Origin of the sequence: Sphingomonas sorbitolis (assembly GCF_036663875.1) — a bacterium.
Taxonomy (GTDB): Bacteria; Pseudomonadota; Alphaproteobacteria; order Sphingomonadales; family Sphingomonadaceae; genus Sphingomonas.
The window spans coordinates 717993-774368 of record NZ_JAXOJS010000002.1 but is presented as its reverse complement, the minus strand read 5'-3'; the positions used below and the strand labels follow the sequence as shown (position 1 = coordinate 774368).

54 protein-coding genes (2 of these 54 running past the window's edge) are annotated in these 56376 nt (G+C 66.0%); 32 read left to right on the top strand and 22 right to left on the bottom strand.

Annotated elements, in window-relative coordinates; genetic code table 11:
* The 7 genes from U1763_RS08840 to U1763_RS08810 form a co-directional block, all read left to right on the top strand.
* Positions 1-39, top strand: partial view of a flagellar basal body L-ring protein FlgH gene (locus tag U1763_RS08840; RefSeq protein WP_332754899.1) — the end only. The gene continues 651 nt to the left of window position 1, outside the view; only the last 39 of its 690 coding nucleotides appear in the window; the start codon falls outside the window, past its left edge; the stop codon is at positions 37-39.
* A gap of 10 nt (positions 40-49) precedes the next feature.
* Positions 50-1141 carry a flagellar basal body P-ring protein FlgI gene (locus tag U1763_RS08835; protein WP_207894129.1) on the top strand — a complete coding sequence of 364 codons (1092 nt, stop codon included), beginning with the start codon at positions 50-52 and terminating at the stop codon, positions 1139-1141.
* 2 nt (positions 1142-1143) lie between these two features.
* A complete protein-coding gene (locus U1763_RS08830) occupies positions 1144-1476 on the top strand; it encodes a rod-binding protein (RefSeq protein ID WP_332754898.1) in 333 nt (110 codons plus the stop codon).
* On the top strand, positions 1473-2819 hold the full coding sequence (flgK, locus tag U1763_RS08825; RefSeq protein WP_132895622.1) for a flagellar hook-associated protein FlgK: 1347 nt from the start codon (positions 1473-1475) through the stop codon (positions 2817-2819). The genes U1763_RS08830 and flgK overlap by 4 nt, the downstream gene beginning before the upstream one ends.
* A gap of 5 nt (positions 2820-2824) precedes the next feature.
* Positions 2825-3745 carry a flagellin N-terminal helical domain-containing protein gene (locus tag U1763_RS08820; protein WP_332754897.1) on the top strand — a complete coding sequence of 307 codons (921 nt, stop codon included), beginning with the start codon at positions 2825-2827 and terminating at the stop codon, positions 3743-3745.
* 122 nt (positions 3746-3867) lie between these two features.
* Positions 3868-4731 carry a flagellar motor stator protein MotA gene (gene motA, locus U1763_RS08815; RefSeq protein ID WP_133029673.1) on the top strand — a complete coding sequence of 288 codons (864 nt, stop codon included), beginning with the start codon at positions 3868-3870 and terminating at the stop codon, positions 4729-4731.
* A gap of 15 nt (positions 4732-4746) precedes the next feature.
* Positions 4747-5649 (top strand): flagellar motor protein MotB, encoded by a 903-nt coding sequence (locus tag U1763_RS08810; RefSeq protein ID WP_332754896.1) that lies wholly within the window; start codon positions 4747-4749, stop codon positions 5647-5649.
* 94 nt (positions 5650-5743) lie between these two features.
* On the opposite strand, the gene U1763_RS08805 is transcribed toward U1763_RS08810, so the two are convergent.
* Positions 5744-6244 carry a Ros/MucR family transcriptional regulator gene (locus U1763_RS08805; RefSeq protein ID WP_332754895.1) on the bottom strand — a complete coding sequence of 167 codons (501 nt, stop codon included), beginning with the start codon at positions 6242-6244 and terminating at the stop codon, positions 5744-5746.
* 265 nt (positions 6245-6509) lie between these two features.
* Between U1763_RS08805 and U1763_RS08800 the strand changes: the two genes are divergently transcribed.
* Positions 6510-8822 carry a glycoside hydrolase family 3 C-terminal domain-containing protein gene (locus tag U1763_RS08800; protein WP_332754894.1) on the top strand — a complete coding sequence of 771 codons (2313 nt, stop codon included), beginning with the start codon at positions 6510-6512 and terminating at the stop codon, positions 8820-8822.
* Between the two features lie 45 nt (positions 8823-8867).
* Here the strand turns inward: U1763_RS08800 and U1763_RS08795 are convergent, their stop codons facing one another.
* Together U1763_RS08795 and U1763_RS08790 are read right to left on the bottom strand one after the other, a co-directional pair.
* On the bottom strand, positions 8868-9953 hold the full coding sequence (locus U1763_RS08795) for a sialidase family protein (protein ID WP_332754893.1): 1086 nt from the start codon (positions 9951-9953) through the stop codon (positions 8868-8870).
* Between the two features lie 6 nt (positions 9954-9959).
* Positions 9960-11774, bottom strand: coding sequence for a DUF885 domain-containing protein (locus U1763_RS08790; protein ID WP_332754892.1), 1815 nt, complete (start codon positions 11772-11774; stop codon positions 9960-9962).
* 214 nt (positions 11775-11988) lie between these two features.
* Between U1763_RS08790 and U1763_RS08785 the strand changes: the two genes are divergently transcribed.
* On the top strand, positions 11989-12156 hold the full coding sequence (locus U1763_RS08785; protein ID WP_332754891.1) for a hypothetical protein: 168 nt from the start codon (positions 11989-11991) through the stop codon (positions 12154-12156).
* Between the two features lie 54 nt (positions 12157-12210).
* Here U1763_RS08785 and U1763_RS08780 read toward each other — a convergent pair whose 3' ends face one another.
* On the bottom strand, positions 12211-13299 hold the full coding sequence (locus U1763_RS08780; RefSeq protein ID WP_277983058.1) for a mannose-1-phosphate guanylyltransferase/mannose-6-phosphate isomerase: 1089 nt from the start codon (positions 13297-13299) through the stop codon (positions 12211-12213).
* 157 nt (positions 13300-13456) lie between these two features.
* On the opposite strand from U1763_RS08780, the gene U1763_RS08775 reads away from it, so the two are divergent.
* The 5 genes from U1763_RS08775 to U1763_RS08755 all read left to right on the top strand — a co-directional run bounded on the left by U1763_RS08775 (position 13457) and on the right by U1763_RS08755 (position 21182).
* Positions 13457-14845: a TIGR03013 family XrtA/PEP-CTERM system glycosyltransferase gene (locus tag U1763_RS08775; protein ID WP_132736501.1), complete on the top strand. Its 1389-nt coding sequence runs from the start codon at positions 13457-13459 to the stop codon at positions 14843-14845.
* Positions 14846-14864: 19 nt separating this feature from the next.
* On the top strand, positions 14865-16904 hold the full coding sequence (gene prsK / locus U1763_RS08770; RefSeq protein WP_332754890.1) for an XrtA/PEP-CTERM system histidine kinase PrsK: 2040 nt from the start codon (positions 14865-14867) through the stop codon (positions 16902-16904).
* Entirely contained in the window at positions 16901-18271 is a 1371-nt protein-coding gene (gene prsR, locus U1763_RS08765) for a PEP-CTERM-box response regulator transcription factor (RefSeq protein WP_332754889.1), read from the top strand. The genes prsK and prsR overlap by 4 nt, the downstream gene beginning before the upstream one ends.
* Complete coding sequence (locus U1763_RS08760) at positions 18264-20273, top strand: tetratricopeptide repeat protein (RefSeq protein WP_332754888.1); 2010 nt, start codon at positions 18264-18266, stop codon at positions 20271-20273. Before prsR ends, U1763_RS08760 begins: the two co-directional genes overlap by 8 nt.
* An 87-nt stretch (positions 20274-20360) precedes the next feature.
* Positions 20361-21182 (top strand): ATP-binding protein, encoded by an 822-nt coding sequence (locus U1763_RS08755; RefSeq protein ID WP_332754887.1) that lies wholly within the window; start codon positions 20361-20363, stop codon positions 21180-21182.
* Between the two features lie 45 nt (positions 21183-21227).
* On the opposite strand, the gene U1763_RS08750 is transcribed toward U1763_RS08755, so the two are convergent.
* Together U1763_RS08750 and U1763_RS08745 are read right to left on the bottom strand one after the other, a co-directional pair.
* On the bottom strand, positions 21228-21497 hold the full coding sequence (locus U1763_RS08750) for a hypothetical protein (RefSeq protein ID WP_243643246.1): 270 nt from the start codon (positions 21495-21497) through the stop codon (positions 21228-21230).
* Positions 21498-21559: 62 nt separating this feature from the next.
* Positions 21560-23341 carry an ABC-F family ATP-binding cassette domain-containing protein gene (locus U1763_RS08745; RefSeq protein ID WP_332754886.1) on the bottom strand — a complete coding sequence of 594 codons (1782 nt, stop codon included), beginning with the start codon at positions 23339-23341 and terminating at the stop codon, positions 21560-21562.
* Between the two features lie 121 nt (positions 23342-23462).
* Between U1763_RS08745 and U1763_RS08740 the strand changes: the two genes are divergently transcribed.
* The 3 genes from U1763_RS08740 to U1763_RS08730 all read left to right on the top strand — a co-directional run bounded on the left by U1763_RS08740 (position 23463) and on the right by U1763_RS08730 (position 25875).
* Positions 23463-23777 carry a hypothetical protein gene (locus U1763_RS08740; protein WP_332754885.1) on the top strand — a complete coding sequence of 105 codons (315 nt, stop codon included), beginning with the start codon at positions 23463-23465 and terminating at the stop codon, positions 23775-23777.
* A gap of 23 nt (positions 23778-23800) precedes the next feature.
* Positions 23801-24466: a response regulator transcription factor gene (locus U1763_RS08735; RefSeq protein ID WP_056061146.1), complete on the top strand. Its 666-nt coding sequence runs from the start codon at positions 23801-23803 to the stop codon at positions 24464-24466.
* A 98-nt stretch (positions 24467-24564) separates the two neighbouring features.
* Positions 24565-25875, top strand: a complete 1311-nt coding sequence (locus U1763_RS08730) for a sensor histidine kinase (RefSeq protein WP_332754984.1) — start codon at positions 24565-24567, stop codon at positions 25873-25875.
* 132 nt (positions 25876-26007) lie between these two features.
* On the opposite strand, the gene U1763_RS08725 is transcribed toward U1763_RS08730, so the two are convergent.
* Entirely contained in the window at positions 26008-26910 is a 903-nt protein-coding gene (locus tag U1763_RS08725; RefSeq protein ID WP_332754884.1) for a prephenate dehydratase, read from the bottom strand.
* Between the two features lie 105 nt (positions 26911-27015).
* Between U1763_RS08725 and U1763_RS08720 the strand changes: the two genes are divergently transcribed.
* On the top strand, positions 27016-27732 hold the full coding sequence (locus U1763_RS08720) for a c-type cytochrome (protein WP_332754883.1): 717 nt from the start codon (positions 27016-27018) through the stop codon (positions 27730-27732).
* A 224-nt stretch (positions 27733-27956) separates the two neighbouring features.
* On the opposite strand, the gene U1763_RS08715 is transcribed toward U1763_RS08720, so the two are convergent.
* Complete coding sequence (locus U1763_RS08715) at positions 27957-28841, bottom strand: LOG family protein (RefSeq protein ID WP_332754882.1); 885 nt, start codon at positions 28839-28841, stop codon at positions 27957-27959.
* Positions 28842-29007: 166 nt separating this feature from the next.
* On the bottom strand, positions 29008-29661 hold the full coding sequence (locus tag U1763_RS08710) for an extensin family protein (RefSeq protein ID WP_332754881.1): 654 nt from the start codon (positions 29659-29661) through the stop codon (positions 29008-29010).
* Between the two features lie 210 nt (positions 29662-29871).
* Here U1763_RS08710 and U1763_RS08705 point away from each other — a divergent pair, with 210 nt between their 5' ends.
* The 5 genes from U1763_RS08705 (at position 29872) to U1763_RS08685 (ending at position 35698) form a co-directional block, all read left to right on the top strand.
* Positions 29872-31026: a phosphoserine transaminase gene (locus U1763_RS08705; RefSeq protein ID WP_332754880.1), complete on the top strand. Its 1155-nt coding sequence runs from the start codon at positions 29872-29874 to the stop codon at positions 31024-31026.
* A gap of 206 nt (positions 31027-31232) precedes the next feature.
* Positions 31233-32810 carry a phosphoglycerate dehydrogenase gene (gene serA, locus U1763_RS08700; RefSeq protein WP_332754879.1) on the top strand — a complete coding sequence of 526 codons (1578 nt, stop codon included), beginning with the start codon at positions 31233-31235 and terminating at the stop codon, positions 32808-32810.
* Between the two features lie 150 nt (positions 32811-32960).
* A complete protein-coding gene (locus U1763_RS08695) occupies positions 32961-33281 on the top strand; it encodes an endonuclease domain-containing protein (protein ID WP_056485277.1) in 321 nt (106 codons plus the stop codon).
* A complete protein-coding gene (locus U1763_RS08690; RefSeq protein WP_332754878.1) occupies positions 33278-34378 on the top strand; it encodes an ATP phosphoribosyltransferase regulatory subunit in 1101 nt (366 codons plus the stop codon). Before U1763_RS08695 ends, U1763_RS08690 begins: the two co-directional genes overlap by 4 nt.
* A gap of 30 nt (positions 34379-34408) precedes the next feature.
* Positions 34409-35698, top strand: coding sequence for an adenylosuccinate synthase (locus tag U1763_RS08685; RefSeq protein WP_332754877.1), 1290 nt, complete (start codon positions 34409-34411; stop codon positions 35696-35698).
* A 58-nt stretch (positions 35699-35756) separates the two neighbouring features.
* Here the strand turns inward: U1763_RS08685 and U1763_RS08680 are convergent, their stop codons facing one another.
* The 6 genes from U1763_RS08680 to U1763_RS08655 all read right to left on the bottom strand — a co-directional run bounded on the left by U1763_RS08680 (position 35757) and on the right by U1763_RS08655 (position 40533).
* Positions 35757-36227 carry a hypothetical protein gene (locus tag U1763_RS08680; protein ID WP_332754876.1) on the bottom strand — a complete coding sequence of 157 codons (471 nt, stop codon included), beginning with the start codon at positions 36225-36227 and terminating at the stop codon, positions 35757-35759.
* 57 nt (positions 36228-36284) lie between these two features.
* Entirely contained in the window at positions 36285-37352 is a 1068-nt protein-coding gene (aroC, locus tag U1763_RS08675) for a chorismate synthase (RefSeq protein WP_332754875.1), read from the bottom strand.
* Complete coding sequence (locus U1763_RS08670) at positions 37349-37762, bottom strand: endonuclease domain-containing protein (RefSeq protein ID WP_332754874.1); 414 nt, start codon at positions 37760-37762, stop codon at positions 37349-37351. Before U1763_RS08670 ends, aroC begins: the two co-directional genes overlap by 4 nt.
* A gap of 62 nt (positions 37763-37824) precedes the next feature.
* On the bottom strand, positions 37825-38616 hold the full coding sequence (gene fabI / locus U1763_RS08665; RefSeq protein ID WP_056054995.1) for an enoyl-ACP reductase FabI: 792 nt from the start codon (positions 38614-38616) through the stop codon (positions 37825-37827).
* Between the two features lie 23 nt (positions 38617-38639).
* Entirely contained in the window at positions 38640-39515 is an 876-nt protein-coding gene (locus U1763_RS08660; protein WP_443026905.1) for a YihY/virulence factor BrkB family protein, read from the bottom strand.
* An 82-nt stretch (positions 39516-39597) separates the two neighbouring features.
* Complete coding sequence (locus U1763_RS08655; protein ID WP_332754872.1) at positions 39598-40533, bottom strand: DnaJ C-terminal domain-containing protein; 936 nt, start codon at positions 40531-40533, stop codon at positions 39598-39600.
* A gap of 94 nt (positions 40534-40627) precedes the next feature.
* On the opposite strand from U1763_RS08655, the gene U1763_RS08650 reads away from it, so the two are divergent.
* On the top strand, positions 40628-40771 hold the full coding sequence (locus tag U1763_RS08650) for a hypothetical protein (RefSeq protein WP_165886470.1): 144 nt from the start codon (positions 40628-40630) through the stop codon (positions 40769-40771).
* A gap of 131 nt (positions 40772-40902) precedes the next feature.
* On the opposite strand, the gene U1763_RS08645 is transcribed toward U1763_RS08650, so the two are convergent.
* The 4 genes from U1763_RS08645 to ku form a co-directional block, all read right to left on the bottom strand.
* Positions 40903-41787 (bottom strand): transglutaminase family protein, encoded by an 885-nt coding sequence (locus U1763_RS08645; protein WP_332754871.1) that lies wholly within the window; start codon positions 41785-41787, stop codon positions 40903-40905.
* A gap of 169 nt (positions 41788-41956) precedes the next feature.
* The gene (locus U1763_RS08640; RefSeq protein WP_332754983.1) at positions 41957-44407 is read right to left on the bottom strand and encodes a circularly permuted type 2 ATP-grasp protein; all 2451 of its coding nucleotides are present in this window, start codon (positions 44405-44407) and stop codon (positions 41957-41959) included.
* Between the two features lie 456 nt (positions 44408-44863).
* Positions 44864-47386, bottom strand: a complete 2523-nt coding sequence (ligD, locus tag U1763_RS08635; RefSeq protein ID WP_332754870.1) for a DNA ligase D — start codon at positions 47384-47386, stop codon at positions 44864-44866.
* 238 nt (positions 47387-47624) lie between these two features.
* Positions 47625-48512 (bottom strand): non-homologous end joining protein Ku, encoded by an 888-nt coding sequence (gene ku / locus U1763_RS08630; protein WP_132736437.1) that lies wholly within the window; start codon positions 48510-48512, stop codon positions 47625-47627.
* A 108-nt stretch (positions 48513-48620) separates the two neighbouring features.
* On the opposite strand from ku, the gene pdxH reads away from it, so the two are divergent.
* The 3 genes from pdxH to U1763_RS08615 are packed head-to-tail and all read left to right on the top strand — an operon-like array spanning position 48621 to position 50976.
* Positions 48621-49199 carry a pyridoxamine 5'-phosphate oxidase gene (pdxH, locus tag U1763_RS08625; protein ID WP_332754869.1) on the top strand — a complete coding sequence of 193 codons (579 nt, stop codon included), beginning with the start codon at positions 48621-48623 and terminating at the stop codon, positions 49197-49199.
* The gene (locus tag U1763_RS08620) at positions 49196-50143 is read left to right on the top strand and encodes a cation diffusion facilitator family transporter (RefSeq protein WP_332754868.1); all 948 of its coding nucleotides are present in this window, start codon (positions 49196-49198) and stop codon (positions 50141-50143) included. The genes pdxH and U1763_RS08620 overlap by 4 nt, the downstream gene beginning before the upstream one ends.
* Before the next feature lie 41 nt (positions 50144-50184).
* The gene (locus U1763_RS08615) at positions 50185-50976 is read left to right on the top strand and encodes a PhzF family phenazine biosynthesis protein (protein ID WP_332754867.1); all 792 of its coding nucleotides are present in this window, start codon (positions 50185-50187) and stop codon (positions 50974-50976) included.
* A gap of 187 nt (positions 50977-51163) precedes the next feature.
* Here the strand turns inward: U1763_RS08615 and U1763_RS08610 are convergent, their stop codons facing one another.
* Entirely contained in the window at positions 51164-51412 is a 249-nt protein-coding gene (locus tag U1763_RS08610; RefSeq protein WP_332754866.1) for a UvrB/UvrC motif-containing protein, read from the bottom strand.
* A 36-nt stretch (positions 51413-51448) separates the two neighbouring features.
* Positions 51449-52570: a tRNA 2-thiouridine(34) synthase MnmA gene (mnmA, locus tag U1763_RS08605; RefSeq protein ID WP_332754865.1), complete on the bottom strand. Its 1122-nt coding sequence runs from the start codon at positions 52568-52570 to the stop codon at positions 51449-51451.
* A 195-nt stretch (positions 52571-52765) separates the two neighbouring features.
* Here mnmA and U1763_RS08600 point away from each other — a divergent pair, with 195 nt between their 5' ends.
* From U1763_RS08600 to U1763_RS08590, 3 genes are all read left to right on the top strand, one after another.
* A complete protein-coding gene (locus U1763_RS08600; RefSeq protein ID WP_132736423.1) occupies positions 52766-52993 on the top strand; it encodes a hypothetical protein in 228 nt (75 codons plus the stop codon).
* Between the two features lie 103 nt (positions 52994-53096).
* Positions 53097-53396 carry a CtrA inhibitor SciP gene (gene sciP, locus U1763_RS08595; RefSeq protein WP_332754864.1) on the top strand — a complete coding sequence of 100 codons (300 nt, stop codon included), beginning with the start codon at positions 53097-53099 and terminating at the stop codon, positions 53394-53396.
* A gap of 93 nt (positions 53397-53489) precedes the next feature.
* A complete protein-coding gene (locus tag U1763_RS08590; RefSeq protein WP_055881539.1) occupies positions 53490-53747 on the top strand; it encodes a GlsB/YeaQ/YmgE family stress response membrane protein in 258 nt (85 codons plus the stop codon).
* A 250-nt stretch (positions 53748-53997) separates the two neighbouring features.
* Here U1763_RS08590 and U1763_RS08585 read toward each other — a convergent pair whose 3' ends face one another.
* On the bottom strand, positions 53998-54738 hold the full coding sequence (locus tag U1763_RS08585) for an SIMPL domain-containing protein (protein ID WP_332754863.1): 741 nt from the start codon (positions 54736-54738) through the stop codon (positions 53998-54000).
* A 228-nt stretch (positions 54739-54966) separates the two neighbouring features.
* Here U1763_RS08585 and U1763_RS08580 point away from each other — a divergent pair, with 228 nt between their 5' ends.
* A complete protein-coding gene (locus U1763_RS08580; RefSeq protein WP_132895590.1) occupies positions 54967-56145 on the top strand; it encodes an efflux RND transporter periplasmic adaptor subunit in 1179 nt (392 codons plus the stop codon).
* A 5-nt stretch (positions 56146-56150) separates the two neighbouring features.
* Positions 56151-56376: the 5' portion of an efflux RND transporter permease subunit gene (locus U1763_RS08575; RefSeq protein ID WP_332754862.1), read on the top strand. 3005 nt of this gene lie beyond the right edge of the window; 226 of the gene's 3231 nt are visible here — the first part of the coding sequence; its start codon is at positions 56151-56153; its stop codon lies beyond the right edge, outside the window.

Genomic DNA, 56376 nt, shown 5'->3' with positions numbered 1-56376 from the left:
TGGCTCGGCCGCTTCTTCTCCGTCGTCAGCCCATTCTAAGGCCGTGACCATGCGCTTCCTGCTCGCCCTTTTCGCCGCGCTCCTGATCGCCGCGCCGGCCTCGGCCGACCGGATCAAGGACCTTGGCGGGTTCCAGGGTATCCGTTCGAACCAGCTGACCGGCTACGGCATCGTCGTCGGCCTGCCAGGCACGGGCGACGACAATCTCGAATACACCGTGCAGTCGTTGAAGGCGGTCGCATCGCGCTTCGGTCTGCAACTGCCGCCGTCCGCGAACCCCGGCATGAAGAACGCGGCGGTGGTGATGATCACTGCCGAACTGCCGCCGTTCGCCAAGCCCGGCCAGCGGCTCGACATCACCGTCGCATCGATGGGCAAGGCCAAGTCGCTCCGCGGTGGCAGCCTGATCATGACCCCGCTGCTCGGTGCGGATAACCAGATCTACGCGATGGCGCAGGGCAACCTCGCGGTTGGCGGGCTCGGTGCGGAAGGCGCGGACGGGTCGAAGATCGTCGTCAACGTGCCCTCGACCGGCCGCATCCCCGAGGGCGCCACGGTCGAACGCGCGGTCGCCACTGGGTTCGACAGCGCGCCGACGCTCACCTTCAACCTCGCACGTGCCGATTTTACGACTGCGCAGAACGTTGCCGGCGCGATCAATTCCAAGCTCGGCTTCGGCAGCGCGCAGGCGATCGACGCGGTCTCGGTCGCGGTCCGTGCACCGATCGGTGCCGACATCCGGGCCACGCTGATGTCGACGATCGAGAATCTCGACGTCGTCTCCGCCGAACCGTCGGCCAAGGTGATCGTCAACGCGCGCACCGGCACCGTGGTCATCAATTCGGCGGTCCGGGTCGGTCCGGCGGCGATCACGCACGGCAAGATGACGGTGCGGATCGACGAGAAGCCGCAGGTTAGCCAGCCCGCACCGTTCAGCGGCGGCCAGACCGTCGTCACCCCGAACAGCGCGGTCGCAGTGGAGGAGGAGCGTCGCCCGATGTTCCTGCTCGCACCCGGCCCCAAGCTCGCCGACATCGTCAAGGCGGTCAACGCGATCGGCGCCTCGCCGGCCGATCTGGTCGCGATCCTCGAGGCGCTGAAGGAAGCCGGCGCGCTCAAGGCCGAGTTGATCGTCCTGTGAGCGTGATCTCCACCCCTACGACGCCGACTGCGGGCGCCACCACCGGGATCTCGACCGATACAAGCCGGCTCAAGTCGAAGGAGAATCTCGACAAGGCCGGCCAGAAGTTCGAGGCGGTTTTCACGGGCATGATGCTGAAGAGCATGCGCCAGGCGAAACTCAGCGACCCGCTGTTCGATTCGAAGGCGATCGATACCTTCACCGACATGCAGGATGGGCTGACCGCAAAGGCGATGGCCGAGCACACGCCGCTCGGCATCGGCAAGGCGATGACGGACTTTCTCGCCAAATCTCAATCCGATATTAACCCGGCCGCGACAGACTCACCGCCATGAGCGATCTCCTTTCGATCGGCGCTTCGGGCGTGCGCGCGTATCAGACCGCGCTGTCGACGGTGTCGGAGAACATCGCCAACACGGGCACGGCGGGCTATACCCGGCGGACGACCACGCTTGGCGAGGTCGGATCGATCAGCGGCGGGATCAACGCGCGCACATCCTCGATCGGCAGCGGCGTGACGGTCACGGGCATTGCGCGGAGCGCCGACGCCTATCGGTCGCAGGCGGTGCGCAGCGCCGGTACCGATCTCGCCAAGACCGAAACCAGCGTCACTTGGATGAGCCGGATCGAAACGTCGCTCGGCGACAACAAGCTGGGCGACCGGCTCACCAGTTTCTTTGGCGCGGCGCAGGCGCTGTCCGCCGACCCTACATCGGTTCCGGCGCGCGCGGTCATGCTCGAATCCGCCGGCACGGCCGCGGCCGCCTTCGCCACCACCGGCAAGGCGCTCGATACTGCGGCGACCGAACTCGATGCATCGGCATCGCAGGCAGTCCAGTCGCTCAATTCGCTTGGAACCGCGCTGGCCAAGATCAACGACGGCCTCGCCAGGACTCAGCCTGGTTCGTCGAGTGCGGCGCAGCTCGCCGATCAGCGCGATCAAGTGCTCGAACAGATGAGCACGCTCACCGACGTCAACACCGCGTTCGACGATCTTGGACGCGCGACCGTGCGTCTCGGCGGCGCGGCGGGGTCAGTGTTCGTCATTGGCACCGATAGCGGTCAGGTATCGTTCGCCCGCAACGACGAGGGCGCGGTGCAGTTCGCGGTGACTCGTGCCGGCGCCACCTCGGCCTTGTCGCCATCGGGCGGGACGCTGGCTGGGTTCGCCGACGGGGCGCAACGGATCGCGTCGGCGCGCGAGGGTTTGAACGCGATCGCCAGTGATTTCACCGCGCAGGTCAACGCCGTGCAGATGCAGGGGCGGGACCTCGACGGCAAGGCCGGGGCCGCGCTGTTCACGACCGGTGCCACGCCGACCGATATATCCGTCACGATGACCGATCCGCGCGGTATTGCCGCGGCGAGCGCGAACGGCAGCATCCGCGATGCGTCGAACCTGTCGGCGCTGCAGGCAGTGCGCGGCAGCGGTGGGTTCGAGACGCGGACGACCAACCTCATTGCCGGTAACGCCGCCGCATTGGAGCAGCGCAAGACGGTTGCCGATGCGCAGAGCGCGATCCGCGATGGTGCGGTCAGTTCGCTGGCGGCGGCGTCGGGGGTCGATCTTGATAGCGAAGCGGTCGACCTGCTCCGCTTCCAGCAGGCCTATCAGGCATCGAGCCGGGTCATTCAGACCGCACGCGACACGTTCCAGACCATCCTCGAGATCCGGTAACGCCCATGCAGATCGCCACCAGCCTTTTCTATGATCGTTCCGCGAGCGCGATGACGTCGCTCTCGGCGAAGGCCGATTCGCTCCAGACGCAGATCTCGACGACCAAGCGGTTCTCCGCGCCGTCGCAGGACAGTGTTGCCTATCAGCGGTTGCAGGGGCTCGCACGCGATACCGCGAACGACAAGGTCTATACGGCCAATCTCGGCACCGCCGAATCGGTGCTGAAACAGGGCGATACCAGCCTCAGCGCGATGACCGATCAGCTGCAGAGTGCGGTGACGCTCGTGACCCAGGCGAAGAACGGCACGCTCAATGCCGTCGACCGCAAGGCGATCAGCGAACAGATTGCCGGAATCGTCGCCTCGCTTACGGCAATTGCCAATACCAAGGACGCGCGCGGCCAAGCCCTGTTCGGTGGTGGAGACGGCGCCGCCGCGGTCGCCGCCGACGGCAGCTTCGCGTTGGCGGCGAAGCCGGTATCGGGCATCCCGATCGGTGATGGCCAAAGCGTCCAGGCCAACGAAACCGCGGCACGGATCTTTACGGTCGGCGGCACGACCAAGGCCGATGGCAGCATCGAGGGCGGCACCAACACGCTGGCGATGCTGTCGGCGATCGCCACCGCGTTGCAGTCGGATGATTTCAAGCCGGGATCGCTCGACAGTTCGCTGGCCGACATCAGCGCGGCATCGGATCAGGTGACCAGCGTCCAAGCGTCGCTCGGCGCACGTGCGGCACGAGTCGATCTCGAGACGTCGCGGCTGAAGGACGTCGGCACCGACCGCGAGGCGACCCGGTCGGGCCTCGAGGATACCGACATCACCAGTGCCGTCGTCGAGTTGCAAAAGACCATGACGGTCCTGTCCGCGACACAGGCGAGTTTCTCGAAGCTGTCTGCGTTATCGCTGTTCGACTATTTGCGCTGAGCCGCGGCGACCGGGAGTTTTTTTGCCGTGCGCCGCGCCGCGGTAACGGGTTGGCTACGAAATCCGGTTAATTCTCTGGCTACGCATTAACCGTCGTCGACCCAGAGGGATTTTCCAGCAGCATGTTTCCGGTCATCGGCATCGTCGTCCTTCTCGTCATGGTGTTCGGCGGGTTCGCGTTCACCGGCGGCGCGCTCGGTCCCGTCCTGGAGGCGATCCCGCACGAGATGTTGATCATCGGCGGTGCCGCTGCAGGCGCGCTGATCATCGGCAATTCGGGCAAGGAATTGAAGGCGCTTGGCGGCGGCCTCGGCAAGGTCTTCAAGGGCCCGAAATACAAGAAGCAGGATTATCTCGACGTCATCTTCCTCGTCAGCAAGCTGATGAAGATGCTGCGGATGGATGGACCAATCGCGCTCGAGCCGCACGTCGAGGACCCGCAGTCGTCCGCCGTGTTCGCTGAATACCCCAAGCTCCTGAAGAACCACGCGCTCGTCAACCTGATCGCCGATACGCTGCGCCTCGTCGTGGTGTCGTCGGGCACGCTCGACGTGCACGCGGTCGAGGAGGTGATGGACCAGTCGATCAAGACGCATCACCACGAGGAGGAAAGCGCGCACGGTACGCTGACCAGCCTTGCCGACGCGCTGCCCGCGCTCGGCATCGTCGCCGCGGTGCTGGGCGTGGTGAAGACGATGGGGTCGATCGACAAGCCGCCGTCGATCCTCGGCTCGATGATCGGCTCGGCGCTGGTCGGCACGTTCATGGGCGTGTTGCTAGCATACGGGATGGTCGCACCGCTCGCCAACCGGTTGCGCCAGGTGCTCGATGCCGACGCGGCGATCTACGGCGTGGTCAAGCAGATCATCATCGCCTCGCTCCACGGCCATCCGCAGCCGCTGGTGATCGAGGCCGCACGCTCGGGGATCGCGCACAAGAACCAGCCGGGCTTCGCCGAAGTCTTCGACGGGCTTCGCGGCAAGTAGAGCGGCGACAGAGACATGGCCCGCGCCCCGCACGGCAACATCCAGCCGCCCAAAATCATCGTCAAGAAGATCTATATCGAAGGTCATGGCGGGCATCACGGTGGCGCCTGGAAGGTCGCCTATGCCGATTTCGTGACCGCGATGATGGCGTTCTTCCTGCTGCTGTGGATTCTCGGTGCGACCACCGAGAAGCAGCGCAAGGGGATCGCCGATTATTTCGCGCCGACGCTGCTCGATACGCGCTCGCTCGGGATCGGCGGCGGCGCGTTGTTCGGTGGTGAATCGATCCTCGACAAGAACAAGATCGGACCCAAGGCGGGGCAGACCAGCATGCCGCAGATCGCGGTGCCCGATGCGGGGAAGGGCGGCGCCTCGACCGGCACCGGCGAGCAGGGGACGATCAAGAACCGTCAGGCGCTCGCCAGCGAAGACCGCAAGAACTTCGAATCGATGCGCAAGCGCGTGCTGAGCCAGATCGCCGCGTCGCCCAAGCTGTCGCGGCTCGCGAGCCACGTCCGCTTCGTGCCGACGCAGGACGGCATGCGGATCGATCTGGTCGACGATGCGGATTATTCGATGTTCGCGCTCGGCACGACCGCGCTCGATTCGCAGGCGGGCGACCTGATCGGGATGATCGCGAAATCGATCGAGGGGATGAAGAACCCGATCATGATCCGCGGCCATACCGACAGCGTGCCGTATGGCGATCCGCGCGCGATGAACAACTGGATGCTATCGTCGGGGCGTGCCGAGGCGACCCGCCGCCGATTGCTATCGGGCGGAACCCCGGAAGCACGCTTCGAACGGATCGAAGGCGTCGCCGACCGGGAGCCCCTGATCGTCAAGGATGCGGCCGATCCGCGTAACCGCCGCGTCGCGATCACGTTGCTCTACCGGCGGGGCCGCTTCGGCAAATAAGCGGGTATCCTCCCGACAAGTCGACGCAGATAGAAAAAGGGGACCGGTGCTTGGCGCATCGGTCCCCTTTTCGTTTTACGCCCTGTGCAGCCGCTTATTCGGCGGCGACGGTATCCGTCTTGCGCTTGCGCGTGGTCGCGGCGGGGGCAGGCGCCGCTTCGGCCTTGCGCGCACCCGGCTTGCGACCCAGGCCGATCTTCTTCGCCATCGCACGACGGCTTTCCGAATAATTCTCGGCGACCATCGGATAGTCGGGCTTCAGGCCATAGCGTTCGCGGTACTCGGCCGGCGTCATGCCGTGCGTCGCGAGATGACGGCGCAAGGTCTTGTAGGACTTGCCGTCGATCATCGAGATGATGTGATCCTTCGATGCCAGCGACTTTCGTGCCGACACGGCCGGCGTATATTCAGCCGCTGCTTCGGCGGGAGGCGCTTCGGTGGTAGCGCCCAACAGCGCTGCGACCGTATCGTGCATTCTGCCCAGAAAGGCAGGAACGTCATCGGCCGAGCTTCGCGTATTGGGATTACCAAGCCAAGCAATGGTCAGCTCTGTCGCAAGTTCGACGGCACTCAGGTCGGTGGTATCTTCGGACATGTTCAACTCCATTGACTGACGTCGCCGTAACAACGTGTGAGACTGGGTTCAACCGCCAGATTAGCAATTATGCGGTAATTTTTGTAAAAACGTACATGGAGAGACACGACTACATCGCGAAGCCGCCGACAATTTGCTTTAGATTAAAGTATGTCGCGGACCGATCAATTTAACGATCGGCCAGCTCGGGAATGCCCGCACCCACTAGGCGACAGCCTCGGCAGACCGTATCCGACGTGCACATCAGTCAAAAAAAGAGGGTTCCATGACCGCATCTCGCACCAAGACCATTTTCGCACGTCTCCTTGCGGGTTCGGTCGTGATCGGCGTCGTGGCGGCATCGCCCGCCATCGCACAGACGACAAACAACGCGCCCGGCGCCGCGGCGGCGCGAACCGAAGCGCCGAAAGCGCGGCCATGGATGAACACTGCGCTGAGCGCCGATGCACGCGTCGATCTACTCCTCAAGGAGATGACGCTCGACGAGAAGCTGCAACTCACCTTCGGCTATTTCGCGACCAATGCCGACTGGCTGAAGACGCCGGTAAAGAACTGGGTCTATCCGAAGGACGGCCTGCCCGCGTCCGCCGGGATCGTGCCGGGTATCCCGCGGCTCGGCATCCCGAACCAGTGGCAGACCGATGCCGGCGTCGGCGTCGCCAGCCAGCGCGGGCCGACGCCGCGCCTGCGCACCTCGCTGCCATCGGGGATCGCGACCGCGGCAACCTGGAACCCCGAGGTCGCACAGGCCGGCGGTGCGATGATCGGCCGGGAGGCGTTCCTGTCGGGCTTCAACGTGCAACTCGCGGGCGGGATGAATCTGACGCGCGAGCCACGCAACGGCCGCAACTTCGAATATGGCGGTGAAGATCCGTTGCTGGCGGGTGTGATCACCGGCCACGAGATCAAGGGCATCCAGTCGCAGCACGTTGTCTCGACGATGAAGCACTACGCCTTCAACGGTCAGGAGACGAACCGCAACAACATCGATCACAAGATCGGCGAACAGGCTGCGCGCCAGTCCGATCTGCTCGCGTTCGAGATCGCCAATGAGGTCGGTCAGCCCGGCTCGGTGATGTGTTCGTACAACCGCGTAAACGGCCATTACGCGTGCGAGAACGACTGGCTCTTGAACAAAGTCCTTAAGCGCGACTGGGGCTTCAAGGGCTATGTCATGTCCGATTGGGGCGCGACGCATTCGACCAGCGAGGCGGCCAATGCCGGGCTCGACCAGCAGTCGGGCTGGGCGTTCGATCGCTCGGCGTATTTCGCGGATGCGCTGCGCGAGGCTGTCAACAACGGCCATGTCAGCGAAGCGCGCGCGACCGACATGGCGCGCCGCGTGCTCTGGGGAATGTTTTCCGTGGGGGCGTTCGACACCGTCGTGAACGGCGATCAGGCGACCAAGATCGACTATTCCGCGCATGCCGCGGTGACGCGCGCGGATGCCGAGGAGGGCATCGTCCTTCTCAAGAACACCGCCGGGCTGCTGCCGATCGCGAAGACGGCGAAGTCGATCCTGCTGATCGGTGCGCATGCCGATGTCGGGGTGCTGTCGGGCGGTGGATCGAGCCAGGTCTATTCGCATAATGCGCCGACCAACGGCCTGGTCGTGCCGGATGAATTCCCAAGCGGTTTCCCCGGTCCCAAGACCTATCACGCGTCGTCGCCGATGAAGGCGTTGCAGGCACGCACCGGCGCGACCGTGACGTATCTCGACGGCAAGGACGTTAAGGCGGCCGCCGCGGCGGCGCGGAAGGCGGACGTCGTCGTGGTGTTCGGCGAGCAGTGGACGGGCGAGTCGTTCGACGTGCCCGACCTGAACCTGCCCGATGGCCAGAACGCGCTGATCGATGCGGTCGCGCGCGCGAATGCGAAGACGGTGGTCGTACTCGAAACCGGCGGTCCGGTGGTGATGCCGTGGCTCGGCAAGGTCGGCGCGGTGCTGGAAGCGTGGTATCCGGGCACGGCGGGCGGCGAGGCGATCGCGCGCGTGCTGACCGGCGAGGTCAATCCGTCGGGCCACCTGCCTGCGACCTTCCCGGCGTCGCTCGCACAGATCCCGCGGCCCAAGCTGGAGGGCGATCCCAAGCTCGACCGCGATTCGCATCCGATGGGGAACTACGACATCGAGGGCGCGGCGGTCGGCTATAAGTGGTTCGACAAGACCGGTGCCAAGCCGCTGTTCCCGTTCGGTTATGGGCTTTCCTATACCAACTTCGCGATGACCGGCCTGACCGCGTCCTCCGAGGGCAGGGGTATCAAGGCGGACTTCACGGTCCAGAACACCGGCGCGGTACAGGGCAAGGCAGTCGCGCAGGTCTATGTGTCGGGCGCGGGCTGGGAAGCCCCCAAGCGGCTCGGCGCGTTCAGCAAGGTCGATCTCGCACCCGGCAAGGGTCAGACGATCTCGGTGACGATCGACCCGCGCCTGCTTGCGACGTTCGATGTCGCCAGCGGCGGGTGGAAGATCGCCGGCGGCGACTACAAGGTAATGCTGGCGACCTCCGCTGCGGACATCGTCCAGACCGCAACGGTTCGTGTGGCCGCGCAGACGCTCGACGCGAGCGGCAAGTAAGCGTTATCTGAATGTTGGGGGTGCGGTGTTAAACGCCGCCCCCCATCAGCGGAGCCGGCGCGGGTCGACCACGACATATTTGATGTGCTTGCGATCGTAAGTGTAGGTGATCCGGACCAGCCCGTCGCGAGTCTGGATCACCGCGGGATAGGCATAGCCGTCGGGCAGTGGCTTGCTTTCCAGCGTCAGCACCGGATGCCAGCGTACGCCATCGTCCGACAGCGCGAGGTTGAGCGGCCAGCGCGGTCCGTCGCCGGGGCGGTCGGGCCAATGACCGCTGTGATTGTACACGATCAGCTGTCGCCCATCGCGCAACGTCACCGCATCGGTGCCGGCGTTCGGATTGGGAAGGTCGATCGCGGCGAGCGGCGACCAGGTCCGGCCGGTATCCTTCGACCAACTCATGGCGAGCGCACCCTGGCGCGTGCGGGCGATCAGTTCGAGCCGGCCATCGGGATAGGACAGCACGCTGGGCTGGATCGCCTCGATATGCATCGGCGAGGGGATCGGTGGCTCGACCGTCCAATGCGCGCCGCGATCGGTGCTGCGTTCCATGCGGAGCGACCAGCGATTGGCCTCCGCGGTGCCTTCTTCGCGGCTCGATGGTGCAAGCCAGCTCCCGTCGCGCAGCACGACGGGCTTGTTCTTGATCGGTCCCAGGACGCCGTCGGGCAGGCGCTCCGGCTTGCTCCAGCTACGGCCGTTGTCGGTCGAGCGGATCATCATCCCCCACCAATCACGCGGGTTCGGCCCGACCTTGTAGAACAGGCGGAGGTCGCCCGGGGCAGGCTGGAACAGTACTGGGTTCCAAGTCGGAAGATGGCGACCATCGGCGCCGATACCCGCCGCCACCGGTTCGGGCGCACTCCATCCGCCGTCCCCGCGGCTGCTGCTACGCGATGTCCAGATGCGGACGTCGGTATTGCCTTCGCCCGATCCGGCGAACCAGGCCGCCATCAAGGTGCCGTCGGCGAGCTGCACAATCGTCGACGCGTGCGCCTGTGGATAGGGGGCGTGCGCGTCGATCAGTTCGGCCGTCAGGATGGCATCCGACGCTGACGGCCGCGGGGCATTGCCGGGAGCGCCAGCCCCCGACAGCATCGCGGCCAGCCCGATGATCGCCACCTTCATGGCGACTTACGCCCGCCCGCGTATCGCCGCGATCCGTTCGTCGACGCGGCGTTCCAGGATCGTCAGCGGCATGGCGCCTTCCTTCAGGATGTCGTGAAACTGCTTCAGGTCAAACCGGTCGCCCAGTGCCGCCTTCGCCTTCACCCGAGCCCGCGTCCACGCCATGTGCCCGACCTTGTAGCTGCACGCCTGCCCCGCCTGCGTGCAGTACCGCTCCACCTCGCGCAGCGTCCTTGGCCGCGCAAAGCCGGTCGTCGCGACCATGTAATCGGTAGCCTTCTCGCGGCTCCACTGCTTCGCGTGAATGCCGGTATCGACCACCAGTCGCGTCGCGCGGAACAGGAACGATTGGAGATACCCTGCGCGCTCCAGCGGCGATGCATACGCCCCCAGTTCATCGGCCAGCTGCTCAGCATACAGCGCCCAGCCTTCCGAATAGGCCGAGAAGAAGCCGATTTTCCGCAGCGTCGGAATGTCCTTCGACTCCTGCGCGAGGCTGATCTGGAGGTGATGTCCCGGCACGCCCTCGTGATAGGTGAGCGACGGCAGCGTGTATTTCGGCCAGTCGCCGACGTCCTTCAGATTGACGAAGTAGATCGCCGGACGGCTGCCATCGAGCGAGGCGCGGTTGTAATAGCCGTTCGCCGCGCCGTCCTGGATCTCGACCGGTACGCTGCGGATTTCGAGCGGCTGCGTTGGCACCTCCGAAAAGGCCTGGGGCAGCTTGGCGTACATCGCCTTGATACCGTCGTTCAGCCCGGCGATCAGCTCGGTGCGCCCCTCCGCCGTGTTCGCATAGAGCTGGTCCGGCATCACGTTCAGCTTGGCGAGCCGCTCGCCGACCGTCCCCGTCGCATAGCCCTGCGACTTGAGGATGGTGTCGAGCTGGGCGGTGATCTCGGCGACCTGTGCCAGGCCGATCCGGTGGACCTCGTCGGGGCTCATCGTCGTGGTTGTCGCCTGGTTCAGCGCCATCGCGTAGATCGCGTCGCCGTTCGGCACGCGCCAGATTCCGTCGCCTGGCTTGGTCGTCGGCTTTAGTCGCTCGATCAGCGCGATCTGGCGATCGAGTGCGGGATAGACTTTCTCGTCGACGATCTTAGCGGCGCGTGCTTGCCAGTCGCCGGTAAGACCCTTGGCGGCGGCGCGCTTGACGAGCGACTGGACGATGCTCGACGTCGGCGCCGGCTGGCCGCGCAACTTCCGCATCTGGCCGAGCGTCAGGTCGAGCGACCAACCGGGTGCGAGCAGCCCGCGCGCTGCCTCCGCCTGCTGCATCGCGCTTTCCTGGTCGAGCACCGTGCCGAACTGGTCGAGCCGCGACAGGTACGCTTCGGCATCGGGCGTCGCGGCGATCGTGTGCGCAGTGTTGAGGAAGTCGGGCACCTGGAAATAGGCGCCGCCCTGCTGGAAGATCCGGTAGGGGCGGATCGGGCTGTCCATGCCGAATTTCTCGGGCGCGGCGATCTGCGTGTTCAGCGAATACCGCACCACTTCGAGGTTCAGCTTGGCCGCTGGCGACAGGCCGACGCCGTCATAGCGCGCGAGGCTGGCGAGCGCAGCCTTCGTCTCGGCGACATCACGCGCGCGCTTGTCGGGTGTCCGCGGCGAAAGCTGGCTCTTGAGCCCGGCGAACGGTCCCTTGTCGAGACCCAGCGAGGTCGCGAGTTCAGGCGACCGCGCCACGCTACGCTGGAAAATCCGTTCGAAGTCCGCGTTGAGCGCAGTATCGCTGCCCGACTGCGCAAAAGCCGAAGACGGCAGCAGGGTGGTGGCAAGCGCGGCGACGCCTCCCGATGCGAGGAACTGGCGACGATCCATGACGAATTCTCCCGTGAACTTTCGCGCATCTAAGCCGATCGGCGCACGGACCGCCAGAGCCGGAGGGGGCGGAAAATCGGACGCGCGTTTCGCGGGACGGCGCATGCCCCGGAACCAGACCAACGATCGTCGGTTAGACCTGCGAGCCCGGCGGTGTCCTTACCCCCCCCCCCCGAAGGACCCGTCGGGTTTAGTATGCGTGATAGAGGTTGAAGTGCAAAACGAGACAGCCAAACGTCCAGCCGGCGCCCGATTGCAGGATGTCGGCGAAACGCTGCGCTCGTCTTGGCAGACCCCGACCGACACGATGATTACCGATGACATCCCCACGCTGCTGACCCGCTTGTCGCGCGTGCCCAAGGTTCGCCGAAAAGCCGAGTAGAGGCGGGCAGGTGGCCTGACCCGGATCCTGTCGAGGATCCGGGGAAAGCTTGGCTCAGTGCGCCGCGTCCGTCTTTGCCGCGTCTGTCTTCATCGCCTCGATCAGCTTCTTGACCTCCTGGCTGCGGCCGCGCGGCATGATCAGGACGTCGTTGCCGCTTGCTACGACGATCAGATCTTCGACCCCGACGAGCGACACGCGGATCCCGTCGCTTCGCACGAAGCACTGCTTGGTATCGATCGCCAGTACGTTGCCGCCGCCTTCGCTGCGATGCGCGTTGCCGGCCTCGTCGAGGTCGCTGATCGCGTGCAGGGCGTCCCAGCTGCCGACGTCGTTCCAGCCCATCGCAACCGGTACGACGGCAACGCGCTCGGCCTTCTCCATGACGGCATAATCGATCGAATCGTCAGGCGACGCCGCGAACGCCGTCGCATCGGGATAGATCCGGGTGCCTTCGGTGCGTGCCTTGTCCATCGCTTCCCGGGTGGCGATCAGGATACCCGGATCGAATTGAGCGAGCGCTTCGAGATAGGCATCCGCCTGGAACAGGAACATGCCGCCGTTCCAGGCATGATCACCACTGGCGAGCATCGACTGAGCCTTGTCGAGCGGCGGCTTTTCGACGAACCGCGCGACGCGGTGAACGCCTGGCTGGAGTTCGTCGCCGATCTGAATCCAGCCATAGCCGATCTCGGGCGAGTCCGGTGCGATACCGAAAGTGACGAGCCAGCCCTGCGACACCAGCGGCATCGCCGCCTCGATCGCTGCATGGAATGCGGCGACGTCGTTGATGACGTGGTCGGACGGCATCACGAGCAGCGCGTTACCGCCGCCGCCGGCTGCGATCGCCGCCAAGGCGATCGCCGGCGCGGTGTTGCGACCGGCGGGTTCGAGAATCAGCGCCTGGGGCATAGCGCCCGCATCGGCAAGTTGCTGCTCGACCAGATCGGCGTGACGCGCATTGGCCACCACGATCGGCGCCGCATAGCGTTCGCCTTGGGTGCGGCCCGCGGTGAGTTGCAGCATCGTTTCGTTTGCCGTCAGTGCCAGCATCTGCTTGGGCATCTCTGGGCGCGACATCGGCCACAGGCGTGTGCCGGAACCGCCTGAAAGTATCACGGGAACGATCGTACGTACGGTCATGGAGCCTCCTGCCGGTCGCGCTATAGTGCCGGCGTTAGCTTCGCAATCGTCAAGTGGCCCAAGCGGTTGCAGGGTCTTCAGCCTTTTTTTGGGAATTGCTGCCAAGCTTTGTCCAGCGTCGGCAGATTTTACAGATAGGCGTCGGGAACAACGGACCATGATACGGCTCTTCAAGCACTATGTACCCCATGTGGTCCTGATGCTCGGTCTGGTCGATCTGGTGCTGCTCATCACGTCCGCGGAGATCGGCTGGGTCGTCCGCGCGCACCAGATCGGTATGCAGGTCGAGCCGATCCAGACCCGTATCGGGCAGTTGCTTACTTTTGCATTCGCCTTGCAGGTGTCGCTGGTGGCAGTCGGCGCGTACGGCGTGGCGTCGTTCCTGTCGCTGCGCTTTGCCGCCGCGCGGCTCGCGGTGGCGCTGTCGATCGGCGTGATGTTCTTGTCGTTGATCTTCTTCCTGGTACCGCCGCTTGCGCTGTGGCGCTCCAATCTTCTCTATTCGACCGTCATCGCGACGGTGTTGCTCGTCACGGTTCGCGCGCTGCTCGGCAAGACGCTGGGTGGCGAAACGTTCAAGCGGCGCATCGTCGTGTTGGGCGCGGGGGTGCGTGCCGCCCAGATCCTGAGCCTGTCGGGACAGCCCGGGGTAAACTTCATCGTCGCCAAGTTCGTCTTGATGGGAGAGACCGAGCCGGTCGTCCAGGGAGCGCTGCCGCGTGGCGATATTCCCAATCTGGCGGCTTATATCGTCGATCAGAATGCGAGTGAGGTCGTGCTCGCACTCGACGAACGCCGCAATGCGCTGCCTATGAAGGATTTGCTCCGCGTCCGTACCACGGGCGTGCAGGTCAGCGAGATATCGAGCTTCCTCGAACGCGAGACGGGGCGGATCGACCTCAAGAGCGTGAACCCGTCCTGGTTGATCTTCTCCGACGGGTTTGCCTCGAGCCGGATGCTGTCGAGCGTCTTCAAGCGGGCGTTCGACATCATCGCCGGCGGGCTGCTGCTGGCGATCACCTTGCCGATCATCCTGGTCACTGCGGTCGCGATCAAGCTCGAGTCGAAAGGGCCGGCCTTCTACCGTCAGCGTCGCGTCGGCCTCTACAGCGAGGGGTTCGATATCCTGAAGCTGCGATCGATGCGGCAGGATGCCGAGGTGTCGGGCAAGGCAGTGTGGGCGGCGGAGGACGATCCCCGGATCACGCGGATCGGTCGGTTCATCCGGAAAGTCCGGATCGACGAACTGCCGCAGACCTGGACCGTGCTCAAGGGCGAGATGAGCTTCGTCGGCCCGCGCCCCGAACGGCCGCAGTTCGTCGAACAGCTCGAGGAGCAACTCCCCTATTATGCCGAGCGGCACATGGTGAAGCCCGGCATTACCGGCTGGGCACAGATCAACTATCCCTATGGCGCATCGATCGAAGACGCCCGGCACAAGCTCGAATACGACCTCTATTACGCAAAGAATTATTCGCCGTTTCTCGACCTGCTGATCCTGTTGCAGACGCTGCGCGTCGTACTGTGGCCGGCGGGGGCACGATGAGCGTCGTGATGTCCCAGGCATGATCACCACGTTAATCCTGTGGAGTTACGCGCTGGCCGCTCTGCTGTTCGGTGCGCTGGCGCTGACCCAGGTCCGGCAGCCGAGCGGGCAATGGCCGCATGCCGCGTTCGTCGTTGCGCTCGCGACGACGAGCCTTTGGGCGCTTGCGGTCGCCGGGATCGACACGCGCGATGTCGCGACACGGATCGTCGCAAGCGCGCGCGACATCGCATGGCTCGGCTTCATGCTCGCGCTCGTCCGGCGCGATCGCGCCGGCAATTATGCGCTCGGCGCGGTGTATTTCGTGGTGATGGCGCTTGCCGGAACCGCGGCGATGCTCGCGGTTGCCGTGCGGATGGAGCTGGACGCCGAGGCGCTGACGGCGGTCGAGTCGGCCCGTGTCGTGTTTCGAATGATGAGCGCGGTCAGCGGTCTGGTGCTGGTCCACCATCTGTACCAGGCGGCACCTCCGTCGAGGGGCGGCATTCGTCTTGTCGTGCTCGCGCTCGCAGCGATGTGGGGCGTCGACCTGCTCGTGTCTGCGGGCGTGTATTTTGACATGCGGTGGATGCCCGCGGCGATCGTCGTGCGCGGCATCGTCATGACCGGCGTCGCGGCGTTGCTGGTGGTCGGCGTACACCGCAGCGGCGACTGGACGCTCGCCTTGTCGCGGCCGATCACGGTGCGTGCGTTGTCGACGGTGGCGTTGATCCTGTACGCCGGCCTGACCGCGCTCGCGACCAGCATCGCCGCCAGCTATGCCGGTCCCTATGTCCGCGTCGCCCAGACCGCGATCGTCTTCGGTGCGACCGCCGGCGCGTTGGCTATGCTCTCGACTCCTTGGCTGCGGGCCTGGACCAAGGTGAAGGTCGCCAAGCATCTCTTTCGTCATCGCTATGATTACCGCGCGGAATGGCAACGCTTTACCGACACGCTGGGGAAGCCAGCGGCCGGTGCCGATACGCTGCACGCGCGTGTCGTAAAGTCGATCGCCGACCTGACCGACTCGCCGGGTGGCCTGTTGCTGGTGGCCGACGGCATATCGCTAGGGCCGGAGGCCATGTGGAACTGGGACTGTGCCGCCACCGGTCCGCAGGATGACACGCTGGCCCGGTTCCTCGCCAGGGACGCCCGGATCATCGAACTGGATCGTGTCCGCGCAGGTACCGCACCGGCCGAAGACATGGCCAGCGTCCCCGGCTGGCTTCAGGAATGCCCGGATGCATGGGCGATCGTCCCGCTGATCCATGGCGGCGCGCTGGTGGGGGCGATCGTGCTCGCGCGACCACCCGTCGACAGGGCGCTCGACTGGGAAGATTTCGACTTGCTCCGGGTCGCCGGGCGGCAGGCGGCAAGCTATCTGGCCGAGGGCCGGGCGCATGCCGCACTCGCTGATGCGGCGCGGTTCGACGAATTCAACCGGCGCTTCGCGTTTATCCTGCACGACATCAAGAACCTCGTCAGCCAGCTGACGCTGGTCGCGCGCAATGCCGAGCGCCATGCCGACAATCCCGAGTTTCGCGTCGACATGGTTGCCACCCTCAAGGACTCTTCAGACCGCATGAACGTGTTGCTCGCTCGTCTCTCGCAGCATGGCCCGGTCCGCGGAGAGCCGCTTCAGCCGCTCGACGTCGCGGCGATCGTCGAGCGCGTCGCAGCCAGCCGACGTGGCCAGCACCCGATCGCCGCGCGCGCCGCGTCGGTTTTCGCGCTCGGTCACGCCGCGCGTCTCGAACAGGTGCTTGGTCATCTCGTCCAGAATGCGATCGAGGCGAGCGATGCCGATGCGCCCATCCTGCTGTCGGTCGAGACGGTCGGCGACCGGGTCGCGGTCGACGTGATCGATCATGGCAGCGGAATGGCACCAGGCTTTGTGCGCGACCAGCTGTTCCGCCCGTTCGTGTCCTCGAAACCGACAGGATTCGGTATCGGTGCGTTCGAGGCACGCCAGCTGGTGCATGCGATGGGCGGCGCGCTCGACGTCACCAGTCGCGAAGGTGAGGGGACCCGGTTCCGCGTCCTGCTTCCTGCGGTCGCCTCGCTGGAGGCGGCGGCATGAGCGGCGGCACGAGCGAGGGGCCGCGTCGGGTCCTGCTGATCGTTGAGGACGATGTTGGGCTTCAGCGTCAGCTTCGCTGGGCGTATGAAGGGTATGAGATCGTTGTCGCCAGCGATCGGACACAGGCGCTGGATGCGATCCGCGCGCATGAGCCCGCCGTCGTCACACTCGACCTGGGCTTACCGCCCGACCCGGACGGCGTCACCGAAGGGTTCGCCACGCTGCGCGACATCCTCGCCATCAAGCCCGATACCAAGGTGATCGTCGCCTCTGGCCACGGCGCGCGTGAAAGCGCGTTGCAGGCGATTGCCGACGGAGCCTGGGATTTCTACGCCAAGCCGATCGATATCGATGCGCTGGGCATGATCGTCAGTCGCGCGTTTCACGTCCACGCGCTGGAGGCCGAAAACCGACGCCTCGCGGCACGGATCGACGCAGGCGGGTTCGGTGGCCTTATCAGCGCGTCGCCCGAGATGGCGGCGGTCACGCGTACGCTGGAGCGGGTCGCCCCCGCCAACGTCTCGGTGATGCTGCTCGGTGCGAGTGGTACCGGCAAGGAACTGCTCGCGCGCGGACTCCACGACGCCTCGCCGCGATCGCGCGGCAATTTCGTCGCGATCAACTGTGCGGCGATTCCCGAGACGTTGCTCGAAAGCGAGTTGTTCGGTCACGAAAAAGGCGCGTTCACCGGCGCCGTGAAGACGACCGAAGGCAAGATCGAACAGGCAGCCGGTGGCACGCTGTTCCTCGACGAGATCGGCGACGTACCGCTCGCGCTTCAGGTGAAGCTGTTGCGGTTTCTTCAGGAGCGCGTGATCGAACGCGTCGGCGGACGCAAGGCGATCCCGGTCGACACCCGGATCGTCTGCGCGACGCACCAGAATGTCGACGCGATGGTCGCCGATGGGCGGTTCCGCGAGGACCTGTATTACCGCCTCGCGGAGATCGTCGTGCGGATCCCGGCGCTGACCGATCGGACCGGCGACGCGGTATTGCTCGCGCGCCACTTCGTCACGCGCTACGCCACGTCGATGAACCCCGTCGTCACCGGCCTTGCTCCCGACGCGCGCGCTGCGATCGATGGCTGGGGGTGGCCGGGCAACGTCCGCGAACTGGAGAACCGGATCAAGCGTGCGGTCATCATGGCGGACGGCAAGCTGATCACCGCGACCGACCTCGATCTCGACGGCAAGGCGGAGGACGCGTCCATGCTCAATCTGCGCGCCGCGCGCGAGCTCGCCGATCGCAAGGCGATCCGCCAGGCGCTCGCGCGCTCGGATGGCAATATCGCGGGCGCATCGCGGTTGCTCGGGATCAGCCGACCGACGCTGTACGATCTGCTGAAAAGCTACGATCTCCATGCCTGAGGCGACCTATCCGATGCTGCGACGGCGCCGGCGGCGGCGGTTCAGGATGCCGATCGCGCTGTCCGCTGTGCTGTCCGGCAATCGTCCGCGGCTGCTCGCGATCTGCGTGTTGTGTCTGATGGTGGTGGCGGTCGGCGTCGGGTTGGCGATGCGCTCGCCGCGGCCCGATGCGCGCCGGTCGCTTGCCGATAGCCTGACGACGTTGGAGGCCGGGAATTACAGCGCGGCGCGGACCAATGCGCAAGCGGCCGTCGCCGCGATGCCTACGCTGGGAATCGCTCATGCCGTGCTGGCGCGCGCCTATCTCGAACTCGGCGACGGGCTTGCAGCCGAAGCCGAGCTCGCACGAGCGGTCAATGCCGGGCTGTCCGCGGATCGGCTGCATCAGCTTCTGGCGCATGCACGCCTGTTGCAGGGCGACCCGGAAGGCGCGATCGACGAAGCCGCAGCGGCGCAGCCTCGCTACGCTGCCTATGCTCAACGTATCCAGGCGCGCGCGCTTGCGTCGCAGGGCAAGCTGGCCGACGCACGCACGATCCTGAAGACGCTGCTCGACGGCGCGCCGGATGACTCAGCGGCATGGACCGATCTCGGCCGTATCCGGCTGACTGCCGGCGATATCGGCGATGCATCGATCGCTGCGGCACGCGCGGTGGCGCTGGCGCCGCGCGAGCCCTCCGCACTGACGCTGCAGGGCGAGGTGATCCGTGACCGCTACGGGTTGGTGGCGGCGCTGCCGTGGTTCGAAGCAGCGCTCAAGCGTGATGCCTATTACCATCCGGCGCTGATCGAATATGCCGCGACGTTGGGCGACGTCGGACGCAACGCCGACATGCTGGTCGCTACGCGGCGCGCATTGCAGGCCCGACCGGGTAGCCCTCAGGCGCTGTATCTCCAGGCGGTGCTCGCCGCGCGGGCAGGGCGAATCGACCTGGCCCGTGCGCTGCTTCGCCGCACGGGGGGAGCGATTAGTGGCCTGCCGGGCGCGTTGCTGCTTTCGGCGAACCTTGATCATGCGCAGGGCAAGTTCGAACAGGCCGCGACCACCTGGCGCCAACTGATGACCGAACAGCCGCTCAACATCGTCGCCCGACGCTTGCTGGGCGCGGCTCTGCTGCGTTCCGGCGATCCGCGTGGCGCGCTCGACGTGCTGCGACCGATCGGATTGCGCCGCGACGCCGACAGCTACACGCTCATGTTGATCGCGCGCGCCGGCGAAGCCACCGGCGACCGGGTTATGGCCGCCCAATTCCTCGATCGCGCCGCGACCGGCCCCGCCGCACCTGCCGCTGCGTTTGCGACGGACGATTCGCTTGGCGCATTGATGGCCGGGGCCGATACCGCGATCGACGACCCGACCTATGTTCTTGGCGTGATCCGCGGCCAACTCGCCAGTGGCGATACCGCAGGCGCGATCGCGCGTGCGCGTACGCTGGTAGCGGCGGGGCCGGGGGCACCGGCCGCGCAGCTGGCACTCGGCGACTCGCTGGTCGCGGCGGGGCGTTTTGGCGAGGCCGCCGGCACCTATGCACGTGCAGCGGACCTCGCGTTCGACGAGCCGACCATGCTCAGGCTGGTCGATGCCCTAGGCCGTGCTGGTCGCGGCGAGGATGCCGCGGCATCACTCGCTTTGTATTTGTCGCAGAACCCTCAGAGCGTGGCCGGACAGCGGCTGCTAGGCCATTGGCAGGTTGCGTCGGGCGATTGGGGGCGGGCGATCGAGACGTTGGAAGGCCTCCGCCGCCGTGTCGGCAACCGCGATGGCGGCGTGCTTGTCGATCTTGCGCTGGCTTATGCGGGAAGCGACGATGGTGCGATCGCGGTCCGCTACGGCCGCGCGGCCTATGCCTTGATGCCGATGAATGCCGCTGCCGCCGATGCCTATGGTATCGCGCTGGCGGCGAACGGCGATACCGCGGGCGCTCGGCAGTTGCTGGTCAAGGCGACCCGGCTCGCACCGGACGATGGCGCGATTGCAGGACATCTCCGCCAGCTCGGCTGAAGGCCCGTTCAGTCGGTGCCTTTCCGCCTGAATGCCCAGCCTCGCTGGATGCTTGTTCAACCGGCTGCAAGCCGCCAAGAGCGGGCTATGACCGACCCACTGGACCGCATCGCCGCCGCGCTGGAGCGGCTTTCGCCGCCGCCGCCGCCGCCGGCCGATCCCCATATTCATCCCGCCTATGTCTGGTGTAGCGGATCACTGATTCCGGTCCGCCGCTTCGCGCCGCTTGCGCTCGACATGCTGATCGGCGTCGATCGTCAGAAGGCCGCGCTGATCGCGAACCTGCGTCATCTGGCGACTGGCTATGCTGCGCAGGACGTGTTGCTGTGGGGTGCCCGCGGCACGGGCAAGTCGGCGCTGGTGAAGAGCGCGGTCGCAGCAGTGCAGGGGGAAGCACGGGATGTAACATCGCCTGGTGATCTCGCGCTGGTCGAGGTGTCGGACCTGAGCGGGCTACCGGCATTGTTCGATGCGTTGGCGCGGGTCGATCGCGCCTTCGTGGTGTTCATCGACGATCTGGGGATCAATGTGCCGGCCGATGCGCGCGCGCTGCGATCGATCCTGGAGGGTGGGGCGGAGCCGAGGCCCGCCAACGTTCGGTTGGTCGTCACCGCAAACCGTCGACATCTCGCGCCGCGTGACATTGCCGAACAGGAAAGCGCGATCAATCCGCGCGATTCGGCGGACGATCACATGGCCTTGGCAGACCGTTTCGGTCTCAGCCTGGGCTTTCACGCGTTGGATCAGGATGGGTATCTTGCGATCGTTGCGGCCTATGCCAGAGCAAACGATCTGAAGTTCGAACCCACCGATGCAATTTCGTGGGCAACACGCCGCGGGAGCCGTTCGGGCCGCGTAGCGTGGCAGTTCATCGTCGATCTCGCGGGCCGGGCCGGTAAGCCACTCTAGCCGCGAAACGAGTGGGCCGACGCGTTTCACGTCGGCCCGAAACGCTTAGTTGCTGTCCGAATCGTCGTTGTTATCGTCCTTGACGATAGCAATCACGCCGATGGCTGCAACGCCAGCTGCGATCAGGATCGCGAAGATGCCGCCGCCGCCAGCGAGGTCGCTCTTGTCAGCCGAAACCGAACCGGCGCGGACCGTCGATGCAGGAGCAGCCGACGCTGCAACCGAGGTGGTCATCATTGCGACAGCAAGTGCGCTGCCGGTAAGGGCCTTGAGCTTCATAAACATCTCCACAATAAACGAACCGAACTGCCGCAACGCAGCAATTGCAAGCTGGTTCCACTATTTATCAAAGGCATAAAAGTCCAGCTAAATCTAGTTTAAGACGTGCCTTCAACCATTTCTGCAAGCTCGAGCCAGCGTAGCTCGGCCGACTCCTTCTCCGCCCGCGCGGTTTCGATCGCCTTGGTCAGTCTCGCGAACGTCGCATTATCGCGCATGTACAGGTCGGGCTTGGCGAGTTTAGCTGCATCGGCCGCCATCTGCGCGTCGAGTTCCTCGATTCGTTTGGGCAGCAATTCGTAGTCGCGCTGATCCTTGTACGTCAGTTTCGCGCGGGGCGCGGCAGCCGGCGGTGCAGTGGCGGCGACCTTCTTCGACGCGCGCTTGCCGGTCGTCGTCGACGCGCGACGCTTCTCCCAATCCTCGTACCCGCCCGCGACGACATCGACCGTCCCCGAGCCATCGAGCCCGAGCGTGATCGTCACGGTCCGGTCGAGAAAGTCGCGATCATGGCTGACGATCAGCACGGTGCCATCGTAATCGCCGATTACCTCCTGCAACAGGTCGAGCGTCTCGAGATCGAGATCGTTGGTCGGCTCGTCGAGCACCAGCAGGTTCGACGGCTTGGCGAATTCGCGCGCCAGCAACAGCCGCGAGCGCTCGCCACCTGACAGCGAGCCGATCTTCGCGTCGACCATGTTCGGGTCGAACAGGAAGTCCTTCAGATAGCCGTGGATATGTTTCCGCACGCCGAGCACGTCGATCCATTCGCCGCCGTCGACGACGACTTCGCGGACCGTCTTCTCGGGCGCCATCAGGCTGCGCTGCTGGTCGATCACGACAGCATCCAGGGTCTGTGCCAGCTTGATCGAGCCGCTGTCGGGCTGGATCTCGCCGGTGAGCAGCTTCAGCAGCGTCGACTTGCCCGCGCCGTTGCGGCCGACGATGCCGATGCGGTCGCCTCGGGTCACACGAAGCGTCAGGTCGCTGATGATCGTGCGGTCGCCATAGGTCTTGGTGACGTTCTTGGCGTCGATCACGACCTTAGTCTTAGAGTCGTCGCTGCTGGTCGTCAGGTTCGCCGACCCCTGCGGCCCGATCATCGACGCACGTTCGGCGCGCATCTCGTGCAGCTTGGTCAGGCGGCCCTGGTTGCGCTTGCGACGGCCGGTGACGCCGCGCAGCAGCCAATGCTCCTCCAGCTTGAGCCGCGCGTCGAGCTTCTCGGCCTGGCGCTGTTCCTCGGCATAGACCTGCTCGGTCCACGCCTCGAACCCGCCGAAACCGACCTCCGCGCGGCGGATCGCGCCGCGATCGAGCCACAGCGTCTGCTTGGTCAGGCGTGTCAGGAAGGTTCGGTCATGGCTGATGACTACGAACGCGCCGCGGAAGCGCTTGAGCCACTCCTCGATCCACTCGATCGCGCCGATGTCGAGATGGTTGGTCGGCTCGTCGAGCAGCAGCACGTCGGGGTCCTGCGACAACGCGCGGACGATCGCCGCGCGGCGCCGCTCGCCACCCGACGCCGACGCCGCCTCGCGCGAGAGGTCGATGCCGAGCTGGTCGGCGATCGAATCCGCTTCGTAATTCACCGGCGCGTCGTCGCCCGCCATCACGTAATCGCGCAACGTCGCGAAGCCGCGCAGGTCGGGCTCCTGCTCGAGGATCACGACGCGCGTGCCGGGGACGATCACTCGGCGGCCCTCGTCGGCGATGACGCTGCCGCCGAGCAGTTTGAGCAAGGTCGTCTTGCCGGCGCCGTTGCGGCCGATCAGCGCGAGCCGGTCGCGCGGGCCGATGTGGATGTCGAGGTTGCGAAAGAGCCATCCCGAGCCCTGGACGAGTCCGAGGCCTTCGAATGCTAAGATTGGTGCTGCCATGTTCGCGCCACGTAGGGGCGCCAAGTGATGCAGGCAAGTTACACCGTCGTGGTAACCTGCGTCAGGACCATGCGCCGCCTCATTCACAGGCTGTTCAATGCGCAGGCCCTATGCCACGGCGATGAAGATGTTGCTTTTCCTTGCGACCTTGGCCGCGGCGCCTTTGCTGATGGGTGCGGCACCCCTGTTGGCGGGCGAGCCTCCGCAACGCCGCAGCGACCAGATGTCGGCGTTGGAGGCGCGCAGGACCGGAGCGCCGTCTTTGCGCGAGATCGAGTCGCGCGTGATCCCGACGATGAGGGGCGCGCAGTATCTCGGCTCGGACTATGATTCGGGCAGCGCCATTTACACGCTGAAATTCCTGCGCGATGGAACCGTCATCTGGGTCGACGTCGATGGCCGCACCGGCCAGATCGTCGGCCGCACGGGTCGCTGAAAACTCCAATCGAGAGGATAATCATGCGCGTTCTGATCGTCGAGGACGAGCCGAATCTTGGCCAGCAATTGAAGAATACCCTTGAGGGGGCCGGCTATGCGATCGATCTCGCGGTCGATGGCGAGGAGGGGCATTTCCTCGGTTCGACCGAGAATTACGACGCGGTCGTGCTCGACCTCGGCCTGCCCGAGATTGACGGGCTGACCGTGCTCGACCGCTGGCGGAAAGAGGGCAAGACGATGCCCGTACTGGTGCTGACCGCGCGCGACAGCTGGTCCGACAAGGTCGCGGGGCTCGATGCGGGCGCGGACGACTATGTGGCGAAACCTTTCCAGAGCGAGGAGCTGATCGCGCGTCTGCGGGCGCTGATCCGTCGCGCGAGCGGCAACGCCTCGTCCGAGCTGACCGCGGGCGATATCCGCCTCGACACGCGCAGCGGCAAGGTCACGCGCGCTGGTGAGCCGGTGAAGCTGACCGCGCAGGAGTACAAGCTGCTGAGTTATTTGCTCCATCACAAGGGCAAGGTCGTCAGCCGTACCGAGCTGATCGAGCATATCTACGACCAGGATTTCGATCGCGATTCGAACACGATCGAGGTGTTCGTCACGCGGATTCGCAAGAAGCTCGGCCAGGACGTGATCACGACGATCCGCGGCCTTGGCTACAGCCTCGAAGATCCGGACGCCTGATCGGTCCGGTTATGGACAGCGCGTCGATACCTGCCCCCCCAACCGCCGACACGCCGCTCCGCGTGCCGGCGGCGGTGAAGGGGTCGCTGTCGCGGCGGATGATCCTGATCGCGGCGGTGTGGATCGGCGTGCTGCTCAGTGGCGGCGGGTTCGCGCTTGACCGCGTGCTGTCGGCGGCGGTGACGCGCAATTTCGACGACCAGCTCGAATACGTCCTCCGCTCGCTGCTGAACTCGTCCGAAATCGGTCCTGAGGGCGAGGTGATTTTCACCCGCGAAGCCGTCGCCGACCAGCGATTCCTCGAGCCCTATTCCGGGCTGTATTATCAGGTGTCGGCCAAGGAGCAGGACGACCTGCTGTCACGCTCGCTGTGGGATCGGAAATTGGCGTTCGGCAGCACGCATGACGACCGCACCGCGCATTTCTACGATAGCGCGCAGTTCCCCGACGAGAAGCTGCGGATCGTCGAGCGCGATGCGGTGATCCCCGGCTCCAAGGTGCATTGGCGGTTCCAGGTCGCGCAGAGCCGCGACGGGCTCGATGCGCAGATCACGACGTTGCGTCGGACGCTCGTCCGCAGCTTCGCGCTGCTCGCGCTCGGGCTGATCGTGATGGCGGCGCTGCAGACCTTCTATGGGCTGTGGCCGCTGCGACGGGTGCGCGAGGAGATTGCCCGGATGCGTGCGGGCCAGTCGAACCGGGTGTCGAGCGCGATGCCGGTCGAGGTCGCGCCGATGGTCGAGGAACTGAACGCGCTGATCGAGCATAACGAGCGCCAGGCGGAGGAAGCGCGGCGTCACGCCGGCAACCTCGCGCATGCGCTTAAGACACCGCTGACGGTGATCATGAACGCCGCCACCGCGCAGTCCGACGATCTCGCCGACACGGTGATCCGCGAGGCGCGGACGATGCGGCGGCAGGTCGACCATCATCTCGCGCGCGCGCGCGCGGTTGGGCGGCGCGGGTCTGCGCATAGCCGTGCGGACGTGTGGCCGAGCCTCGAATCGGTCGAGCGCGCGGTTGGGCGGCTGTATCGGCATGTCCGGATCGACGTGACGGGGCCGCGCGGGCTTCAGGTCCATGTCGAGCGGCAGGATCTCGACGAGATGCTCGGCAATTTGATCGAGAACGCGGCGAAATACGGTGGTGGCAGCGTGTTCGTGACGGTCGGCGCACAGTCGGGCTTCGTCGAGTTCCTGGTCGAGGACGACGGCGTCGGGATTCCCGAAGAGGAGCGCGTGCGTATCTTCGATCGCGGCGTGCGGCTGGATACGGGCAAGCCTGGGACGGGGCTTGGGCTGGCGATCGTTCGCGATGTGGCGGAGATCTACGAGGGGACCGTCGCGCTCGAAGAGAGCGAAGACCTTGGTGGATTGCTGGTACGGCTTCGGTTGCCCGCGGCGAACTGACCCTGCTTCGATCCTCCCCGGCAAGGGGAGGTGGCAGCCCGAAGGACTGACGGAGGGGTATCGCGCTATCGAGAGGGTTTCACCCCTCCGTCTGGCTGCGCCAGCCACCTCCCCTTGCAGGGGAGGATCACGTTACCCCCGCGAGCGCGCCTGGCGGTACGTTCCCAACACGCGGAGCCATTTCGAGTGGAACCCGAGTTCCTCCAGCGCATGGTCGAGGTTCGTGTCCCCCGGCTTGCCGACCACATCCGCGTAGAACTCGGTCGCGGAAAAGCTGCCGTTGCGCTGGTAACTCTCCAGCTTGGTGATGTTGACGCCGTTGGTCGCGAACCCGCCGACCGCCTTGTAGAGCGCGGCGGGAACGTTCTTCACCTCAAAGATCAGCGTCGTCATCCACTCAGCCCCGACCGGCTCCTGCGCCGCCGGCGGCTTGCCGCCGCGTGCAAGAACCACGAACCGGGTCGTGTTGTGATCCGCATCGGCGATGTCGGTCGCGAGCAGCTCCAGCCCGTACAGCCCGGCTGCGGCAGGTGGCGCGAGTGCCGCGATCGCAGGATCGGCGAGTTCGGCGACCTTCGCCGCAGCGCCCGCAGTGTCGGGATAGCTCACCGGCTCGATCCCGTGCGCCTTCAGCCAATGCCGGCACTGGCCGAGCGCCTGCGGATGACTCATCGCCTGGCGGATGCCGTCTCGCGGGCCGGCGCCCATCAACGCATGGCGGATCGGCAGGAAATGCTCGCCGGTAATCACCAGCCCCGATTCGGGCAGCAGGAAATGGATGTCCGCCACGCGGCCGTGCAACGAATTCTCGATCGGGATGATCGCGCAGTCGGCGCGACCGTCCTTCACCGCATCGATCGCGTCGGAGAAATCGAAGCAGGGCAGGGGCAGGCCGTCTGGGAACGCCTCGACCGCCGCGACATGGCTGTTGGCGCCCGGCGCACCCTGGAACGCGACCGCACGCGTCGGGTCTGCGGCGGCGGCCTCAGTCATCCGCGCGACGATCGGGCGGGCGGGTACGGCGAAGTTTTCCATGAGCCGGGCGCCTAGAGAGCCGAGGGGCCATGTTCAAGCGCGGCTTGCGGTGCGCGCCCGCGTTTTCTATGGCTGTCCCAAATAGAACAGGGGCGGACGCGCAATATGGACAATCGGACCAATACGATCGCCGGCTGGGTGCTCGCAGGGTGTGGCGCGGCACTGGGTCTGTCGATCGTCGGGGGCATGATGTTCCACGGCGAGCGCCCCGAGAAGATGGGCTATGCGATCGAGGGCGTCGTCGCCGAGGGCGGCGAAGGTGCCGCCGTCGAAGTGCCGATCGCGTCGCTGCTGCCGACCGCCGATGCCGCCAAGGGTGCGGAAGTGTTCAAGAAGTGCGCCGCCTGCCACACGATCAACCAGGGTGGCGCGAATGGCGTCGGCCCGAACCTGTACGGCACGGTCGGCGAGGAAATCGCCAAGGGCAAGGGCGGGTACGCCTTCTCCGCGGCGCTGGCGGGCGTCGGCGGCAAGTGGGACTTCGACAAGCTCAACGCGTGGCTGACCAGCCCGCGGAAGTTCGCGAACGGCACGAAAATGACGTTCGCTGGCCTGGGCAATGCGCAGGACCGAGCGAATGTGATCCTGTATCTTAACCAGCAGGGTTCGAACCTGCCGCTCCCCGCGGCGCCTGCGGCTGGCGCAGCGCCGGCGGCCAAGGATGCGGCGGCGAAGGATCAGCCGGCGACCGCGAATGCGGCGGAAGCCGCGGCGACCGAAGGTGCGCCGACCGCCGACATCGCCAACACCGGTACGCCAGCGTCTGGTGCGCCGTCGGTCGATCCAGAAGCAGCGCGCAAGGGCGCCCGCTCGGAGAAGTAATCGCTACTAGCAGGGATGATTGGCAAGGCTTGATCCTCCCCCTTGATGGGGAAGTTCCACGTTCAGGGTCGCCGTCGACGTTCCGATCCCGCTTCATTCCGTCATCCCGGCGGACGCCGGGACCCACGGTTGCGGTCAGCATCATAAGCGGACGCTCCGTGTCCATGGGTCCCGGCGTGCGCCGGGATGACGGAGAGGGTGGTAGAGGGGAACGGAGGAAAAGGTCAGGCCTCAGCCGCTTCCTTCTCCGCCCGCTCGCGATAGAACGACTGCACCGCGTCCCAGGCCTCGTCCGCGGTCTCGACATAGCGGAAGATCCCCAGGTCCTTCTCGCTGACGACGCCTTCCTCGACCAGCGCGTCGAAGTTCACGACCCGCTCCCAGAACTGACGCCCAAACAGCAGCACCGGGATAGGCTGGATCTTGCCCGTCTGGATCAGCGTCAGCAGCTCGAACAGTTCGTCGAACGTCCCGAACCCACCCGGAAACGCGGCAAGCGCGCGCGCATGCAGGAGGAAGTGCATCTTCCTGAGCGCGAAATAGTGGAACTGCACTGACAGCGACGGCGTCACGTACGGGTTCGGTGCCTGCTCGTGCGGCAGGACGATGTTGAGCCCGATCGACTCGGCACCGACGTCGTCGGCACCACGGTTCGCTGCTTCCATGATCGACGGGCCGCCGCCCGAGCACACCACGAACTGCCGCCAGCCACGCTCGTCACGCGGCAGCACGCTGACCTTCGCCGCCAGCTCACGCGCGACGTCGTAATATTTCGACTTCTCGACCAAGCGCTCGGCGATCTTCTTGGACTTCTCATCGGTCGCCAGCGCCAGCAACGCCTGCGCTTTCGAAGGCTCGGGGATGCGCGCCGACCCATAGAACACGAACGTCGAACCTATCTTCGCCTCGTCGAGGACGAGTTCGGTCTTCAGCAGTTCGAGCTGGAACCGCACCGGCCGCAGGTCTTCGCGCAACAGGAAATCCATATCCTGGAAGGCGAGACGGTAATGCGGGTGCTGCGTCTGCGGGGTGGAAACGGAGTCGCGGGCGGACTCGGCATCCTGGCTGGCGTTCGGAAAAACGCGCGTCGGTACTCGTGTATCTGTCATTCAGGCGCGATTAGAGGAAACGGGAGAGCAGGGCTAGACCGAGTCACCCCAAGCCCCGTCCTCTAAGCAGCCGTCATCCCAGCGAAAGCTGGGATCCAGGGTTACGGACCGCGACGCTCTTGGCTCTGGATCCTGGGTCGAGCCCAGGATGACGGCTGGGTGCGGGTCAACGGCAGAAACCCGCGCGATCATCTTCGAGATGGAGGTGGTTGCGGTGCGCGGCGTTGTAGTCGGGGCTGAGCACCGTCCCGAACCGCTTGCACGCCGACGCGCGGATTGTCTGGAGGAATTGCCGGACCTGCGGATCGGGGGAGTTCCAGTCGTTCAGCACGGTGATTCGCCGCCCGTCCTTCAGCACGAACCCGCCGATATCGATCGCGTTGGCGATCGCATGGCCGGAGCGCCGGTTTGCGTTGCGCGCCGAGCCGACGATGTTGCGGCACGAATAGCTCCCCATGCTGTCGATCCGCGCGAGTTCGCTGCCGAGCATCTGGTACGCGGCGGGCGCGACCGCGTTGCGCGTCCAGCCGATGAACGCGCGCGCCGCGCCGCAGCGGACCGCGGTGAGGTTGGCGACGGGGACGCCGATATCGACGAGCTTTACGGTGCCGGCGAGCCCGCAACCGGGGCCGGTCTCGCGGTCGGGCAGGACCTGGAACGACACGTGCAACTGGCGCAGGTCGGCGAGGCACTGCGCGGTTTCGCGATTGCTCGGGACGGACAGGTTGGGGCGGGTTTGAGTAGGGGCAGTGGGACGATCGGCACGTCCGCAGGCGGCAAGCAGAAGGGTGACGATAACGGAATAAAATACGCGATACATGGGCGTATAATCCTCGCCTTGGCCATGATTGTCACCCTTTCCCCGTTCGTGCTGAGCGAAGTCGAAGCATCTCGCCGCAGGGACGGGACCCTTCGACTTCGCTCAGGGCGAACGGCGGGGAGAAGAGTTGACACCCCCGCGAACGCCGTTAGGGCCGGCGACGGGCCACGCGGTCCCAACGCCGCGCGTGCTCTCTGTGAGGAGAGATACATGACTGATACGACCTACGCACCCGCTACAGATGCGCCTGCGCTGCCCGCTACGAAGCCGGCACGTCCCTTTTTCAGCTCCGGTCCCTGCGCGAAACCTCCGGGTTGGTCCGCGGACAAGCTCGCCACCGACTCGCTCGGTAGGTCGCATCGCTCGAAGATCGGCAAGACCCGCCTCCAGTACAGCATCGACCTGATGCGCGAACTGTTGAAGCTCCCGACCACGCACCGCATCGGCATCGTGCCCGGCTCCGACACCGGCGCGTACGAGATGGCAATGTGGACGTTGCTCGGCGCGAAGCCGGTGACCGCGCTCGCCTGGGAAAGCTTTGGCGAAGGCTGGGTCACCGATGCCGTGAAGCAGCTCAAGATCGATCCGACCGTGATCCGCGCCGATTACGGCCAGCTGCCTGATCTGGACGCGGTCGACTGGTCGAACGACGTGCTGTTCACCTGGAACGGCACCACCAGCGGTGTGCGTGTGCCGAACGCGGACTGGATCCCGGACGATCGCGAGGGTCTCTCGTTCGCCGATGCGACGTCGGGCGTGTTCGCGTACGACATCGACTGGGCGAAGATCGATGTGGCCACCTTCTCGTGGCAGAAGGTGCTCGGCGGCGAGGGCGCGCACGGCGTGCTGATCCTCGGACCGCGTGCGGTCGAGCGGCTGGAGACCTACACGCCGGCATGGCCGTTGCCGAAGGTGTTCCGCCTCGTCTCGAAGGGCAAGCTGACCGAAGGCGTGTTCAAGGGCGAGACGATCAATACGCCGTCGATGCTGGCGGTCGAGGACGCGATCTTCAGCCTCGAATGGGCGAAGTCGCTCGGCGAGGACGGGCTGATCAAGCGCTCGGACGCGAACGCGGCGGCTTTGGACAAGATCGTGGCGGAGCGCGATTGGCTTGGCCATCTCGCCGCCGATCCGGCGACGCGGTCGAAGACCAGCGTGTGCCTGACGGTCGAGGGTGCGGACGAGGCGCTGATCAAGGCGATGGCTTCAGCGCTCGAAAAGGCTGGCGCGGCGTACGACGTGGCGGGCTACCGCGACGCGCCTCCGGGGCTCCGTATCTGGTGCGGCGCGACCGTCGACACCGCCGATATCGAAGCGCTCGGCCCCTGGCTCGACTGGGCCTACGCGACCGCCAAGGCGGCCTAACTAGCTACCGCGTCTTTTACGTCCTTCTTCCAACAACCACCCCCATTCCGTCATCCCGGCGCACGCCGGGACCCATGGACACGGAGCATTCGCTCATGAAGCGAACCGCTACCGTGGGTCCCGGCTTCCGCCGGGATGACGGGAGGGGGTGAGGATCGGATCGGAAGGCGGCATCCAATTCCCCCGAAATTCCCAGGAGCAATCCCATGCCTAAAGTCCTCATTTCCGACAAAATGGATCCCCGTGCGGCGCAGATCTTCCGCGAGCGCGGCGTCGAGGTCGACGAGATCACCGGCAAGACACCCGCCGAACTGATGGCGATCATCGGCGAGTATGACGGCCTCGCGATCCGCAGCTCGACCAAGGTCACCAAGGAAATCCTCGAGCACGCCACCAACCTCAAGGTCGTCGGCCGCGCCGGGATCGGCGTCGACAACGTCGACATCCCCGCCGCCTCAGCGAAGGGCGTGGTCGTCATGAACACCCCGTTCGGCAACTCGATCACCACCGCCGAGCACGCGATCGCGCTGATGTTCGCGCTCGCCCGCCAGCTGCCCGAGGCCGACGCCTCGACCCAGGCCGGCAAGTGGGAGAAGAACCGCTTCATGGGCGTCGAGCTGACGTCGAAGACGCTCGGCCTGATCGGTGCGGGCAATATCGGTTCGATCGTCGCGGACCGCGCGCGCGGTCTGAAAATGAAGGTCGTCGCGTTCGATCCATTCCTGACGCCCGAGCGCGCGATCGAGATCGGCGTCGAGAAGGTCACGCTCGACGAACTGCTCGCGCGCGCCGACTTCATCACGCTGCATACGCCGCTGACCGACCAGACTCGCAACATCCTCTCGGCCGAGGCGCTCGCCAAGACCAAGAAGGGCGTGCGGATCATCAACTGCGCGCGCGGCGGCCTGATCGACGAGGTCGCGCTGAAGGCGGCGCTCGATTCGGGCCAGGTCGGCGGCGCCGCGCTCGACGTGTTCGTCGAGGAGCCTGCCAAGGCATCGCCGTTGTTCAACACGCCGAACTTCGTCAGCACGCCGCATCTCGGCGCGTCGACGACCGAGGCGCAGGTCAACGTCGCGATCCAGGTCGCCGAGCAGATGGCCGATTTCCTGATGTCGGGCGGCGTTACGAATGCGCTCAACATGCCGTCGCTGTCGGCGGAGGAGGCGCCCAAGCTGAAGCCATACATGGCGCTCGCGGAGAAGCTGGGGTCGCTGGTCGGTCAGCTGACGACCGGCGCTGTGTCGCGGATTTCGGTGCACACCGAAGGCGCGGCGGCGGATCTGAACGCGAAGCCGATCGTAAGCGCGGTGCTGGCGGGCTATCTCCAGACGCAGACGGCGACCGTCAACATGGTCAACGCACCGGTGCTGGCGCGCGAGCGTGGCCTGGAAGTCCGCGAAGTCCGCACCGAGCGTGAGGCGGACTACCACACGCTGCTGCGCGTCGCGGTGAAGACCGAGGACGGCGAGCGTTCGGTTGCGGGCACGCTGTTCGGCGATTCGGCACCACGTCTGGTCGAGCTGCTTGGGATCAAGATCGAGGCCGATCTGGCTGGGCCGATGCTGTATGTCGTCAACGAGGATGCGCCGGGGTTCATCGGTCGTTTGGGGACTGCGCTTGGCGAGGCTGGGGTGAATATCGGGACGTTCCATCTCGGGCGTAGGTCAGCCGGTGGCGAGGCGGTGCTTCTCCTCTCGGTCGACGAAGCCGTGACCCCCGACCTCCTGACCAAGGTCCGCGCACTTCCCGGCGTGAAGACCGCAATGGGCCTCAACTTCTAACAAGACTCCCTCTCCCCTTGGGGAGAGGGTAGGGGAGAGGGGCAGTACCAAGAGATGGCGTTTGGGGCGCCCCTCTCCCCGGCCCTCTCCCCAAGGGGAGAGGTAGTCGTGCCCGAAACCGATGACAGCATGCTGGGCCGGGCGAAGGCGATGCGGTCCGGGCAGACCGGGCCGGAAATGCGGTTCTGGTACGAAGTTCGCGCCAAGCGCTTCCAAGGCGTGAAGTTTACTCGGCAGGTCGTAATCGGCGCCTTCATCGCCGATTTCGTCGCGCGTTCGCACATGCTGGTCGTCGAGCTTGACGGCGATACGCACACCGACCAAGCACGCGACGCCCGCAGGACGGCGTGGCTGGAAGAGCAGGGATATCGGGTGATCCGTTTCGCCAATACCGATGTGATGACCAATCTCGAAGGCGTTTTGCAGGTGTTGGGCGATGCACTTGTGACACGCATGGACCTGATACGATGACCGCACTCCTCCCCGAAGGCTTCCGAGATCGCCTCCCTCCGTTCGCCGATTCGGCGGCGGCGCTCGAGGCGCGCGTACTCGAAGCCGCGCGCCTGCACGGGTACGAGCGCGTCGACCCACCACTCGCCGAATTCGCCGACGGTCTCGAAATGCGCCTCAAAGCCGGTGGCCTTCACGACGCGGTACGCTTCGTCGATCCGGTGTCGCAACGCACCCTTGCGATCCGGCCGGACATCACGGCACAGGTCGCGCGGATCGCCGCCACGCGGATGGGGCATCACCCTCGGCCTGTTCGCCTGAGCTACGCCGGCTTTGTCCTCAAACTGCGCGCGTCGCAGCTTGCCCCCGCCCGTGAGACCCGGCAGATCGGCTGTGAGTTGATCGGGCTCGACTCAGTCGCCGCTGCGCAGGAGCTCGTCGCGGTAGCAGTCGACATGATCGCGGCCGCCGACGTCACCGGCGCATCGATCGACTTCACGCTGCCCGACCTCGTGCCGACGCTCGCCGCCGGCCCACTCCCCGTCGCACCTGAGCAGATCGCCATCCTGCGTGAACGCCTCGACGCCAAGGACGCCGGTGCCGTCGCCGCACTCGCCCCAGCCTACCTCCCCCTGATCGAAGCCGCCGGCCCGTTCGACCAGGCAATGGACCGCCTCCGCGCCTTCGATACTACCGGCGCTCTCGGCTCGCGCCTCGACGGTCTCGCGCGCATCGCCGAAGCGCTCGACGGTCGCGTCGCGCTGACACTCGACCCGACCGAGCGGCACGGCTTCGAATACCAGACCTGGCTCGGCTTCTCGCTTTTCGCCGACGGTAGCGCACGCGAAGTCGGCCGCGGGGGCACCTACACCGTCGTTCACGAGAACGGCGCCGAGGAAGCCGCGACCGGCTTCTCGCTCTATGCCGACGCGCTGGTCGAGCGCGTCGCCACCGTCGAGCGCCGCCGCCTCTTCCTTCCGTTCGGCACGCCAGCCACCGAAGGCGCCGCCATGCGCGCGCAGGGCTGGGTCACCGTCGCTGCACTTGACGCCGGCGACACCCCCGAAGCACAAGTCTGCACGCATCTATGGGTAGCAGGCGAGCCCCGCGCGCTGTAGGCGCTGCGCGTAATCCTCAGGAGATAGAGTTTGGCCAACGTAGCAGTCATCGGCGCGCAATGGGGCGACGAAGGCAAGGGCAAGATCGTCGACTGGCTCGCCGAGCGTGCCGACATGGTCGTGCGGTTCCAGGGCGGCCACAACGCTGGCCACACGCTGGTCGTCGGCGACAACGTGTACAAGTTGTCGCTGCTGCCGTCGGGCATCGTGCGCGGCACGCCGTCGTTCATCGGCAACGGCGTGGTGCTCGATCCCTGGGCATTGAAGGACGAGATCGCGCGATTGGGCGCACAGGGCGTTGTCGCGACCCCGGAGACGCTGCGGATCGCCGACACCTGCGCGCTGATCCTGCCGTTCCACCGCGATCTCGATGGTCTGCGCGAGGATGCCAGCGGCGCCGGCAAGATCGGCACGACCCGTCGCGGGATCGGGCCTGCGTATGAGGACAAGGTCGGCCGCCGTGCGATCCGCGTGTGCGATCTCGCGCATCTCGACGATCTCGGGCCACAGCTCGATCGCCTCACCGCGCATCATGACGCGCTGCGTGCTGGCTTCGGCGAGCCGCCGATCGATCGCGCACGCCTGATCGCGGAACTGCGCGAGATCGCCGGCTTCGTGCGGCCCTTCGCCAAGCCCGTCTGGCGCGATCTCAATGCCGCGCGCTCGGCGGGCAAGCGCATCCTGTTCGAGGGCGCGCAGGGCGTGTTGCTCGACGTCGACCATGGCACGTACCCGTTCGTGACCTCGTCGAACACGATCGCGGGCGCTGCGGCCGGCGGGTCGGGTCTCGGGCCATCGGCGGTTGGTTTCGTGCTCGGGATCGCCAAGGCATACACGACGCGCGTTGGTTCGGGACCTTTCCCGACCGAGCTTGAAAACGAGACGGGCGAGCGCTTGGGCGTCCGCGGTCATGAGTTCGGCACCGTCACGGGGCGTAAGCGCCGCTGCGGCTGGTTCGACGCGGTGCTGGTGCGCCAGGCGGCAGCGGTCGGTGGTATCACCGGGATCGCGCTGACCAAGATCGACGTGCTCGACGGGTTCGAGACCGTATCGATCTGCACCGGCTACAAGCTGCGTGGCGAGACGCTCGATTATTTTCCGGCGCACGCGGCGGACCAGGCGCTGGTCGAGCCGATCTACGAGACGATGGAAGGCTGGCAGGAAACGACCGCTGGTGCACGCAGCTGGGCCGACCTTCCTGCACAGGCGATCAAGTACATCCGCCGCATCGAGGAACTGATCCGCTGTCCGGTGACTTTGGTGTCGACCAGCCCGCAGCGTGCCGACACGATCCTCGTCCGTGATCCGTTCTCGGACTGATACGCAAAAAGCCGGGCGATCGCTCGCCCGGCTTTTCATTTACGTGAGAACGGTTGGATCAGCGCGGCGTGGTCGTGCCGGTCGTTCCGCCCGTGGTTGAACCCATCGTACCGGTGGTCGTGCCACCCATGGTGCCGCCCATCGCACCAGTCGTGGTGCCCGTGGTGCCGCCCATGGTATCGGCGCCCATCGTGCTGCCGGTGGTCCCGGACATCGTGCTGCCCGTCGTGCCGGTGCCCATGGTGCCGCTCGTCGTGCCCGACGTGGTACCGCGCGTACGGCTACGGGCCTTGGTGCCACGCTGCGTGCGCGTCGTCGTGGTCGACTGCGTGGTCGTCGAGGGATTTGCCTGATCCATCGTGCCGGTCGACATCCCGCCGGTCGTGCCGCCCATGGTCGACCCACCCATGGTGCCGCCGCTCATCGTTCCACCGGTGGTGCCGCCCATCGAGCCAGTGCTGCCCGTCTGAGCCATCGCCACGCCCGGAATGATCAGGGCTACGGCTGCGATCGAAGTTAGAATACGCATTATCACTCTCCTAAGTTATTGAAGAGCAAGCGCTTCAGTGCCGCATATGTTCCGTCGTCAGCCGCACTGGCCCCGATGCAGCAACGCCTGGTCGGCCAGCACGAGCGCCACCATCGCCTCGACGACGGGGACTCCGCGGATGCCGACGCAGGGGTCGTGACGTCCCTTGGTGGCGATCGTCGTGGCCTCGCCGGTCGGGCTGATCGTCTCGACCGGGGTGAGGATCGAGCTGGTCGGCTTGAACGCGACGCGCAAGGTGATCGGCTGGCCGGTCGCGATCCCGCCAGCGATCCCGCCTGCATGGTTGGCGAGGAACTCGGGACCGTAGGCACCGGGACGCATCGGATCCGCGTTCGCCTCGCCCGACAGTGCTGCGGCGGCGAACCCGTCGCCGATCTCGATGCCCTTGACCGCATTGATGCTCATGCAGGCGGAGGCGAGTTCGGAATCGAGCTTGGCGTAGAGTGGCGCGCCCCAGCCGGCTGGCACGCCGGTTGCCTCGCACGCGATCACAGCGCCGAGCGACGATCCGGATTTCCGGGCGGCATCGACGAGTATCTCCCAGCGGGCGGCAGCGGCGGCGTCCGGGCAGAAGAACGGGTTCTGGTTGATCTGTGCATCGTCGAAGTTCGCGGGGTCGATCGCGTCGCCGCCGATCGCCTCGACCCACGCACGGATACGGACCTGCGGGACGACGAGGCGTGCGACCGCACCGGCGGCAACGCGGGCGGCGGTCTCGCGCGCGGAGGAGCGGCCACCACCGCGGAAATCGCGAAACCCGTATTTCGCGTCATAGGCATAATCGGCGTGACCGGGGCGATACGCCTTGGCGACGTCGGAATAGTCCTTCGAGCGCTGGTCGACATTCTCGATCATCAGGCTGATTGGCGTGCCGGTGGTCCGCCCCTCGAAGACGCCGGACAGGATCCGCACCGTATCCGGCTCGCGCCGCTGCGTGGTGAAGCGCGAGGTGCCGGGGCGGCGCTTGTCGAGCCAAGGCTGGATGTCGGCCTCGGTCAGCGAAATGCCCGGCGGGCACCCGTCGACGATCGCACCTAGCGCGGGGCCGTGAGACTCGCCCCAGGTGGTGAAGCGGAACAGCCGTCCGAATGTGTTGAAGCTCACTTGCCCCTCTCCCCAATGGGGAGAGGGAGGGGCCCGTGCGAAGCATGGGAGGGTGAGGGCACGCGCGTGAGTCCATCAAGGATCGCGGCGAGCACGCCGTCCATCCGCTGCATCACGTCGTTGTTCCAGACACGGATCACACGATATTCCTTGGTGGCGAGGAAAGCGGTTCGGCTGTCGTCATAGGCGACGTCCCCGATATGTTGGCTGCCGTCTACCTCGACGACCAGCATCGCGTCCATGCAGAGAAAGTCGGTGATGAAGGGGCCGATCCAGACTTGGCGGCGGAATTTGAAGTTGCTGAGGCGGCGGCTGCGGAGGCGGTACCATAACCGGTCCTCCGCTTCGGTCGCGTTGCGCCTCAGCTCACGGGCCCGGTCCAGTGCTTCGGTGCCGTCGCGTTGCCTCACCTTGCCCTCACCCTCCCATGCTTTGCATGGGCCCCTCCCTCTCCCCGGAGGGGGAGAGGGGTTTAGACTAGCGCGATATCAGGGGCGTCTTCGGCCTTCATGCCGATCACGTTGTAGCCGGCGTCGACGTGGTGCGTCTCGCCGGTCACGCCGCTCGCCAGGTCGCTCAGCAGGTACAGACCCGCGCCGCCGACGTCGTCGATCGTCACGTTGCGCTTGAGTGGTGAGTTCAGCTCGTTCCACTTCAGGATCAGGCGGAAATCACCGATCCCGCTTGCCGCCAGCGTCTTGATCGGCCCCGCCGAGATCGCATTCACGCGGATGTTGTCACGACCCAGATCGACCGCGAGATACTGCACGCTCGTCTCCAGCGCCGCCTTCGCGACCCCCATCACGTTGTAATGCGGGATGACCTTCTCCGCGCCGTAATAGCTGAGCGTTAGCATCGCGCCGCCCTCGGTCATCATCTTGGCCGCGCGCTGCGCCACCGCGACGAACGAATACACCGAGATGTTCATCGTCATCAGGAAATTGTCGAGGCTGGTGTCGACGAACCGCCCGCGCAGCTCGTTCTTGTCCGAAAAGCCGATCGCGTGGACGACGAAGTCGATCGTCGGCCATTCCTCGGCAAGCTTGTCGAAGGTCGCGTCGAGCGCACCCATGTCCGACACGTCGCAATCGAACAGCCGCGCCACGCCCAGCTGCTCGGCGAGGGGGCGGACGCGCTTCTCCATCGTCTCGCCCTGATAGCTGAACGCGAGCTCCGCGCCCGCCTCGGACAGCTTTTTGGCGATCCCCCAGGCCAGCGACTTGTCGTTCGCCAGGCCCATGATCAGCCCACGCTTGCCCGCCATCAAACCGTTCACGCCATCCCCGCCTATACCTGCATATCCGTAGCGGGCTGCTCTAGCGTTGTTTCGGGTGGTTCCGCCAGTGCCGCGTTGAGATGCGCGCCGAATACCAGCCCGAGCCCGATGACGTAGAAAAACAACAGCATGATGACAACGCCAGCCAGACTGCCATAGGTCAGGTCGTAACCACCGAGCCGCGACAGGATAACCGGCAGCAACGCGGTCGCGCTGACCCACCAGGCGGTCGTGAACAGCGCACCCGGCCATTTACGGCACTTCGAATAGCGATAGCGCGACGGCGTCACCGAATAGAACAGCAGGTACAGCGCGCCAAACATCAGCAGGCCGGGGATAAGACGAGATAGCCCAACCCACCCGGCGGCGTCCTGCGCGAACGGCAGTAGGCGGTAGATGAACTGCTCGGCCGCGGTGAGGATACCCTGGACCAGGAACGATAGCAGCGCGATCACCACCGACAGGATGATCACCGCGGACGAGCCAAGCCGCGATTTCCAGAACGGCGCGGTTGCCTTGATCCCGTAGGCGCGGTGGAAGATGTCGCGGATCGTCTCGACGAAGCTGCCGACCGTCCACAGACCGACGAGCGCACCTAGCCACAACAGCGATCCGGTCCGCGCGGCGAGCACGTCGGCGATCGGCTTGCGCAACAGATCGCCAACATTGGGTGGCAGCACGTTCAAGAACGATTCGACCGCCCGCACCGTCTCGACGCTCTGTCCGAACAGCGACAGGATTGCGGCCGCGACGATGAAGAACGGGAACACCGTCATCAGCGCGAGATAGGCGAGGTTCCCGGCGTGGATGAAGCCATCGTTGAACACGCCGATCGCGGCCCGTTTGAAAACCTCGAACGCGTAGCTGCCTGGCCTGACCTTCGCCATGCCGCGGTTGAGACGGGATCGCGCGGCGCCATGTTCGTGCGCGCGCGCTTCGGGCGTAAGGGGACTATCGTTCACAACGCGTTCAGACGCCCATGGCCCCCCGCGGGTTCCCCGCCTCGCGCCCATCCCAGCTCTCGACGAACGCGGTCAGCGCCGCATCGGCCGCCGGAATGTCGATCATCAGCGTCACAAGCTGGTCGCCGCGCGTGCCGCCCTTCTTGTGGAAACCCTTGCCCTTGAGGCGGAGCGTCTTGCCCGACGTGGTGCCCTTGGGGATCGTCAGCATCACCGGCTTGTCGACCGTCGGCGCCTTGATCGAACCGCCCAGGACCGCCTCGGCCAGCGTGATCGGCAGTTCGAGGCGGACGTCGTCGCCGTCGCGCGTGAAGAACTTGTGCGGCTGGACCTCGATCGTCAGGATCGCATCGCCGGCGCCGCCCGGACCCTGCTCGCCCTTGCCGGCAAGCTTCATCTGCGTGCCGGTCTCGACGCCGGCGGGGAGCTTGAGGTCGAGCGTCTTGCCGTCGGACAGCGTCACGCGCTGCGGCTCCAGCGTTGCGGCTTCGACGAACGGCACCTGCAGGCGATACGCGACGTTCTCGCCCTTGGGCTGCGGCCTGCGACCGAAGCCGCCGGAGAATCCGCCGCCACCGCCGCGCTGCGCGCCGCCGAACAGGCCCTCGAAGATGTCGCTCATGTCGGGGGCCCCGGGGCCGCTCTCATAGCCTTCGCTGCGGAAGCCGCCGGGCTGCGGTCGTCCACCGCCACCGCCGCCAAAGCCGAACGGCGACGCCGGATTGCCGTCGCCATCGATCTCGCCGCGGTCGAACCGCGCGCGCTTGTCCTTGTCGTTCAGCAGGTCGTACGCGTTGGTGACCGTGCTGAACCTCTCCGACGCCTTCGGATTGTCCTTGTTGCGATCGGGGTGAAGCTCTTTCGCGAGCTTGCGGTACGCCTTCTTGATGTCGGCTTCGGTCGCGTCGCGCGCTACACCCAGAGTCTTGTACGGATCGGCCACTTACGTCCCCATTCTTACTTGCGCGTCTATGTGGGGCGAGCGCCCGCGCAACGCAATTGCGCGCGGGGTGTTTGGTTGCACGAGAGGAACGATCATGACCGACAAGCAACCGATGCAGGGCGTGCCGAAGAACGACGATGGCGCGAAGGAGAAGGACGGCGTGAACAACGCGCCGGCCAAGGACAAGAGCGGCGAAAGCGGCGGCGGCTCGTATCCGAACCCGCACGACGAGAAGTAACGCCTTCATCCTCCCCTATAAGGGGAGGTGGCAGCCCGCTTGGGCTGACGGAGGGGTGACCCGCCATCGAGACGCCCCTCCGTCTGGCAAGTGCCAGCCACTTCCCCTTGCAGGGGAGGATCGCATCGCTCCTATGTGGACTCCAAAGGCGCAACATCGACACTGACATCCATGTTCTGCGCCCCCGACCCGAGCACCACGCCGTCGACCGGCGCAATCTCGGCATAATCCCGCCCGACCGCCATCACGATGTGATCGCTCGCCATCCAGATTCCGTTGGTCGGATCGACCCCGACCCAACCGCGCACCGGCCCGCACCACAGCAGCACCCACGCGTGCGTCGCATCCGCGCCGACCAGCCGCGGCTGGCCCTCGGGCGGGATCGTGCGGATGTAGCCCGAGGCATACGCCGCGGGGAGGCCCGCCGCGCGCAAGCCCGTGATCATGATCTGCGCGAAATCCTGGCACACGCCCTTGCGCTGGAGGAACGCCTCGTGCGGCGGCGTATCGACCAACGTCGCGTCGGCGTCGAACTCGAACTGCTGCTGGATTCGCCGGGCTAGCGCGATGCCGGCCTCCAGCGCCCCCCGCGAAGGATCGAGATCGACCGCGCAATAGTCGGCGATCGCCTGGTCGAGCGGGATCAGCGGTGAGGGATAAATGTAGTTCGCCGGGCTCGCCGCGGAGAGATCGGTGCTCGCCCGCGCCATCGCCGCGATCTCGCCTAGCGTCGGATCGCTAGCATCGGGCACGGGCACGAGGCGGTCCACCGTCATCCGCGACCGGCTCTCGATCGTCAGGTGGCGAACCGGGCTGTCGACGACCAGCCGCGTGACGTTGGCAAGCCCAGCCTCCGCGCGCGCCGGACTGGTACGGCCAGCCGGATGCACTGACAGCGCATAGGAATCGAGCCGCTGCCCCGGCCAGTCGATCGGCTTCAACCGCAGATTGCACCGCGCGAACTTGACGCTAGCACCGTAGTCGAATGTCGTGACGTGGCGAATGTCGTAGATCATGACCGCAAACCGATGCCCGTAGCTGAGAGAGGCGCCCTTTTCTTACCCCCTCTCCCCTCCGGGGAGAGGGCGGGGGTGAGGGGCTGTTCCAGGCGCAGCATTGCTTGGCTGCCCCTCACCCCGACCCTCTCCCCGGAGGGGAGAGGGAGCAGGCTGCTCACGCCGCCCCTCACGCCAACGTCAGCCCACTCGTCCGCAAGGGCTCGGCACCCTGCAGGAAATACCGTCGCGCCAACGCATCCGACACCGCCCCAAGCCGCCGCTCGATATCTCCCAGCGTCTCCGCATCCAGCTCCGCCGCCGTCGCGGTCATCACGATCGCCTGCAACCCGGTCGCTTGCGCCTGTTGCGGCTCCGCCATCTCGTCGTCGCTCAGCACCGGCAACTCCGCCAACCGCGCCGCGATCCTCTCCGCCGAAAACGCCAGCGACCGAGGATTGCCCGGATCGAGCGCCACCAGATCCATCACCGGAACCCGCGCGATCCCGGTCGGATAGCGCTGGCGATAGCTGATCTGGCTGTCGGCAAGGTCGAGCAGCACAGACAGATCGTCCGGCGACGCCCCCGGCATCCCGAACAGCCGGATCGCCCGCGCCATCGCCATCGCCCGCTCGATCCGCCGGCCGAGATCGTGAAAGCGCCACGCCGCCGTCCGCCCCATATGCTCGGCCGACAGCCCGGCGATCGCGGCGTAGCGCCGTTGCAGCGACCCCGCCCGCTCCAGCATTCCGCGATGCGTGGGGAAGGGCGCCTCGAGCAACCGCACCATGTCCGCCGACAACCGGTCGCGCGAGCCCTCCCCGATCTCTCTCGCGTGCCGATTGAGCGTGAGGATCGACTGCCAGCGTTCGTCCTCCATCGCGGTGCGGGCGAGCGCGGTCAGGTCGGCGCGGCGCAGCGAAGGCGGGTGCGGCGCGCTGCCCGCGCCGACGATCAGCCCCACCAGCTTGCCGACCGTGGTGGGGGACAATACCGCCCCCCCGTCGACGTCGATCGAATTGCCGAGCATCACGCGGATCGCGCCCAGCAGGGCTTCGCCGCGCTCCAGATAGCGCCCGAGCCAGTAGAAATTGTCCGCCACCCGGCTCGGCAACGTCCCGGGATTGCGCCGCACCTGAAGCGAGTCCGCGGCGGTCAGCAGCGATACGGGCGCGACCGGCTCGGCACCATAGATGCAGACATCGGCGGACCAGATCCCTTCGCCCATCACCGCCGCCCGCGCGTCGGGATGCTCGCCGATCCGCGCGAAACCGCCGGGGAGGACGGTCCATTCGCCGTCGCCGTTACGCGCTGCGAACACGCGCAGGGTGAAGGGGCGGGGGACCAGCGCATCGCCGACCACGACCGGCATCGTCGAGAGCTGGACCAGTTCCTGCCCGACATAATCCTGCGGCCTGTTCGCCATGTCGGCGAGCAGGCGCGTCCGGTCTTCGCCGGTGATGTCGGCGCCTGCGGTCGGTGCACCAGTCATGCCGAGCGGGCGCGAATGGAACGCAGGCCCAATCAGCAGGCGATCGAAATTCGCCTCGACCTGCGCCCGTGCGCCATCCTGCCCGCACCACCATGTCGCGATGTTGGGAAGCAGCAGGTCTTCGCCGAGCAGCGACTTCGCAAGCTGAGGCAGGAAGGCGGAGAACGCCGGCGCCTCCAGCACGGCAGAGCCCGGCGCGTTCGAGAGAACGACGTTGCCGGCTGCGTACGCGTCGATCAGCCCGGGCACGCCGATCTGCGAATGCGTGTCGAACGCCAGCGGATCGAGCAGCCGCGGGTCGACCCGCCGCCACAGCGCATCGATCCGCTTGAGCCCACCGATCGTGCGGACATACACCTTGTCCTCGAGTGCGGCGAGATCGGCGCCCTCGACCAGCAGCAGCCCCAGATACCGCGCGAGGTGCGCTTGTTCAGGATAGCTCGGGTTGAACCGGCCGGGCGTGAGCAGGCCGATCCGCGGATCGGTCCGCTTGCACATCGCCGCGATCCCTGCGCGAAACGCGGCAAAGAACGGCGCGTGCCGCTGGACGTTGAGCCGATCCTGCAACCCGCCGAGCGTGCGGCTGACGGCAATGCGGTTCTCCAGCGCGTAACCAGCACCAGCGGGCGCGCGCAGGTGATCGGCGAGCACGCGCCATTCGCCGGTCGGCCCGCGGCCGAGATCGATCGCAATGAAATCGAGATGACGGCCACCGGGCGGGTCGAGCCCGACCATCGGCCGCAGGAAGAACGGGCTTCCGGTGACGAGCGCGGCGGGGATATGGCCGTCGGCGACCAGCTTTCCTTCGCCGTAGAGGTCGCCGATCACCGTCTCCATCAACGTCGCGCGCTGGATCACGCCGTGCTCGATCCCCGCCCATTCGCCGGCCTCGATCAGCAGCGGGACGGGCGAGACGGGCCAGGGGCGCTCGTCGGGCTCGTCGGCGATCCGGAAGCCGGTACCGATGTCGACCGCATGCCGCTGGACGCGTTCGCGGATGTGGCCGAGGTCGTCCGAGGCGACCATCGCGAGTTCGGCGAACATCGCCGCCCAGGCGGGGTCGGCGCTACCGTCTTCAGCGGGGCACAGCACGTCGGCGCCGGTGGTGCGCGCGCAATAGTCGGCGATCCAGCGCTCGGCATGGATCATCGCGTCGAAAAGGGGCGCGGTGTGCGTCGCCGTGTCCGCCGTGTTCAATGCCTCAAGCCCCCGGATACAGGCGGCGGTGTTTCACCTTTCGACGCGGCGGTGCAACATAAAAGCGTGGAATCGGGTGCGCTTCGCTGTCTTGCCGGCCGTATCTGCCTCATCCCCCGCCACACCCGTCATCCCAGCGGAAGCTGGGATATTCCGCTTGGCGGACGTGACGCTCGCCCCATTAAGATCCCAGCTTTCGCTGAGATGACGGGGGAGGGGGAGGGGGAGCGATAGGGGCAAGGCGAGGGAGGAGTGCAAAGACTCCCCACCACCATAGCACCACCCCGGCGTAGGCCGGGGCCCAATTGGGGGGACGGCGTTAGTGAAGGGCATCGCTTCGTTACGACCACCTTTCCAATTGGGCCCCGGCCTTCGCCGGGGTGGTGGTAGGTCGGGGAGAGGCAAGGCTCACAAATCCGGTAGCACCTGATCTGCCACACCCCACCCCGCCAGCGCCCGCGACCCAGCCCGCTCGATCAGTTCCGCTCCATCCTTCACGCCCCAGCGCGCGGCAGTCTCGATATCGCGCAACTCGGTCCACGATACCGGTGCCGCCACCGGCGCCCCCGCCCGAGCCCGCGCCGAATACGGCATCACCGCCGTCGCCCCGCGCTGGTTACGCAGCCAGTCGATGAAGATCCGCCCTTTTCGCTTGGCCTTCGCCATCGTCGCGACGAAGCGCTCCGGCTCTGCCCCCGCCATCGCCCGCGCGAAGCGGTCGGCGAAGTCCTTTACCGCCGGCCATTCCGCCTCGGGGGTCAGCGGGACGACGATGTGCACACCCTTGCCCCCCGACAGCATCGGAAAGCTGACCAGCCCCAGTTCGGCGAGCTGGTTCTTCAGATGCTCGGCCGCCTTCTTCGTGTCGCCGAAGTCGAGGCCTTCGTCGGGATCGAGATCGAACACCAGGCGGTCGGGCTTCTCCAAAGTCGCGTTCGACGAGCCCCAGCCGTGGAACTCGATCGTCCCCATCTGCACGCACGCGACCAGCCCGTCCGCATCATCGACGTACAGATAGTCTTCGGTCGAGCCGTCCTTCTCGCGGATCGGCACCTTATGGACCGCGTCGCCGAAGCTGCCGGCATCGTGTTTCTGGAAGAAGCACGCGCGCGAGCGGCCTTGCGGGCAGCGGACGAGGCTGATCGGGCGGTTGGCGGCGAACGGCAGCATGATGCCCGAGACCGCGACGTAGTAATCCGCGAGATCGCCCTTGGTGACGTCCGACTTGTCGAAGATCACGCGATCGCGGCTGCTGACCTTTATGCTGGTCGCGGGAGCCGCGGCTTCCTCCACATCCGGCAGCGGCGCGGGCGTCTCGGCAACGACGTCCTTCGCCGCCTTGTCCTCGCGCAGGCCGATGAAGCTCGAATGGCGAAGCACGCCGTCGGGCGTCACTTCGGCAAAGGCGACCTCGGCGACCAGTTTCGGCGTCACCCATTTCGCGCCGCGGACCGCGGCCTTGGGCGCCTCGACCGTCGGCGTTTTCCGGTCGAGCGCGTCGAGCTTGTCGCGAATCTCGTCCATCAACGCCTGGTCGAAACCGGTGCCGACCTTCCCCGCATACCGATAGCCGTTGCCCTCGCGAACGCCGAGCAGCAGCGACTTGAACCCGCGCTTCTTGTTGGATGGGAGCCAGCCGACGATCACGAATTCCTGGCGGTGCGTGCATTTAACTTTGAGCCACGCCTTGGTCCGCTTGCCGGCATAGGGCGCGTCGGCGCGTTTCGAGACGATGCCTTCGAGGCCCTCGCGGCACATCGTCTCGAACAGTTGCTCGCCCGCACCGATCACGTGGTCGGAATAGCGGAGGCGGTCTTCGTCTTCGGGGATCAGCGGTTGCAGCCGTGCCTTACGGTCGAGGTTGGAAAGGCCGGTCAGGTCTTCGCCGTCGAGCGCGAGCAGGTCGAACGCGAACAACGTCATGTCGCCGTTGGCGGAGATCGCGTCCTTCAAGGTCGAGAAATCGGGGTGGCCGTCCTTGAACGCGACGATCTCGCCGTCGATCAGCGCGGATTTTACCGGGAGCTTGGCGGCGGCGGCGGCGATTGCGGCGAACTTTTCGGTCCAGTCGAGGCCGGTGCGGGTGAAGACCTTGGCCTTGCCGTTGGCGATCGAGACGAGGGCGCGGTAGCCATCGTATTTTACTTCGTGGAGCCAAGCGGAGCCGGTGGGGACGGCGTCGACGAGGGTGCAGAGTTGGAGATCCTGGAACTCGGGCAATTTGACCGCGCTGCGCCCCGGCCCCTTCGTCACCCCAGCGGAAGCTGGGGTCTCCCGCGGTTCCTGTCCCGCGCTGGCCGCACGAGATCCCAGCTTTCGCTGGGATGACGGGCTGGGGGGGCGTGCCGGTTTCTTGCCCTCCTCGATCTCTACCATCGTCCGCCCGGTCGAGACACTCGTCAGCGCTTCTTCCACCAGTGTGTCGGTGCCGCCGGCCGCGGCATCGTCGATCTTCCGGAGCAGCCAGTTTTCACGCTTTTCCTTTGCGCGCGGCTTCAGGCGGATCAGCAGCCATTCGCCCTTCATCCGTTCGCCATCGAGGACGAAGTGGAGGTGGCCCTTGTCGAGATCCTTCGCCGACTTGCCCTTGATCGGCGACCATATGCCGCGGTCCCACAGCATGACGGTGCCGCCGCCATATTCGCCCGCGGGGATGGTGCCTTCGAAGGTGGCGTAGCTGAGCGGGTGGTCCTCGGTGCGGACGGCGAGGCGTTTTTCGTTGGGGTCGAGGCTGGGGCCGCGGGTGACCGCCCAGCTTTTCAGGACGCCGTCGATTTCGAGGCGGAAGTCCCAGTGGAGGCGGGTGGCGTCGTGCTTCTGGACCATGAAGCTGTTGCCGTGGCCGGGGGCCAGCGTGCCCGCGGGTTCGGCGGTCTTGGTGAAGTTTCGCTTGGCATTGTAGAGGGCTAGGGGATCTGGGGGCGTGGCCATCAATGGCGTCCCGTCTTCGTCATCCCGGCGAAAGCCGGGACCTCGCGCGGCGAGGGGGCGGGCTGCAACGGGGAGATCCCAGCTTTCGCTGGGATGACGGGAGAGGGGGTGGCGAGAGGATCGGTCCTACGCAATTTTCGTCATCCCAGCGAAAGCTGGGATCTCCCGGTGACGGGGCGCGTGCAAGCCGCATGAGACCCCAGCTTTCGCTGGGGTGACGGGGGAAGGGTCGAGGGAATTACGCACGTTTCTTGGCTGGCGCTTTGGCAGCCGTTTTCGCCGGCGCGCGCTTGGCGGGCGCTTTCTTCGCTGGTGCCTTCTCCGCCGCCGCACTCCCCCCGCTCTTCTCCATCGACTTCTTCAACGCCGCCATCAAATCGACCACGTTCGAGCCGGTCTTCCCGCCGGTGTCCTTGTCCTCGATGATCTTCTTCCCGTTCGCCTTGCGCTTGCGTTCGATCAGATCCTTCAGCGCATCGACATAGCGATCGTGGAATTCCTGCGGGTGGAAGTCGGCGCTGCGCTTCTCGATCAACGCCTCGGCGAGCTCCAACAGTTCCTCGGACGGCTTGTCGTCGGGGATCTCGCGGAAATAGCCCTGCGCCTTGTGCACTTCGTCGGCGTAGCGGAGCGTCTCCAGCACCATGCCGCGCCCGCACGGCTTCAGGCTCACGACATATTCGCGGCCTCGCATTGCCAACTGCCCAAGCCCGACCTTCTTCGTCCGCTTCAACGCCTCGCGCAGAACGATGAACGCCTCCTCCGCGAGATCATCGGCGGGCACCACGAAATACGGCTTCTCGTAATAGAGCACGTCGATCTCGCTCGCATCGACGAACTGCGTCAGCTCCAGCGTCTTCTTCGACTCCAGCTTCACCGCGTCAATCTCGTCCTGCTCCAGCAGAACGTATTCGCCCTTGGAGACCTCGTATCCCTTCATGATCTCGTCGGCATCGACCGGCCCGACGCCGGTGACGACCTTGTCGTAATGGATCGGCTGGCCCGACGGCTCGTGGATCTGCTTGAACGACACCGCCGCGCCGGATTTTGTCGCGGAGTAGATCTCGACCGGGATCGAGACGAGGGCCAGCCGGATCTGCCCCTGCCAATATGCGCGTGCTGCCACTTGGCGTTCCTTCGTTGCGGAAACGATTCGATTACCTGGGTCAATCATCGGCACGGTAGAGTCGTTCCCAAGTTTCGTTCCGCGCCAAATCCCGCTAAGGCGCGCGGCATGTCAGACGATCCCTTCACGCTGTTCGATAGCTGGTACGCCGAAGCCAAGCAGTCCGAGCCGAACGACCCGAATGCGGTCGCGCTCGCGACTGCCGACGCGGAGGGGCGGCCGTCAGTGCGCATGGTGCTCTTGAAGGGCCACGGCCCCGACGGCTTCGTGATCTATACCAACCGCGAAAGTCGCAAGGCAGGCGAGCTCGCCGCCAATCCGCAGGGCGCACTGCTGTTCCACTGGAAGTCGCTGCGCCGTCAGATTCGGATCGAGGGGCCGGTATCATGGGCGACGGACGAAGAGTCGGACGCCTATTTCGCCTCGCGCGGCCGTGATTCGCAGCTGGGCGCGTGGGCGTCGGAACAGTCGCGGCCGCTCGACAGTCGCGACACCTTCGAGCAGCGCTTTGCCGAAATGACCGCGAAGTTCGAGGGTCAGGACGTGCCGCGGCCGCCGCATTGGGGTGGCTACCGCGTGACGCCGACGCGCATCGAGTTCTGGCAGGACCGCGCGCATCGCCTTCACGAACGACGCTTGTTCACGCGCGACGGCGATGGCTGGACCGAAGGACTGTTGTTCCCATGACCCAGGACGAACGTCGGAAGATCATTCCCCTTGCAACCCGCGCGGCGCTCGCCAGCGTCGCGATGGCGTGTTTCCTGCTGTTGTTGAAGGGATTTGCCGCCTGGTCGACGGGCTCGGTGGCGATGCTCGGGTCGCTCGCCGATACCGCGCTCGACTTGCTTGCGTCGCTGGTGACTCTGTACGGCGTGCGGCTCGCGGCGACGCCGGCGGATCACGACCATCGGTTCGGCCACGGCAAGGCTGAGGCGCTCGCGGCGCTGTTCCAGGTCATGCTGATCACCGCCTCGGCGGTCGGCATCGCCTGGCGCGCGATCCTCGCGTTCGGCGATCCGCAGCCGACCACCGGGGCCGATTTCGGCATCGGCGTGTCGGTGATCGCGATCGTCGCCACGGTGTTCCTACTCTCCTATCAACGCCGCATCATCCGCCAGACCGGCTCGGTCGCGATCCTCGCGGACAACGTCCATTACCAGTCCGACGTGCTGCTCAACGGCTCGGTGATCGTCGCGCTCGTGCTCGATCAATATGTCGGGTGGAGCGGCGCGGATCCGATCTTTGGCATCGTCATCGCGCTGTGGCTCGCCTGGGGGGCGTTCCAGGCGTCGTCGAACGCGATCGACCAGTTGATGGACAAGGAATGGCCGGAGGATCTGCGGTCGCAGTTCCTCGATGTCGCGGCGCGCCAGCCCGGCATCCGCGGCATCCACGATTTCCGCACGCGCCGCTCCGGCAGCCACGACTTCGCGCAGTTCCACATGGAGGTCGCGCGCGACCTGACGGTGGCGAATGCGCATGACATCGTCGAGGCGGTCGAGCGCAATTTGCGCACCGCGTTCCCCAAGGTCGAGGTGCTGATCCATCTCGATCCCGAGGGGCATGTCGACACCGATAATCCGCTGGTCGAGGCGGACGTGACGCCGCATTGGTTTGGTAAGCGGGTATAACCCGCTCGGGGTTCGGCAAACGCGTTTAAGGGGCTCCAGACATGAGAATACCGTTCGCGCAGATCGATGCGTTTTCCGACACGCCGTTTGGCGGCAACCAGGCGGCGGTGATGCCGCTGTCGGCATGGCTCGACGATGCCGTGCTGCTCGACATCGCGCGGGAGAACAACCTGAGCGAGACAGCGTTCATCGTTGCGTCGGACGACGAGGGCGTCGATTTCGACCTGCGCTGGTTTACGCCGGGCGCCGAGGTCGCGCTGTGCGGCCATGCGACGCTGGCGAGTGGGCATTTCGTGCTGTCGTCGGACACCGCGCTCGACCGGGTGCGGTTCCGGACGCGGCAGGCGGGGATGTTGGAGGTCGCGCGGGCGGATAGCGGGTATACGCTGGAGTTGCCGGCGTGGGGACCGAGTCCGAAGGCCATCCCTGAGATCGTCGCGGCGCTGAACATCGAGTCGCCCGTCGAGACCTTGTGGCACGAGAAGGGTTATGCGCTCGTGATCGTCGAGAACGAGGCCGTGGTGCGCGATCTGAAGCCAGACTTTGCTGCGCTGGCCAAGTTCCCGATCGTCGCGATCGTCGCTGCGCTGGGGGAGGCGACCGGCATCGTGAGCCGCGTGTTTACGCCGTACTATGCCATCAACGAAGATCCGGTGACGGGTTCGGCGCACGCGGTGATGGTGCCGTATTGGGCGCCGACCTTGGGGAACAGCTTCACGGCGTATCAGGCGAGTGCGCGGGGCGGGAAGCTGACGTGTCGGTTGGCGGGCGACCGTGTTGTGCTCGGTGGGGCGTGCGTGACAACGATCGAGGGTACGTTTTTGCTGCCTTGAGCGGGCCGCATCTGTCACCCGCCCGCATCCGTCACTCGCTCTTGTCCGTCACCCCAGTGAAAGCTGGGGTCTTCCGCGGGGCAGATGACGGGAGACCCATGCTGATATCCCAGCTTTCGCTGGGACGACGATTTGGTGGGGGTGGGGACTTCTACCTCTTCCGTTCCGTCCCATTCCCTTCCGCGTCCTACCGCTTCCGCCCCTTGGTCATCGGATCGGGCTTTTTCGGTTTCACCCAGCCCGGCGGTGGAGTCATGAGCTGCTGGCTCGTGCCAAGGCCCATCGCGCCGGGCTGTTGGCGGGTCAGCCCGGCGGTGTCGGCGACGTCACCGCCTCCGCGCAACACGCTGATCTCATCGCGCATCCGGCTCGCGGTTTCGAAGTCCATCGCGGCGGCGGCGGCTTCCATCTGGCGGCGCAAGGTTTCGATATTCATGCCGCCTCAACGCACCAAGCCCGCAAAGAGCCCGCGTCAGGCGGCGACCAGTGCCGCTTCGGTCTCCGCGATCCAGCCACCGCCGAGAACGCGCTCGCCGGCATAGAGCACCGCCGCCTGGCCGGGCGCGACGCCGTATTCGGGTGCATCGAACACCACGCGGTTGCCGACCAGGCGGGCGGGGACGGGCTTGGCCATCGACCGGACCTTGGCGGTCAGGGGTCCGGTGAAGTCGCCACCGAGCCAGTTGATGTCCGTCATCCGCGCCGCCTCGACCGCGAGCGCGCGACGGGGGCCGACGACGACCCGCTTCGTGGCGGGCTCGACTCGCACGACATAGAGCGGCTCGGGACTGCCACCGATCTCCAGCCCGCGGCGCTGTCCCACCGTGAAGTGGATCAGCCCGCGATGCTCGCCGAGCTTCGCCCCGCCGAGATCGACGATATCGCCCGCCGTCTCCGCCGCCTCGGGCCGTAGCTTCTTCACCAGGCCTGCATAATCGCCATCGGGGACGAAGCAGATATCCTGGCTGTCCGGCTTGGCCGCGACGCCGAGCCCGAGTTCCGCCGCGATCTCGCGCACCCGCGCCTTGGGCAGGCCGCCGAGCGGAAAGCGCAGATAGTCGAGCTGGCTCTGCGTGGTCGCGAACAGGAAATAGCTCTGGTCGCGTGCGGGATCGGCGCCGCGGTGAAGCTCGGCGCCGTGCGTGCCCTCGACCCGGCGGACATAATGCCCGGTCGCCAGGCAATCCGCACCGAGATCGCGCGCGAGCTTGAGCAGGTCGGTGAACTTCGGCCCCATGTTGCACTGGACGCAGGGAATCGGTGTGCGGCCGGCGAGATATTCGTCGGCGAACTTGTCGACGACCTGCTCGCGAAAGCTGGTCTCGTGATCGAACACGTAATGCGCGATACCGAGTCGGTCGCACACCGCGCGGGCATCGCGGATGTCGCGACCGGCGCAACATGAGCCCGCACGGCCGACCGCTTCACCATGGTCGTAGAGCTGCAACGTCACGCCGATCGTCTCGGCGCCGGTGGCATGCGCGAGCGCGGCGACGACCGAGCTGTCGACGCCCCCGGACATCGCCACGACGATGCGCTTTCCGGCCGCGCCTGCACCGGCAGGGGGCCCGAGCTGAAAATCGGTCTGATCCATGGCCATCACATAAGCGCGACGGCGTGCGGTTGCAAAAAGATGCAGCGGTTAACGTATATCAGGACGAGTTGACGGAAAAACGCGACCGACGATTGCAAAAAGGCGACAAGTCCACGAACTTTTTTGTCGAGTTTTACGGTCCCTTCACCCCCTCGCGCTAAACCGGGCATCCCAAGAGTAAGCGCGAGTATCCCGTTGGACCTGAGTTTTCCCCGTTTTGATCGCGACGCAGAGGTCACCGTACTTCCGGGTGACCTTGCGGTCCTGATCGTCGGGATCGCCGCCCGTCAGGCAGCGAGCCCGACTGCGGTGGTGCAGGCCAGCTTCGCGCGAACGACGGTCGACCCAAAACTGTTCGCGCCGCTTCACGGTGCGTTCAACGGGCCGATGGCAGCGGCCTTAACCCGGTGGAAGGACGAGTGAAGATGCTGTTTACCGCGGCGTTTCAGCCGATCTTCAAATCCTGCGACTATGTGTCGTGCGTGCGTATCGATAGGGGGCCCCCCGCCCCGATCAGAGGTTTCAAATGATCGAGAACCAGAAAATCCGTCCCGGCAAGGTCATTGGCCCATTGGGCGAGCAACTGACGCTGGATACCCTGCCGCCGCCCAGCACCACGCGGTGGGTTGTGCGTCGCAAGGCCGAAGTGGTCGCGGCGGTGAATGGCGGGTTGCTCAGCGTCGACGATGTCTGCTCCCGTTATGGTCTCACGGTCGAGGAGTTCGCCAGTTGGCAGCGCGCGATCGACCGGTCGGGCATGCCGGGTCTCCGGGTTACGCGGATCCAGCACTATAAGTCGTTGTACGAGCGCCAACAAAAGTATTGAGGGCTAAAACTCAAAACGCGGGCGGAACAAAAAACGCCGCTCGCTCGTCTTTCCGCCATCGCCCGGATACGGGTTCAACGGAGGGAAAATATCATGGGTCTCATTCTTTGGCTGATCATCGGCGGCGTCATCGGCTGGATCGCTAGCATGATCATGCGCACCGACGCGCAGCAGGGCATTTTCCTGAACATCGTCGTCGGCATCGTCGGCGCCTTCATCGGCGGCCTGGTCCTGTCGGGTGGTTCGATCAACAACGCACCGCTGACGCTGACCTCGTTCCTGGTCTCGCTGCTGGGTGCGGTTGTCCTGCTCGCGATCGTGAACCTCGTGCGTCGCGGTAGCGTCCGCTAAGAGTTCGCATCGTCACGCGAAGCAAAAGGGCCGTCCGGGCAACCGGGCGGCCCTTTTTCGTGCGTGAGTTGTTTGCTGGATCTGAGTGGCCCTCTCGATCCTCCCCCGCCAGGGGGAGGTGGCTGGCACTTGCCAGTCGGAGGGGGCGGTAAGGGAAACCTACGTTCCGTTTCCTCCCCCTCCGTCACCTTCGGCGCCACCTCCCCCTTGCGGGGGAGGATCGAAGATGCGGGGGAGGATCGTAGAAGGGTCAGTTCAGCAGAAACCGCACCGACAGTGTCACCGTCACGTCCTTTTCGCCGGGCGCGATCTGCGTGCTGTCCTTGGCCATCGCGCCACGCATCATCGCCATCATCGGTTGCGGCGAGCCACCGGTGTCCTGCCCCGATTCGGCGATCGAGACGATCCGCGCCACCCGGAGCCCGGCCGCCTTTGCGTAGAGATCGGCGCGGCGCTTGGCCTGCGCGATCGCGTCGGCTCGCGCTTCGTCGAGCGCCGCCTCGGGCTTGTCGATCGACAGGTTCGGCCCGTCGATCTGGTTCGCGCCCTGCGCCACCAGCGCATCGAGGATCGTGCCGGACTTGGCGACGTCGCGAAAACGGACCGAGACGGTGTTGGTCGCCTGGTAGCCGGTGATGACCGGCGGCTGGTTGTCGGCATAGCGATATTGCGGCGAGAGCTGCACCGACGAGGTCGCGATATCGCGCGGCGCCACGCCGGCGCGCTTGAGCGCGTCCAGCACCTTCGTCATCCGCTGCGCATTGTCGGTGAGTGCGGCGGCGGCGGTCGGCGACTGCGAGACGACGCCCGCGCGAATCGTCGCGAGATCGGGAACGCGCGTCGTCCGCCCCTCGGCAGACACGTCCAGCACGGTGCCGGCGGCGGGCACCATCGGCTCGACCGTGGTCGGCGCCGTCTGGGCGATTGCGCCGGCGGCAGGCAGGATCGCGGCGACGCCAGCCAGGGCGGTCAGGAACGATGCGGTCTTCATGATGGTCTCTCCCGTGGAACTCGGTCTGCGTGTCGCCCGGAACGGTTCAACGCAAGCTGAACGTCTTTCCAATCTGCCAAAGCGCATTGCGGATAGATCGAAATCGAAGCATGTCTGTGATCGGCGCTCGTCGAAAGACTTGAGCAAGGTGACTTATTCAGATAACACAGCGTATGAGCGATGGTGCGGGTCGAGGCAAGACCGGTCGAAAGTGGGATTGTGGCGCGCATGAATTACGAGACGAAGATGGTCGGTAACGAGAGCGAAGAGCATCTGGCGTTGCCGGATTATAGCGCTCCCTCGCACCGCCGTCGCAACATCATCATCGCTGTTCTCGTAGTGCTGGCGATCGTCGCCGGGGTCTATGCCTTCAAGTCCGGCAAGAAGGACGCCGCGGCCGCAGCGCCCGGATCGCAGCTGCCGACCGTGTCGGTGGTGGTGCCGGGGCGCCAGTCGGTCGATCGGACGATCTCGGCGACGGGTACGCTGGCGGCGCGCCGCGAGATGCCGGTCGGCGTCGCGGGCGAGGGCGGGATGATCACGCGCGTGCTGGTCGAACCCGGCACCTGGGTTGCCGCAGGGCAGGTGCTGGCGACGGTCGATCGCTCGGTCCAGACCGAGACCGCGGCGTCGCTCGCCGCCTCGGTCAGCGTCGCGCGCTCGGACGAGACGATCGCGCAGGCCGAACTCGATCGCGCCAAGCAACTCGTCGATCGCGGCTTCATCTCGAAGGCCGATCTGCAGCGCAAGGCGGCGACGCGCGATGCTGCGGCGGCGCGCGTGAAGGTGGCGCAGGCGACGCTCGGCGAGGCGCGTGCACGCAACGGCCGGCTCGATATCCGCGCGCCTGCCGCTGGACTCGTGCTGACTCGCGGCGTCGAGGCTGGCCAGATCGTCGGGCCATCGGCCGGCGTCCTGTTCCGCATGGCGATGGGCGGCCAGATGGAGATGCGCGCGCAGTTGAGCGAAGCCGATTTGGCCGGGCTGCATGTCGGCGCGCGCGCGACGGTCGTGCCGGTCGGCACCACGCAGGGCTATCCCGGCGAAGTGTGGCAGGTCTCGCCGGTGATCGATCCGCAGACCCGCCAGGGGATCGCGCGGATCGCGGTCAAATATGATCCGGGCCTGCGCCCCGGCGGATTCGCCGCCGCGACCATCGTCGGCGGCGTGACGCAGGCGCCGCTGCTCCCCGATTCCGCGCTGCAGAGCGACGAGAAGGGCAATTACGTTTATATCGTCGGACCGGACAACAAGGTCGCCCGGCGCAACGTCAAGATCGGGCAGGTCTCCGATGCCGGCGTGACGATCGTCGGCGGGCTCGACGGCTCGGAGCGCGTCGTCCAGTCCGCGGGCGGTTTCCTCGCCCCCGGGCAGGCGGTCAAGCCGATCACCAAGAAGGCGAGCTGAGAGCCATGAACTTCCGCAACATCTCGGCTTGGTCGATCCGCAATCCGGTTCCGCCGATCGTGCTCTTCCTGGCCCTGATGCTTGCGGGCGTCGTCAGCTTCATGCGGATGGACGTCAACCGCGATCCCGACATCGATTTCCCGATCGCGGTCGTCGTCGTCAACCAACCGGGCGCCGCGCCGACCGAGATGGAGACGCAGGTCACGCAACGCGTCGAGGCGGCCGTGCGCT

Coding starts and splice junctions, on each gene's coding strand:
- sciP (WP_332754864.1), top strand. CDS start 53,097: ATGATCGAGAACCAGAAAATCCGTCCCGGCAAGGTCATTGGCCCATTG.
- U1763_RS08695 (WP_056485277.1), top strand. CDS start 32,961: ATGCGGTCCGGGCAGACCGGGCCGGAAATGCGGTTCTGGTACGAAGTT.
- U1763_RS08720 (WP_332754883.1), top strand. CDS start 27,016: ATGGACAATCGGACCAATACGATCGCCGGCTGGGTGCTCGCAGGGTGT.
- prsK (WP_332754890.1), top strand. CDS start 14,865: ATGATCACCACGTTAATCCTGTGGAGTTACGCGCTGGCCGCTCTGCTG.
- U1763_RS08795 (WP_332754893.1), bottom strand. CDS start 9,953: ATGAAGGTGGCGATCATCGGGCTGGCCGCGATGCTGTCGGGGGCTGGC.
- U1763_RS08835 (WP_207894129.1), top strand. CDS start 50: ATGCGCTTCCTGCTCGCCCTTTTCGCCGCGCTCCTGATCGCCGCGCCG.
- flgK (WP_132895622.1), top strand. CDS start 1,473: ATGAGCGATCTCCTTTCGATCGGCGCTTCGGGCGTGCGCGCGTATCAG.
- U1763_RS08660 (WP_443026905.1), bottom strand. CDS start 39,515: ATGGCGAAGGTCAGGCCAGGCAGCTACGCGTTCGAGGTTTTCAAACGG.
- U1763_RS08615 (WP_332754867.1), top strand. CDS start 50,185: ATGAGAATACCGTTCGCGCAGATCGATGCGTTTTCCGACACGCCGTTT.
- U1763_RS08735 (WP_056061146.1), top strand. CDS start 23,801: ATGCGCGTTCTGATCGTCGAGGACGAGCCGAATCTTGGCCAGCAATTG.
- U1763_RS08690 (WP_332754878.1), top strand. CDS start 33,278: ATGACCGCACTCCTCCCCGAAGGCTTCCGAGATCGCCTCCCTCCGTTC.
- U1763_RS08580 (WP_132895590.1), top strand. CDS start 54,967: ATGAATTACGAGACGAAGATGGTCGGTAACGAGAGCGAAGAGCATCTG.
- U1763_RS08710 (WP_332754881.1), bottom strand. CDS start 29,661: ATGTATCGCGTATTTTATTCCGTTATCGTCACCCTTCTGCTTGCCGCC.
- U1763_RS08800 (WP_332754894.1), top strand. CDS start 6,510: ATGACCGCATCTCGCACCAAGACCATTTTCGCACGTCTCCTTGCGGGT.
- pdxH (WP_332754869.1), top strand. CDS start 48,621: ATGTCAGACGATCCCTTCACGCTGTTCGATAGCTGGTACGCCGAAGCC.
- U1763_RS08585 (WP_332754863.1), bottom strand. CDS start 54,738: ATGAAGACCGCATCGTTCCTGACCGCCCTGGCTGGCGTCGCCGCGATC.
- U1763_RS08640 (WP_332754983.1), bottom strand. CDS start 44,407: ATGATCCATGCCGAGCGCTGGATCGCCGACTATTGCGCGCGCACCACC.
- motA (WP_133029673.1), top strand. CDS start 3,868: ATGTTTCCGGTCATCGGCATCGTCGTCCTTCTCGTCATGGTGTTCGGC.
- U1763_RS08805 (WP_332754895.1), bottom strand. CDS start 6,244: ATGTCCGAAGATACCACCGACCTGAGTGCCGTCGAACTTGCGACAGAG.
- U1763_RS08820 (WP_332754897.1), top strand. CDS start 2,825: ATGCAGATCGCCACCAGCCTTTTCTATGATCGTTCCGCGAGCGCGATG.
- serA (WP_332754879.1), top strand. CDS start 31,233: ATGCCTAAAGTCCTCATTTCCGACAAAATGGATCCCCGTGCGGCGCAG.
- U1763_RS08705 (WP_332754880.1), top strand. CDS start 29,872: ATGACTGATACGACCTACGCACCCGCTACAGATGCGCCTGCGCTGCCC.
- U1763_RS08645 (WP_332754871.1), bottom strand. CDS start 41,787: ATGATCTACGACATTCGCCACGTCACGACATTCGACTACGGTGCTAGC.
- mnmA (WP_332754865.1), bottom strand. CDS start 52,570: ATGGATCAGACCGATTTTCAGCTCGGGCCCCCTGCCGGTGCAGGCGCG.
- U1763_RS08590 (WP_055881539.1), top strand. CDS start 53,490: ATGGGTCTCATTCTTTGGCTGATCATCGGCGGCGTCATCGGCTGGATC.
- U1763_RS08790 (WP_332754892.1), bottom strand. CDS start 11,774: ATGGATCGTCGCCAGTTCCTCGCATCGGGAGGCGTCGCCGCGCTTGCC.
- prsR (WP_332754889.1), top strand. CDS start 16,901: ATGAGCGGCGGCACGAGCGAGGGGCCGCGTCGGGTCCTGCTGATCGTT.
- U1763_RS08810 (WP_332754896.1), top strand. CDS start 4,747: ATGGCCCGCGCCCCGCACGGCAACATCCAGCCGCCCAAAATCATCGTC.
- U1763_RS08740 (WP_332754885.1), top strand. CDS start 23,463: ATGAAGATGTTGCTTTTCCTTGCGACCTTGGCCGCGGCGCCTTTGCTG.
- U1763_RS08715 (WP_332754882.1), bottom strand. CDS start 28,841: ATGACAGATACACGAGTACCGACGCGCGTTTTTCCGAACGCCAGCCAG.
- U1763_RS08775 (WP_132736501.1), top strand. CDS start 13,457: ATGATACGGCTCTTCAAGCACTATGTACCCCATGTGGTCCTGATGCTC.
- U1763_RS08780 (WP_277983058.1), bottom strand. CDS start 13,299: ATGACCGTACGTACGATCGTTCCCGTGATACTTTCAGGCGGTTCCGGC.
- U1763_RS08745 (WP_332754886.1), bottom strand. CDS start 23,341: ATGGCAGCACCAATCTTAGCATTCGAAGGCCTCGGACTCGTCCAGGGC.
- U1763_RS08730 (WP_332754984.1), top strand. CDS start 24,565: ATGATCCTGATCGCGGCGGTGTGGATCGGCGTGCTGCTCAGTGGCGGC.
- U1763_RS08760 (WP_332754888.1), top strand. CDS start 18,264: ATGCCTGAGGCGACCTATCCGATGCTGCGACGGCGCCGGCGGCGGCGG.
- U1763_RS08725 (WP_332754884.1), bottom strand. CDS start 26,910: ATGGAAAACTTCGCCGTACCCGCCCGCCCGATCGTCGCGCGGATGACT.
- U1763_RS08680 (WP_332754876.1), bottom strand. CDS start 36,227: ATGCGTATTCTAACTTCGATCGCAGCCGTAGCCCTGATCATTCCGGGC.
- U1763_RS08650 (WP_165886470.1), top strand. CDS start 40,628: ATGACCGACAAGCAACCGATGCAGGGCGTGCCGAAGAACGACGATGGC.
- U1763_RS08620 (WP_332754868.1), top strand. CDS start 49,196: ATGACCCAGGACGAACGTCGGAAGATCATTCCCCTTGCAACCCGCGCG.
- ligD (WP_332754870.1), bottom strand. CDS start 47,386: ATGGCCACGCCCCCAGATCCCCTAGCCCTCTACAATGCCAAGCGAAAC.
- U1763_RS08755 (WP_332754887.1), top strand. CDS start 20,361: ATGACCGACCCACTGGACCGCATCGCCGCCGCGCTGGAGCGGCTTTCG.
- U1763_RS08610 (WP_332754866.1), bottom strand. CDS start 51,412: ATGAATATCGAAACCTTGCGCCGCCAGATGGAAGCCGCCGCCGCCGCG.
- fabI (WP_056054995.1), bottom strand. CDS start 38,616: ATGGCGGGCAAGCGTGGGCTGATCATGGGCCTGGCGAACGACAAGTCG.